Here is a 57671-nt window from a genome sequence, read left to right as displayed (position 1 = left end):
CGCGAGCAGCCTCCCGCCCCGGGACGCCTCAGGTCCGGGTGCGAGCCTCCCGGAACGCAGGACCCGCAGGGCCGCCTCCTCCTCCGCACGCCCCAGGAATGGGCGGGAATGCGGCACCCGGACCGGCGAGTCCGACCGCAAGGCCGCGACCACCCTCCCGCTCATGCGCCCCGCCGCCGGCGCGCCGGGGCCGGAGCCGCCGGGGCTCCCGTGACGTTGATGAACAGCCGCAGGGGCGCGAAACCCTCCGCCCATCGCACTCGCCCCTGCACCCCGCGGAAGTGCGCCGAGGCCTGGGCGATCTCGCAGATGGCCGTGCCCTCGATGCGGGTCTTCATCACCTGGCTGTGGTGGTGCCGCAGGGCCCCGATCTTGCGTTCGATCTCCTCGGCGATGTCGATGAACACCGTGGGCGTGAAGTTCACCGTGGTCGGCCCCTCGTAGAACAGGACGTTGCGTGCGTAACGCGTAGCCGAGACCGCCGCGCGCGCCACCTCGCGATGGTCCTGATGCGTGTCGTCCGGGTTGTTGACGAAGATGAAGTCCGGCCGGACACGACGCAGCACGCGCTCGATGCAGTCGATCAGGTGGCGCACGGAGGGCAGTAGCGTGTCGTGGTAGCCGCCCCAGTGCACGCGCCGCACCCCCAGGACCTTCGCGGCGCGGAGCTGCTCGTCGTGCCGCGTGCGCGCCCGGCCGCCGCGGGCCCCGTCGGTGACCACGAGCAGATCGATAGAGGCCCCCTTGCCGGCGTACTTGATGAGCGTTCCCCCGCAGCCGAACTCGATGTCGTCCGGGTGGGCCCCTATGGCGAGGATGTTCATGCCGCGACCTCGCGCGTTTCCCGGATCCGCTCGAGGCTCCCCGGTCCGCAATTCACGATCATGTCGATCGCCGACAGGTTGGCCTCGAACCCCGTGTAGGCCTGGGCATAGACGGGGTGCCGGAACGACTGGAACGACACTCTCACGCCGGCCGCGGCATAGGCGGCCATGTCCATGTAGGCGGCGCCCCCCTGACCGGCGAGATAGTCGGAGGCGCCGAAATGCCGGCACAAGGCAATCAGCCGCTCGTCGGCGCCTTCGGGCAGTCCCGGAACCTCCGACGCGAGCAGGAGGGGCGTGCGCACCCCGAGAAGGCGCGCGAGCAGCCGGATGACCTTGAGGTTGAGCGCCGCCAGGCTCGGATACGGCTCGTCGAAGATGGCGTCCATCTCCGGCAGGACCGTGTCCCTGAACGAACAGCGCGCGTGGTGGATTCGGAGCGCCTCGCGGTGCTTGCGGCGCCATGAGCCAATCTCGTCGATCTCCACCTCCCGGATCGTCATCGGGAAGCGGTAATGCACGGGGACGGTCAGCCACTGCCAGCCTGTGGCGGTGCGGATGCGGTTGCGGTTCTGCCATTCGTTCTTCTTGTACTGGACCAAGTCGAGAAGGACGAAGCGATCGACGCGGTCCATCTTGTCGAAGAAACCGAGCCACGGCAGGTACTGCGGCTGGTGGGCGGCGAGCCTCATGCCCCCTCCCTCGGCTCGGCGCCCGCCACCACGAAGATCGGGTTCCCGATCAGCCTGTAGGGATAGGCCCCCTCGACGTCGAGACGGTAGTAGGTCGGGTCCCGTGGCTCGTCCGGCACGATCCTCTCGAATGGGGGCGTGATACGGTCACTCCAGATCACCTCGCCCCGCCGCAGCAGGCGCGCGGTCACCTCATGACCGTCCCCGCCGGCAATGGCCAGACGCACCGTCAGGGGACCGATCCGGCGCAGAACGCCCCCCGCGCCCGCCGTCCTCCCGGCCCCCGCGGCCGCCTCCCATGCGACGAGGCGCAACGGAGGGCGATCGTACGGAGTCCAGCGCGCGTAGCAGCGTCCCGCGCGCAGCGCTTCGACCACACCGGCGTGCGTGCGCTCGCGTACGGAGCACACGTTCTGCAGGATGCGCAGATCGATGTCCTGCGTGGCCCGATGCTCGTCGATCTCGGCAATGGCGAACGGGGCGCTCAGGCGCTTCCCCTCCAGGTGATCGAGGAGAGCCCGGTCCCAGAGGCCCCCCGGCGGCAGCAGCATCTTGACCCCTTCCGGCAGGGCCCCGAAGGCGTCGGCGTCGGTCCGCACGACCATCTCGGGGTAGGGAGAGGTGGCGATGCGCAGGCCCAGCTCCTCCTTGTCGGCCGCAGCCTCCGGGTGCGCCCACGAGGTCAGCCCACCCAGCGAGCGCACGCGCTCCTCGAGACAGCGGAACGGAGCGTCGCCGGGGTCCACGCCGACCGGGCTCCATCTTTCGACCCGGAAGGGGAAGCCGGCGACCAAGATGGCGAGCGAGGCCGCACCGAGGAGTCCCTGGAGGATCGGCGCCCGCCTCCGCCGCAGCACGAACTTTCCGATGCGCGTCTCGCGGTAGCCTGGCTTCGCGAGGCGTCCCGTCGACCAGACGAGCGCCGCGGCCGGCAGGACGAAGAGCAGCGACCAGGGGCCGTACCGCCCCCCTCTGCGGTTCGCGGCGACCGGAAGATCCCGGAGGGCGTTCGAATCCTCGATGCCGATCACCAGGACGTGCCGGTGCCAGCCTTCGAGAGCCAGGGTGCGCTTGAGGAGGGAGCCGGTCCAGCGCGCGTACGGGCTCACCTCGAGACCAGGCAGCAGCAGCACCTCCGGAACCTGCTTCTCAGCGGCGGACAATGTCTCGAAGTACCGGTCGATGCCTCCCGAGAGGACCGACGCGCGCGACAGGGAGAGCCCGAGCACGTTGCCGATGGGCCAGGGGGCGTAGGTCACCTTCTCGAGGTAGTGATCGGTGATCACGAGAGCGTCCACTCCCGCCGTCCGCGCCGCCCGGGCCAGGTCCACGGGAACCGCCGCGCCGTCGGAGAGTGTCGTGTGCAGGTGGATCACTGTGACCATCTCCGTCACGGCGGGCGGAGCGGCGGCGGTCGACAGGTTCGCGGCCACGGACGCCGAAGGAGGCGGCCCGGCAAGGCAGGCGATCCCCAGGACGAGGAACGAGCGACGGGCCGTGGCGTCGATGCGGCCTCTCACCTCAGCACCTCGCGGTAGACGCGCAGCAGCGCATGCCCCATCCGCCCCGCGCCGAAGACGACGGCGCGGGAACGCGCGCGGCGCGCCAGGCTCGCGCGCAGCTCCGCGTCGTCCATCAGCCGCGCGATGGCGCGCGCGATCGCCTCGTCATCGCCGGGCGGGATGAGGAGACCCGCGCGACCCTCCTCCAGGACCTCCGGCATGCCGCCGACGTTGGTCGCCAGGACAGGAAGCCCGGCCGCCATCGCCTCGACCAGGGCGCGCCCCATCCCCTCGTTGCGCGACACCAGCGCGAACAGGTCCAGCGCCGGCAGGTAATCGGGCCCCGCCACCCAGGACGTGCTGACAGCGACCCGAGCCGAGGCTCCGGCGCGCCGCGCCGCATCGAGCAGGTCGTTCCTCAGCGGACCGTCCCCCGCGAGGAACAGACGAAGACGCGGCCGCGAGGACGCCGCGAGCAGGAAGCCCTGCAGGAGGTCGTCCACCCCTTTGATCGGCTCGAGACGGCAGAGCGTGCCGACCGCGAACTCGTCGTCACGCAGCCCGAGGCGCTCCCGGCACGCCGAGCGCCTTTTCGCCGACGTCCGGAACGGCCGCAGGTCGATCCCCGAGCGCACCACCGTGAACTGGCCGGGGCGCCCGACGCCCCTCGCGAGGTGCTCCTCGGCACCGCGCCAGGACAGGACGATGTGCCTCCGCGCCAGGGGTGCGAGGAGTCGCTCGGCGAGAATCACCAGGCGGGTGCCGATCGGGCCGTGGTACCCGTAGAACAGGTGACCGTGGGGCTGGTGGACGACCGGGACACGCGAGGACAGGGCCGCGGCGAGGCGGCCGAGCGCGCCCGCCTTCGATGTGTGAGTGTGGACGATATCGAAATGTCGGTTCCGCAGGAGTCTGAGGAGGAACAGGAGCGCCCCGACGTCGTGCCTGGGAGACAGGTCGCGGCGCAGGTGCGGGACATCGACGATCTCGAGTCCGGCCAGCCGTCGTGCTTCGACGAGGAGCGGGCTCGATTGGCGCGTCGGTCCGCAGGCGATCGTCACGCGATGGCCCCGCCGCGCGGCGGCGATCGCCTGGAGCAGGGTGCAGTCGGACGAGCCGCCGCGATCAAGACGGGTGATCACGTGCAGGATGGAGAGGCCCGGGAGGACGGCGCGGAGGGGCCGCCGGAGCCGATCGCCGATCACGCGCCGGGCGCCTCCGGCTGGAATCGGAACGGCCATGCTGCGGCGTGCAGATGGGTTCACAGCACCTCCTCCCGCGGCAGGCGGATCCGCAGGGCCGCCTCCGCCTGCCGGCAGACCTCCTCCGGCTCGATCGCGCGCAGGCAGGTATGGTGCCAGCAGCGGGCCCGGTTGCAGGGGGAGCAGGGGAGCTCTTTGCGCACCACGCGGTCGGCGGGGCCCCGCGGAGCGAAGCGGAGCGGATCGCTCGGCCCCATGACCGACACCGTCGGCACACCCAGAGCGGCCGCGACGTGCAGCGGGCCCGAGTTGTTCCCGACGAACAGGTCGCATGCCGAGACGAGGGCCATCATCTGGCGGATGGGGATGCCGCACGTCAGGAGGGCGTCGGGCGTCGCCGCGGTGATTCGATCCGCCAGGTGCTCCTCACCCGGGCCGCACAGCACGATACAGGCGGCGCCGGTCCTCTCGGTCAGTGCGGTGATGACCGCGGCGAAGCTCTCGGGCGACCAGCGCTGGCTGGGATAGAAGGCCCCGGGGTGCACGGCCACCCGGGGCGAGGCAGCTCCCAGGGAGGCCAGGCGGGCCTGCGCCGCCCCGCGCTCCTCCGCCGAGACGTAAAGGTCCGGCCGGAGCGCCTTCGCGGGAACACCGAGCGAGTCGAGGAGGGCGCGATTGAGATCGACGATATGCCGCCGTCGTTCGGCGCGCGGACCGCGCAGGCTGAAGCAGGCCTGTCGTCCCGCCGCCCGGAATCCCGCGCGCAGATGCGCGTGGGTCGCGCGGGCCAGGAGAGCGCCGCGCAGCTGCTCGTCCGGCGTGAAATCGATCACCAGGTCGAACCGTCCCGCCAGCCCCTCCGGAAGCCGCGAACCGGTCAGCGGAACCAGATGGTCCACGGCCGGATGCTGGCGCAGGAGCTCGATGGGCGCCGTGGGCGCGAGGACCGTGATCTCGGCCTTGCGGAAATACGCTCTCAGGTCTGTGAGGGCGGGGGTGGTCAGCGCCATGTCGCCGATCCGGTCGGTTCGCAGCACCAAGAGGCGCGTGACGCGCGACGGGGCCGGTGGACGACGTTCCCGGTGACGGAAGAGACCGGAGAGATGCAGGACGGGTGCGCGGAGCGCGAGGAGGATCGAGCGCGCCGCACGACGCAGCCGGTCGGCGATCATGCGGTCGGGGGGACGGATCGTCTGCAGGCGCACGTGCCCGCGGGGATCGATCATCGCGGCCTCCGCGCGAATGCGACGATGGCGTCAGTCAGGAGCCGCCCGCAGAGCGGCGAGAGGCAGAAGGCGACTGCGTCGATCGCCCGCTTCGCAGGGGTGAGCGCGCACAGGTCGGCGCGAATCTCGATCGACTCGAACCCTCGCCGTCGCAGGACCTCGCGCAGCGTGAACGGGCTGAAGTGACTGAGGTGAGGCTCCCGCGCGCCCTCCTCGTAGAGGGGCAGGGGCCGCCCGCGCGCGACGCGGTAGGCGGCGCGCATCGGCAGGTTGTCGAGGTTCGGCACCGCCGCGACCAGGAGACCTCCCGCACGCAGGCGCCCCCTCGCGGCGTCCAGCAGGTTCGTGGGGGAGACCAGGTGCTCCAGCACGTGCCACAGTGTCACGACGTCGAAGGGCCCTCTCAGCCCGGACACGGCCGCCAGATCACCCACCGCCACGGGACGGCCGAGTCGCTGCGAGGATCGGCGCGCTCCTTCGGGCGAGAACTCGATCCCCTCGACGGTCCAGCCGGCGTCGCGCGCCACTTTCAGGAACAGACCGTCGCCGCATCCCGCGTCCAGGAGAGCGCCCCTTCCCCGGCGCGCCTCGAGCAGACGCAGACGCCGGCGCCACATCCGGATCCGGGCCCGTTCCTCCCGCCGCTCCTGCCAGGGCTCGTAATACGCGGCACCGTACGAGGCATGGTCCACGGCGCAAGGCGGCACCGGGTCGACGAACACCAGCGCGCAGGCGGAGCAGCGAACGGTCGCGTGCTCCTGGTCGGCTCCCCGGGAGGACCGATCGAACATCCTGGCCTCGAGACCGCCGCAGCAGGGGCACGGGCGGTGTGCGCGGGTCCGTGATGGGGGTGCGTCGCGTCCCTCGGCTCCGGTGCGCGGAGCGCCGCCGGCGCGACCGTCCGGTTCGTTCATGGCGTCGCCTCCCGCGTGTGCCCTCCGCGTCCTTGGCGGGGCGAGCCGGGCACCCGTGCCGCCGGGGACGCAGGAAGGATCTCCTCGTAAACCGCCAGGATCTCCGCGACCATCCTCTCGATGCCGAAGACTTCGCGGGCCCGCGCGAGCCCGGCCTCGGCCAGCCGCTGTCTGGCTCCCGGATCGCGCGCCAGCGCCGCGGCCGCCCTGCCGAGGGCCTCCGGGTCCCGTGGGGGGACGAGGAGCCCGCTCCGGGTGGACTCGATGATCTCCGGCACCCCCCCGACCGCGGCCGCCACGACCGGCACCGAGGCGAACAGGGCCTCGATGAGCGCGCGTGGAAGAGCCTCGTGACGCGAAGGATGAAGGAGCAGGTCGAAGCCCCTCAGAAGGCTCGCCCCGTCGGGACGGGCGCCGGCGAGACGCACCGCGCCCGACATGCCGGTCGCCGCGGCGCGCAGCGACAACGTGTGCGTCCAGGGGTCGCCGGGATCGACCGGGCCGAGAAAAACGAGAAGCGCCCCCGGCACGACGCGGCGAACCGCCGCGAACGCCGTGAGGGCCTCATCACGCCCCTTGTCCTCCTCGACGCGTCCGACCACGCCGCAGACGAAGGCGTCCTGGGGCAGGTCGAGACGGATCCGCGCCTGCGGGCGCGTCAGGAAATCGATGGGGGGCAGACCGGTCGGCACGACGCGCGTCCTGCGCGAGTCGCGCACTGGCGAGCTGCGCGCGGCCGCGGCGCGCGACACCGCGATGATCCGGTCGCTCAGCCGGACCAGGACACGGTCGGCGAGCACGGAGGATGGGCGCGAGGCGCGCACGTGGAAGACGTGCCGCCGGCCCGACAGGCGCGCCGCGCAGCCTCCGTACAGCGCCGTACGGGGCGAATCGCTGTGCAGGAGGTCGATGCTCCGACCGAGGACGAGGCGCCGCAGCCTGACGAGCGTCGCGATCGCCCCCCACCCCGCGCCCCTGGCGAATGCGGGCAGAGCGATCGGGGTCCACTCCACACCCGAGCGTTGCAGCGCCTCGGACAGAGTGCCGGGTCCGGGGACCACCACCAGGGGTCGGACGGAGGTGCCGAGCAGAGCCTCCGCCAGCTCGCAGAGGCTCAGCTGACCGCCACCGAACAGGTCGGAGCGGTCGCTCAGGAAGGCCACTCTCGCCTCAGGCGGCGTGGCGCGCATGCATCGCCTCCTCGTACAGGTCCTCGACGCGTCGCGCCATCGCCGCGGCGCGGAAGCGCTCCTCGACGCGCCGGTGTCCCTCGGCGCCGAGGGAGCGCCGGTTCTCCGGCCCCTCGAGGAGCCGGGTCACGGCGCGCGCCAGGGCCGCGGCGTCTCCCGGAGGGACGAGGACGCCGGTCCTGCCGTCCTCCACGACCTCGGGCAAACCGCCGACGCGGCTCGCCACCACCGGGATCCCCGCGTCCATCGCCTCGATCGCCGCCAGCCCGAATCCCTCCCGCGCGATGGAAGGGACGACGAGCAGGTCGAACGCCGGCAGAAGAGAACGCGCGTCGCGGCGCTCGCCCAGGAACAGGACCCGCGGCCGGCGCCTTAGACTCGCCGCGAGCGACTCCAGCGCGGGGCGATCGGGACCGTCTCCGATGAAGACGATCGTCGGAAGCGGTCGATCGGGCGGCAGATGCTCGAGCGACCGCAACAGGACCGCCTGGCCCTTGTGCGGTGCAAGAGAACCGAGACACCCGACGATCGGCGCCGCCGGGTGCCCGATGGCCGCCCGGGCCGTGCCTTCGCTCGATGCGGGGGCCGGGTCGATGCCGTTCGGGACGATCAGGAGCAGCGACGACGGAACAGCGAGATCGTGCCGGGCATGCTCGGCCACGGCCCTTGAGCAGCACAGGACGCGCCAGGTGACGCCGGCCAGCAGGCTCTCCAGCCGACGGTGTCTTCGCCGCAGCGTGGTATCGATGGTGTGCAGGTGATGGACGGCGATCGGAATTCCGGCCCACCATGCCGCCGCGCGTCCCAGGACCCCGGCGAAATGACCGTGCGAGTGGACGATGTCGGGCCCCATCTCGCGGAGAGCGTGGGCCGCCTTCAGGATGTCCCGCGGACGGTAGCCGGTGGCGCCCAGGACCCGCACGCGCACGTCCGCCGCCTCGATCTCGGCCGCCACGTGGCCGGCGCGGACCGCGCACAGGACCCCGACCTCGAAGCCACGTTCGCGTGCGTGCCGCGCCAGCGAGGCGACGACGTGCTCCAGCCCCCCGGTGTCGAGAGCCTCGACGAGGTGGACGACCCGGAGCGGACTCATCTCGTCCCCCCCCCGGCCCCGAATCGGGGCTCGGGCCCGGACCCTCGCTCCGGAGCGGGTCTCGCCACCGCGTCACCGGCCGCGAGACCGGCGTCCTTGGCCGTGGCCTGGGGATTGAGAAGCCTGCGGGCCCGGTGCTCGTACGTGTGCCGGGCGAGGACCTCGGCGCGCCCGCGGCGAGCCACACTTTCGCGCAGGTGGTCGTCTCGCAGGGCCTTCTCCACCTGCGCCCGCAGCTCCTCCCCGGATGAGAACGCCGCCAGGTGTTGTCCTTCGGTGAACAGCCGCAGGACGTCCCCCTGGCGATCGACCACCTGGTAGGCGCCGCAGGCGAGGATTTCGAATACCCGCGTGTTGGCGAGATCGCCCGAGGCATACTCCGGCCCGAACGAGCCGTAGTGAATGTTCACGGCCACGCGGCAGCGCGCGTAGAGCAGCCGCCACGTGGACGGCCGGAGCACGCCTCCGCGGATCATCGGGGCCACATGGGGGTCGTCCGCCGCGCGCTCCCAGCCCGGTCCCCAGACACCCACCGGCAGTCCGCGCAGGAAACGGAGCAGGATCTGGCGCTCGGGGTAGTGCGATCCGACGAAGACGACCTCGGGGCTCACGGCACCGGATGATCGGCGTGACCAAAGGTCCGAGTCCGCCCGATCGCCCGGCTCTTCGGGTCGATGCGAGCGGGGATCGCAGCCGAACGGCAGCCACACCGCGTTGCGATGCCCGGCTTCACGATGACGCCTCGCGGCATAGGACGAACCGAGGAAGAAGGCGTCGTAGCACGGGGAGACCGCGAGCCCTTCATGGAACTCGGCCGGGAAGTCGGAGAACCAGTTGACGCAACGCGTCCCCTCGCTGCGGATCGCCTCGATCGTCCGGCCCTCGAGGACCATTCCCTGGTTCACGATCACGAGCTCGGGGCGCTGGCGGCGGACGAGCCCGAGCAGACGCGCGTTGAGACGATTGCGGTCCAGCCGGTCCAGGAGCGGAATCCTGGCGCGCAACCGGCCCGGCAGGAGGAAGGCGCGGTGGTCGAACAGGATGACCGTGTGCCCCAGCCCGCGGAGGGCCGACGCCAGGTACTCGGGAAGCGCCTCGAAGAGGGGGTTCAGGGCGCCCGACAGGATGACTCTCATGCGCCCCCCCTGGGTCCCGGGACTTCCGCCGGCTCCGGCTCGGCCCGCAGACGCCCCGGGAGGAGGGCGGCGGCGAGGTCCTCGAGGTCCTGACGCAGGAGCGCGCCGGCCAGGAAGGCGACGAGGATCGTCACGCTGCAGAGCAGAATCCCTTCCGGGAGAAGCCGGAACAGCGCCTCGAGCCGCGTCGCCGCGACGAGGTCCTGGTCCCCCGAGAGCGCACGCGTGATCGTCGCCGCGACCAGTCCCGCACCTGAGGCGAGAATCGGTCCAGGCAGGTTTCGCAGGGCGGTCCCTGCAAGACCGGGGCTCGCTCCGCGCGCCCCGATGGCCAGGACCACAGAGGCCAGGGCCGCGCCGCACAGGGCCGCCGATGCCACCCCCACGGCCCCCCAGGCGGGAGACAGGAGGATCGCCAGCGCGACGCTGAGCAGGGAGCCCGTGAGCGCCGCCAGCGCCTCGGGTCCCGCCCGGCCACAGCCGCGCAGGACCAGACGCAGAGGTGAAGCGACGAACCCGCACAGGAGCGTCAGGGCGAGCAGGCGGGCCGTCGACGCCGCGACCGGGGGAACGTTCTGTCCGGTCCACGCCTTCAGAATCGACCCGGCATCGAGAAGGACGAGCGAGGCGCAGGGTATCGCCAGGAGCGCGACGTAGCGCGTGGCACGCTCTACGAGCGCGCGCAATCGTGCGGCATCGCCGAGCGCCGCCAGGCGTCCGGCGATCGGCTGGATCACCGGAAGAGGCAGAGCGGCGATCTGCAGGACCCCCGCGACCCGCGCACCCAGGTCATAGAGTCCGGCCGGCGCAAGACCGGCGCCAGCCGCCAGGATCAGCCGCGGGGCATGCGCCGTGAGAATCTCGGAGGCTCGGACGATTTGAAGTTTGAGTCCGAACGAAAAGAGGTCGTGCCACTCCTCGCGGCCGGAGAGGAACGGCACCACCCGCAGGCCGGGAACCAGGCGGTGCGCCAGGCGGGCCTCGACGAGCGACGCCCCCGCACCCACCAGGAGCGAATTGACCGCCATGCCGGAGAGGCCCCAGCCCGAGGCAAGCGCAGCGGCCGCCCCCATGCCCTCCACGAGCGAGGCGGCGGCGCCGATCCGGCCCAGGGCGTCGATTCTCTGCGCTCCCGACACCACCCCGCGGTAGGCCGAAAGGGTCGTGCGCAGGAGAACGGTCCCGAGCGTGCAGCCGAAGACGGTCCGGGCATGGGGGGCGAGCGGACCGGCCGGCGCCACGATCCCGAGCGCGGCCGGGCCAAGGAACAATGCCAGGCAGGCCACGACGGTCGCGATCGCGAGATGGAAGCCGGTCCCCGCGGCCAGCGTCCGGTTGAGCCTGGCCACGTCGGACAGGGCGATCGACTGGGAGGTGAACCGCGTATAGGAGGAGCCGACACCCAGGTCGAGAAGATTCGTGGTGTGCGCCAGAGACCACGAGGCGGCCCACATCCCGAGACCCTCGAGGCCGCACGTGCTCACGATGAGAGGCGTGAGGACGAGACCGACCAGCGCCGACGTCAGAGATTCCACGCCGCTCCAGGCGACTCCGCGCGCGGCGGCGCGCCGCTCGACGGAGACCGGCGCCCGGCGCCCAGGGTCTGGCACGCGCGGCGGCGTCACGGGGTCTCCGACGCGAAGGAGAGCGAGGCGACGACCAGCCCCGTCAAGAGCCAGAACGGCTCCATGATCCGGATCAGCATGAACGTGTTGGTCCCGACCGAATGCCCGAGGAGCCCCGCGAGTCCCGCGGTCATCCCCAGTCCGAGGGCGCGGTGCAGGGGATCGGGAAGAGTCAGGTAGGCGCGGTGGAAGCTCGTGGCGGCCGAGCCGACAAGGAGGAAGAAGGCCAGCAGGCCCAGGGCGCCCAGCTCCACCAGGATGCGGAAATACTGAGCGTCGAGAAATCCGTAGCCGGTGATGCCCCACCCGGCCAGCGGGTGCTGCACGAAGCCTCGCAGCGCGTCGCCCCAGGACGACAGACGGGCCGATGAGGACGGATCGAGCTTCAACCGTCCGGCCTGAGCCGACGGGTCCTCGCCCTGGAATGTGTACAGGACACGATCTTCGATGCTCTTCGGATGCACGAAGAACAGGAGGGTCGAGGCCACGATGACGGCGCCGATGAGGGTGCGTCTCTTCGGGCTCAGGAACACCAGGATGAAAAGCGACGCCGACAGTCCGATCCAGGAGCTGCGCGACAGGGTCGCCAGGAGAGGCGGGATCACGAACAGGGAGAGCAGGGCGGAGGCGCGCCTGAGACGGCGCATCTCCCCGGGCAGAGTGAGGGCCAGCGCGCAGGCGACGCTGAAGACCAGCACCAGGTAGCCGCCCAGTGTGTTGGGTTCTCCCTCGGGTCCTTCGAAGGGGGCCGACGGGCGGACCCCCGAGGGGATCTGCCACCAGGCGTAGGCGGCGATCAGCGCCGCGGTGACGAGGACGGCCAGGAGAAGCCGGCGGAGCTGCGCCCCCGTGCGGACGTAATTCACGGTGATGAAGAAGATGATGAAGTACTCGACGTATTTCGCCACGAAGCACAGGCCCAGGAGAGGTCGCACGCGCCCGGTCTCGATACCGATGAGCGTCGAGAGCAGGCAGCAGGCCGAGAAGGCGAAGATGCAGACGTTCAGGCGCGTCCGCCGAATCGCCCCGAGGTCCTTGTGGATCGCCATGCGCGCCACCCACGCGAAGCCCACGAGGAGCAGGACCAGGTCCTCGGTCCTCAGGATGACCGAACGACTTCCCTCCAGACCGCCGCCGCCGGCTCCCCCGAGAGGGAGCTCCGGCGACAGGAGCATCGACGCGATGAGGATGACCAGCCCGGCCTCCGCGTGCAGGAGGGTCGCCAGAAACAGCACGGCGGCCACGGTCGCGACGACCGGCACCTCGAGGGGAGCGCGGGTCACCCAGAGCGACAGGACGAGAAGCGATCCCAGGAGACCTGAGAGGAGCGCGGCCTTCCGGGCCGGGAGGGCGCCGACGGCGCCGGGCGCGGCGGACACGATGCTACCGTTCGCCGCCGGCCGCCTTGGCCTCGGGGCGGCCAGCGGGAGCCTGGCGGGGCGCCGTGTCCCCTCCATCCTGCGGCTGTTTGTCGTAGCGCTGGTAGATGTACTGCATCTCCGCGGTGTAGGTGCTGACCTCCGCCTTGACATCGTTCAGCACGATCCCGCGGATGGCGGCATGCACGTTGTCGAGATGCGTCTTGGCCCTCTTCAGGACGGCCCGGCCGATCCGCCCGAGCTGGTAGACCAGGATCACGCCGTCCACACGCGTCGACAGGACCACGGCGTCGGTCACGGGGAGAATCGGCGGCGAGTCGATGAGGATGACGTCGAACCTCGAGGCCACTTCGACGATGAAATCGGAGAACAGGGGAGACGCCAGGAGCTCGGAGGGGTTCGGCGGCAGCGCCCCCGCGGTGAGGATCCGGAGATTCTCAAGACCCGCGGAGGTGAGCATCGAGCGCATGTCGACGCGCCCGAGAAACACCTCCGAGAATCGGTGCAGGACGTCGTCCAGCCGGTTCATGCCCAGCACGACGTGCGTGAACCCGGGCTCGCGCGGGACGCCGAACAGGCGGCTGAGCGAGGGGTTTCTCAAATCGCAATCCCACACCAGCGTCTTCATTCCCATCTGGGCCATCGCGACTCCCAGGTTGGCGACGGTCGTGGATTTGCCTTCGCTGGGGGAGGCGGAGGTGAACAGGAACGTGCGGCCCGCCTTGCCGATCCGGGAGAACTCGATGTTGGTGCGCAGCGAGCGGAAGGCCTCGGCCGCGGGCGACTGCGGCGCGAACTGCGTCACCAGGGCGCCGAGACCCTCCAGGTTCGGGTCGGAGGCCAGGGCCGGGTTGCGCTGCAGGATGTCGCGTCGCGTGGCGTCGGGGTCGATGTGCGGCACGACGCCGATCACCGACAGGCCGAGGTACTGCTCCACGTCCTCGATGCTGCCGATCGAGGTGTCGAGAGTCTCCGCCAGGAAGGCCGCCACCAGCCCGAGGAGCAGACCGACGATGAGACCGACCAGCGATCGCAGGAGCCTCCCCGGCGCGTGTCTCGGGACGGCGGCCGTCGCCTCCTCGACGACGCTCAGCTCCTGCACCTTGTCGGCCTCCTTGATCAGGGCCTCCTGATGCTTGCGCATCAGCATCTCGTAGGCTTCGGCGTTCACCTGGACCTGGCGCTGCAGCTCGAGCAGCGTCTGCTCGGCGCGCGGGAAGCGGGCCAGCTTCGAGGTGAGCTCCCGCTTGCGGCCGCGCATCAGGTCGAGGGCGGTGGTCGTCTCGCGCCGCAGCCGGCCGGTGAGCACGTCGATCTGGTCCTTGATGGACCGGATTTCGGGGGCATCGTCCTTCATGAACGCGAGGAGCTGTCGCTTGCTGTCCTCGAGTCTCGCGAGCTCCTGCCGCAACCCGCCCAGCCCCTCCTCCGGCAGGTCGACCAGGAGCAGTTCGGGCGAAGAGCCCGGATCTCCGGGGTGGGCGAGCAGGTCGCTCAGGTGCTCCAGTGCGACCAGCCGCGCCTCGGTGTGCGCGGCCTCGTCCTGGAAGTACTGGATCTCCTTCGCGTCGGGCATGCTCGCTCCCACGTTGGCTTCCTTGAAGCGGGTGAGCTGTTCCTCGGCGGCCCGGAGCTTCGCGCTGACTTCGGCGACCTGTCTCTCGACGAACTCGCGCGCCTCGATCGCCTGGCGGTTGCGCTCGAACGTGTGCCCGATGATGTATTCCTGCATGACCGCGTTCACGAGCTGCACCGCCTCGTCCGGTCCAGGGCAGGCGCTCCTGATCTCGATGAGGCTGGTGTTGTCGATCGGCTTGGCCGTGTAGCTGGCCAGCATGGCATCGAGAGCCGCCGATAACGTCTTGTCGGCCAGGACGTTCTCGATGGTGGTGGAGACCGGGATGCGCCCGAGACGCTGCGCCGCCTTCAGGGCCACGGGCCTGCTGGTGATGATCTGCGCCTGCGTGGCGAGGTCGTCCCCGGGGCTCCAGGTGAAGGCCTCCAGGAACAGACCCGTGACGCTGTCCGTGCGGCTCCACTTGACGCGCGCCGTCGCTTCGTAGACGGACCCGGCGCGTGGCGTCAGGAGCAGGGTCAGGAGCCCCAGCGCCAGGCAGCACCCGGCCACGATCTTCCATCGACGGCGCAGGATCCGCAGATAGTCCTGAAGGTTGAGATCGTACTGGGCGCTCATGTCAGTTCTTCCTGAAATTGTCGATGATGTAGATCGACTCGATGATGCCGAGCGCCGGCGCGATGATCGACATCACCTCCTGCAGGGTCACTATGGCGCGCCGCGGCACGAACACGATGTCGCCCGGCTGCAGCGCCACGTCCGCCTTCATGTCCGCTTCCTTGAACATCTCCTTGAAGTTGGCGAGGGTGATCGCGGCGTGGCCGTCCGGGCCCCGCTTCAGAACGACCACCCCCTTGAGGTATCCCTTCTGGGTGAAGCCCCCCGCCCGCGAGATCGCCTCGACCAGGCCCATCTTGTCGATGATGTTGACCACCCCCGGCTGGTTGACCTCACCCAGGACGAACACCTTGCGGTTGCCCATGGAGAGCGACGGGATGAAGATCAGATCGCCGTTCGACAGCCACGGGTCATCGGTCTCCTCCCCCTGGAACACGGCGCGGAACAGGTTCAGCTCCCGGCGCTCGCCGGTGGGGCGGATGAACTGGATCCGCATGACATCGGCCTCCTGGGCCGGACCGCCGTGCGCCGACAGGAACGACACCAGCCGCGTCGGTCCCTCCAGGGCCCAGTTCCCGGGGCCGCTCTCGGCCCGCGCGGTGGTCTTCACCTCCCCCATCAGGCTGACGCGATGCCCGGCGTACTTGGTGATCAAGAGCTCGATGTGGGTCTCCTTGTAGATGGTGTGGAAGCGCGCCTCGAGGTCCTTCTTGAGATCGACGATCGTCCGGCCCGCCACCTGCATGGACCCGATTCCCATGACCGGCAGGAACGCCTCGCCGTCGGTCTGCACCGTCAGCTTCAGCTCGTCGATCTTCTGGCCGTTCCAGACCCGCAGGCTGAGCACGTCTCCCGGACCGAAGCGGTAATCGGCGGCGGGCGCGATCATCTGCTCCTGCGGCGCCGGGGCGGCGGTCCCTTCCTGCGCGGCCACGACTCCCAGGGCGCACAGCAGGACCGCCACGACCAGCGACACCGCGCGCAGGACCCGGCGTCCCCGCCGGACAAGGGCGCGCCGGCTTGCGGCAGCGGGGGTATCGAATGAGGGGTCGTCGATGGGCATGCGGCGGCCGTCGCGCTCGACGGCGATCACCCTTCCGAGCAGATCCTCGCGCAGGACGCCCGTGTCGGGGGCGCTCTCCGCATCCCCCTGCAGCCTGTAGATCCGTCGGCCTGTTCCCATTTCGACGTCGATCAGGCGGTGCAGGACGAGTACGCTTCCGGCAGAGCGCGCCAGGACGAGCTGTCCCGGGCGGGGGAGACCGAGGAACGGCGCGACCACCGCGACATCCCCCTCGACGAGCGCCGGGCGCATGCTCCGGCCGCGAACCGGGACGAGCATTCCGTGGCCGTCCGAAAGGAGGGCCTCGAGAACCGGAAGAGCGTCCCGTTCCACGCTCACACCGCCACCCGCTCCGCCGTCGTCCCTGAGGCGCGCTGGCGGATGTGCAGAAACGGCGCGCGCGCCAGGTCGATCACGCGGCGGTCTCCCTGCCCCTCACCCGAAACGGAGGCGGTGATTTCTACCCGCGGCCGGAAGTGGTTGTCCTCGTTCAACGACACGACGCGGGCCAGGTCACCGCTGGACAGCTCGACCAGGCAGCCGATGGGGAAGATGGGAACCGCCTTCAGGAGGGCGCGGAACAGCGTGGGGCTGAAGCGGCGCCCGTGCTGCTCCATGACGAGGGACGTCACGTCATGCAGGTCGATCGGAAGCCCGTTCCCCACCCCGTGGCGGTGCAGCTCCACCAGGCAGGCGAGCGCCACCACCTGGGAGCGCTGGTCCGCGCCGGCGCGCTCCTCGACACTGGGGAGATCGAATCGGATCAGGTGGTGCACCGATCGAACGGCCTCCGTCATCCCCGCTGCCTCGGCACCAAGCGATCGCAGGACCGCTCCAGGCTCGAGGCGGGAACCGGTCGGATCGACCGACTCCTCGGAGGAAACCGCCGGCATCTCGGCTTCGGGATCGGTCCCGGCCTTCACCATTCCGGCGTCGTGGAGCAGGGCCAGGAGGACCAGGCGTGTGTCCTCCGCGTTGCCAAGCGACGCCCAGATGCGCGACGCGATGAACCCGGAGTTCACGGAATGGCTGGCCAGCTGGAAGCCGCCTGCCGGCGCCAGGAGAGACGAGAGCGGCGCGTCCCTGGCCGAGCGCGCAGCGATCACCTGGGCGAGCGCCAGGACGCGTTTTCCGTCGGCCGGGCGCGCGGAGCGGCTGTCCTTGAGAATCTGGGCCAGTGCCTGCGCCTCGGCGAGAGCCGGCTCGGAGGGTGTCTCCGGGGCGGCCGTGCCGCCGACACCACGCGATGAGGTGTCGCGTGAAGCCGCGGCGCGCGGGGTCTCGCCGGGCACCCGGGGTCCATCTTCGGTCGACGCGGGTCCCGCCCCGGCGTGCACTTGGATCTCTCTCAGGGTCCGCATCGGTCGCTGGGCACCGGGCAGGGTCATGACGTCCTCGACCGAGACCTGGCCCTGCGCCACCCGGCGCCAGCCTTCCTCCCGCAAACGCGGAAGCGACAGTGTTCCCGCCTCGGGATCGACGAACTCCTGCACGCCGGTGAGGCCGGCGCTGCCGGTGCGGGAGCAGTCGGCGCAGCCCTCGCCCCGTGCGATCGGCAGACCACCCTTGCGTTCGAACTCGTCCACATCACGGCGATGGAAGCCGAGTCGCCGCGCCTGCTCCGCGGGAATCGTGCTCCAGTGCAGGCAGCCGCGGCAGGGTGTGCGCACGATCGTCTGTCCCAGGACGGCGACGGGAACCGCGGGGGCCGATCCGTCCGCCAGCCCGCGTGCGACGCTCCTCGCCAGGGCCTCCGGATCGGCCGCGGGGGCGCCAGCCAGGACGAGACAGCCGGTCGATGCCAGCCGGGCGGCCAGGACCAGATCGGACGTCCCCTCGAGGTGCTCCACCAGGATGAACTCCGGGGCGGAGGCCATGAGGCTTTCGGGGAACGGCCAATCACCCGGCGTCTCGGCGAGCCAGGGAAGTTCGGGAAGGGCCGGCCGGAGGCGCGGACCGATCCGACCGCCCGTGCGTCCGCGCGACGACAGCGTGCGCGCCAGCAGATCCAGCGTCGTCGTACGCCCGGTTGCCGGTCCGCCCGAGACCAGGAGGATGCCGGCGCGCCGCTCCAGGCTCTCCAGGAGCAGCTCCAGGACGGCGGGCGAGAGGCCGATGTCGTTCAGGGTGGCGGGTGGGGCCGTCTCGACGACTCCGGAGATGCGCACGCGGTACTCGTTCGGCCTTGCCGCCGGTCGCACGCTCAGCAGGACCCGGCGCGCGCGCCCACCGGCGGTCTTGACGACGCCGCGTGGCGCATGCTGGAACACCGCCGCGAGAAACCCGAGCGCGTCTTTGGGGGCCACGGGATACGGCTGCTCCTCGTCGGCTGCGGTGAGGAGCGTCGCCCTCAGGCCGTCGCGACCCGGCCGCAGGCTCAGCTCGGTGTGATCTCCTCCCATGAGACGCGACAGGGCCGGCGCCAGCAGGTCCGACCGCGTGACGACGCGCGGCCAGGCGCCGGCGTCGGACGGCGGTTGCAGCTCGGCGCCACGCACCTCTTCGTCGCTGACGGGGATCGCCACGACGCCGACCTGCGCACCCCAGTAGCGGCGCGGAATGCGCAGGCTCTCGATTCCCCGCGGGGTCGCCACGAACGCCACGTCCTGACGGTCCGCGAGAAGGACGGGCAGGGGCAGGGACCCTTTAGCGGTTCCTCTGTCCGGTGTTCCGTCTGCGCTCACCATCGGCCTCCTTGGACGTGCGACCCTCGTCGTGCGGCTCGAGGGTCACGATCTTGGCGAGGAGAGTCCGCTCGAGATAGCGGAAGTCGAGCGGCTTCTGGATGAAGTCGAAGGCGCCCAGATCGAGGGCCATGAGGGCCTGATCCTGATCGGCGTGTCCGCTGATCATGATGACGGCCGCCCCGATCGACGCCTGGCGGAGGCGCTTGAGCGTTTCGATGCCGTTCATCCCCGGCATGGCGATGTCCAGCAGGATGACCTGGGGCTTGAGACGCTTCGCCATCTCGAGCGCCTCCTGACCGTCTTCGGCTCCTTCGGCCTCGTAGCCGTGCTCCGACAGGAACTCGATCAGCACTTCGCGGATGGCGAGCTCGTCGTCCACCACCAGGATCTGGGTCATTCGTCGCCCCTCGTGCGGGCGGGTCCCTCGATCAGAGCCCTGCCCCGTGCCGTCGCATCCCCCTCATCCAGGGATGACAGGACGCAGTCGACCGCCGTTCGATCGGGGAGGAACTGCAGGCGTCTCACCGGCACGCTTTCGGACAGCCGCGCCAGGAAGCGCACGGCGAACTCGAGACCTTTCTGGTCCCACATCGCGGGGAAGGCGCGCACCATCATCTGGGCCACGGCGGTGGAGGGCTTGATCTCCAGGATGCGGTTGCGCGGCGCCTGATCGAGGATGTACACCGCGTCCAGGCGCGCCGAAGCGGGGGTCTCCCACCCCGCGTCGCCGTGCCACGGAGTGCCGTAGATGCGGTAGCCGTCCCCTTCGGCTCGTATGACGATCCGATCATCCGAAAGGATCGTGACGCCGCCGCGCTCCTTCCACAGACGTGCCGTGGTGCTCTTGCCGGCTCCCGAGGTGCCGAGGAAGAGCAGACCGCGCCCCCCCAGGGCCAGTCCGCAGGCATGCACCAGGACGCCCCTCTCGCGCGACAGCCGCGCCAGGAACACGACTTCGTCGAACGGATAGACGAAGGGGTGCAGCTCTCCAGCGGCCAGGATCGGGCCGCCCACGAGTGTCTCGCCCTCGCCCCGGGCGTACTCCCGGTCGAACTCGACCGACAGGTAGGGGTCTTTTCCGAACAGCGGCGAGCGGAATGTCAGAAGCCGGTTGTCGCCGACCTCCTCGAGACGCCAGACCGAGCCGGTCTCGAACAGAGTCTTGCCGGAGGGCTTGCGAGCCTGGCGACGGGACGCGGGTCCGAGGGTGACGGAGGCGCAGTCTTCGACCGTGGCCTCCGCCAGGAACGGCAGGTGCGCCGGCTCGGCGACGAGGCGCAGGGCGGGATCGGCCGTGCGCACCTCGAGCCCGATGCGGGCGATCTCGAGAATGAGGGGACGGCCGCCGTCAGCTGGCACTGTGGGAACACACTGCCGGGTTGGTCGCGCACTTCTGGATCGGACCAGCCGGACCGGCGGTTGCATTGTTTTTGCAAGAAGCGAGGACTGCCTCGTCGGGTACCAGGCGCACGCGTCTGAGAGCAGGCGTCTCGTAGATCCGACGGCCTCCCGCCTCGTTCCGTGTCTTGTTGCGGCTCATCGGTCGACCTCCATGGATGTCCCGGCGTGGACCGGGGGACGTTCGATTTGGAGAAGAGACGCAGGCTGTGTCTGGACCGCAGCGGCGCGGCCGCAGCCGGAGGCGGCGCAGGCGCCCCCGGATGCACAGCCGGCGCCTCCTGCGGGGAGGCCCGTTGCCCGCGGCAGGATCGCTCCCTCGGGGACCCAGCCGGTCTTCACCCTCTCGGCGTGGGCGAGGTAGCGCGCCGCCTTCTGCGTGTCTCCGATGGCGTCCTCGAGGAGTGCCGCGCGGCGATGGGTGACTTCGCAGTAATAGGGTATCCAGCCGTCCGGGCTGCCGGTCTCGAGGAGGGCGGTGGCGGGACAGCGATCGCACAACGCCTTCAGCTCGCAGGCGGCGCAGACATTGAACGCTTCGGCCCGGCGCTCGCGGATGTCGCCCACGACGCCGTACCAGCCCTCCCGGAAGCTCCCCCGGCGCAGGTCGTAGCCGCTAAGCGGCAGGGCCTCGCAGGACAGGAGCATCCCCTGCGGGGTGACGTGGAAGCTGTTGACGCCCGCGCCGCACGACATGAGATAGGGGGAGGGGCGGGTCGGCTTGACGTATTGCTTGTAGAACTTCAGCCATTCCGCGAAGCGCTCGGGGTCGGTGGCGTCGTATTCCACGACGGTATCCGGAGACGATCGGACCTGGGTGGGCGCGAGCGAGCCATCCAGTCTCCCGTGCACCATGGCGTCGTACCGAAATCGGACGCCGAGCGAATCGCAGAAGGCCGCCATCTTCTCGATCTCGCCCCGCAGAGGCTCGATCGCCACCGCCTTGAGGGAGAGCGCCACACCGCGCTCCAGGAGGAGATCGATGGCCCGCCGCACGCGCGTGAATCGTCCCGGGAACCCGGTCGTCTTGAGATAGGTCTCGTCCGACAGTCCGTAGAGCGTGAACTCGATCCCGAACGGCGGATACTCGGCGAGCAGATCGGCGATCCGCTCGTCGATCAGGGTACCGTTGCTGAACACCGTCAACAGAAGGCCCAGGCGCTTGGCGTGCATGTAGATCTCTGGAAAATCACTGCGGCAGAGGACCTCTCCCCCCGTCAGAAGCATCCACAGACAACCCTCGTCCGCCGCCTCGCCGAGAATTCTCTTGATCTCCGCGGTGGTCATCTCGCCCCGGCCCGAGTAGTCGGGAACGTAGCAATGGACGCAGCGCAGATTGCATTTGAAGGTGATCTCGATCGAGCCGGAGAGCGGGATGCGGGCGGCGCCTCCCGCGCGCGACAGCCGGGCCCCGAAATCGCCGTAGCTGATCTCCGGAAGACTCATGGTGCGCCCGCGGGCCGCGCGGGGCGAACCAGCCCCGCCTCGCACAGGTCGCGCAGGAACTCGACCACGTCCATCCGCGCGCGTTCCTCGTCCACCGCGAAGTCCCGGCTCAGGAGCCGCGCGATGTCCCGCCCGTCGCGCGAGCCATCCAGCAGGAGGAAGATCGCGCTTCCTACTTCGTTCGCGGTGAAGATGTAATCCATCTGCGCAGCGCCGTTGCGCACCGGCACCAGCAGATACTCGCCCGCCACCCGCCGCGCCACGACGTCCGGGGAGGGGAGGCACGGCTGCAGCAGGAGATCGGTCTCGTCCCTCACGTTCTCCTCCTCTCGGCGGTCTGGAGCGCACGCTCTTTCGCCAGGTCCAGAACACGGCGGGGCAGGGCCCCCGCCGTCCGCCAGGCGCCCTGCGGCCGTTCGGTCGCAGGCCAGAACGCGTCGTACAAGAACAGGAGCCGAAGTCGAAGACTGGGGGCGGCCAGGGTCATCAGCGCCTCGCCGGTGTAGGGAAACGGCCGCGAATCGAGGACACGCCGCATCAGGAAACGCTCCACGGGGCCGTCGTCCTCGATGGCGGGGACGTCCACGGCTCGGACGGCGACGCCGAGAAGTGCCAGGGACCGGAGTGTCCAGCCGAGGATGCGGGCGGCGCGGCACGATCGGGCGCGGTGGAACAGGAGATTCCAGTCGAGATCTCCGCGCCTCTGGTGGACGAAATGGGCGACGTCCGCCAGGCGCACCAGCCTGTCGAAGGAATGCTTGACGAGATGGATGGCCAGAAGAAGCAGCTCGTCCTCGGGCTCGAAGACCAGCGACGGCGCCCCCGCCACGAGTCCCGTCGTCGCCCGGGAGAACAGCGAGCGTAAGTGGACGGGGAACACGGAATGCCTGGATGGACGACGATGCGCGCCCAGGGGATCGACGTGCAGATCGACGATCACCCCGCCGCGGCGGAAGAAACTCCAGGCCTGCTCCTCGAATCCCATGCGCAGGAGGACGGCCCGGGCTGAATCGCGATCCTCCGGGAGGACGAGCAGATCGTGGTCCTCGAACGGACGGAGGGATCGATCGCGGTAGATCGCTTCGACCGTGCGCAGCCCGCGCATGACCGCGACCGGGATCGAGGCCCGTGCGAGACCCTCCAGGACGTCGGCGAGCGCCAGGGCCTGGGACAGCGTCGCCGCCGCGAGGCGCTGCGAGCGCCGTTTCAGGCTCGATCGCAGCCACGGGTCGATCGAGTCCTGGGGCAGACGCGAGACGGCACGATGCGCCAGTCCGTCGAGGCGGTGATAGGCGATCACATCCAGCAATCGCGGAACGTCGCCGGCAGGGAGGCAGGCGAGGGCCTGCTGCAGGGCCTCGTCATGCGGAACGGGGGCGGCCAGAATTCCCGGGAGGCCGGCGCGCGGGGGGATCATGTCCTCCGCAATGCGCACCCTGTCCCGCGAGGTGAGACTGTTCATTGAGACCGCTCCTGCCGCCCGCCACACCCGGGCGCAGCGAATATAGGTTCCCCGCGCCCGGCCGCAAGTTGTCGGCACACCGGGGTTTGCGGGTTACGAAGTTGAAATCACCGGGACCCGCGCGGAGACCGCGTTCCTGTTAGAATGACGGCCCTCCGGACGGATCGAGGGCGAGGTGAGGGATGATGCTGGGAGAGTACCGGGATCATTTCGATTCCATCGAGCGCAAGTGGCAGGAGCGCTGGAGCAGGGAGCGGGTCTTCGAGGCGCCGCGGGTCCCCTCAGGCCGGGAGTTCTACTGCCTGGAGATGCTTCCGTATCCGTCCGGACGTCTCCACATGGGACATGTCCGCAACTATGCGATCGGCGACGCGGTGGCCCGGTTTCAGGGGATGCGTGGCCGGGAGGTTCTTCACCCGATGGGGTGGGACTCGTTCGGTCTGCCCGCCGAGAACGCCGCCATCAAGCACGGCATCCACCCGGCGAAATGGACCAACGAAAACATCGCCAACATGCGCGCCCAGCTCCTGCGCCTGGGATTGTCCTACGACTGGACCCGCGAGATCGCGGCTCACCGGCCCGACTACTATCGATGGAACCAGTGGCTCTTCCTGAAGATGTTCGAGCGCGGCCTGGCCTATCGGAGCCGGCGCTTCGTGAACTGGTGTGGATCGTGCCGGACGGTGCTGGCGAACGAACAGGTGGAGAACGGCCGCTGCTGGCGCTGTGATTCGGTCGTCGGCCGCACCGAGCTCGATCAGTGGTTCCTGAAGACCACGGCCTACGCCTCCGAACTCGACGCCGAGCTGGACACGATGACCGGTTGGCCGGAGCGCGTGCGTGCGATGCAGCGCAACTGGATCGGCAGGAGCGAGGGGACGGCGGTCCAGTTCCCGATCCTCGACGCGGGCGGCGCGCCCACGGCCGCCAGTCTCGAGATCTTCACGACCCGCCTGGACACCATCTACGGATCGACGTTCTGCGTCGTGGCGCCGCGGCACCCCGTCCTCGGCAGGATTGCCGGGGGGGGCGAGGCGCGGCGGCGTCTGGACGACTTCCTGCGCCGGATCGACGCCCGCGACGTGACGCGCTCCCGCATGGAGCCGGAGGAGAAGGAAGGGATCGATACCGGTCTGCGCGTGCGGAACCCATATAACGGCGAGACGCTGCCAGTCTGGTGCGCCAACTTCGTCCTGATGGAGTACGGGACCGGGGCGATCATGGCCGTGCCGGCCCACGACGACCGCGACTACGACTTCGCGACCCGGCACGGCCTGCCGGTCCGCACCGTCATTGTCCCCGACGAGGGCGGCGCTCCGGCGCCCGCGCCGCGATCGGCGATGGTCGAGGACGGCATCCTGGTCGACTCGGGCCCCTACACCGGTCTGGCCTCGAGGGCTGCGAGGAGCGCCATGCTGCGCGACGGGGAAGCCCAAGGCTCCGCGAAAGGGATCGTGCAGTACCGCCTCCTGGACTGGGGCATCTCGCGGCAGAGGTACTGGGGAACGCCGATCCCCATCATCTACTGCGAGCGCTGCGGGACCGTGCCCGTGCCCGTCGAGGATCTCCCCGTCGTCCTGCCGGAAGACGTCCCACTGACAGGCGAGGGTGGATCGCCCCTGGCGCGCGTCAGGTCGTTCGTCGAAACGTCCTGTCCGCGCTGCGACGGCGCAGGACGGCGCGAGACCGACACCATGGACACGTTCGTCGATTCGTCCTGGTACTTCTTCCGGTACTGCGACCCCCGCAACGATCACGCGCCGTTCGACCCCGCGATCGTCAACGCGTGGTTCCCGATCGATCTCTACGTCGGCGGGATCACGCACGCCACGCTGCACCTCATCTATTGCCGGTTCTTCGCCAAGGTGCTGCGCGATCTGGGGCTCCTGAAGTTCGGCGAACCGGTCCAGAATCTCCTCTGCCAGGGGATGGTCCTCAAGGGCGGGACGGCGATGTCCAAATCCAAGGGGAACATCGTCGACCCCGACGACATGGTGCGCCGCTACGGCGCCGACACGACCCGGCTGTTCACGCTGTTCGCCGCCCCTCCCGAGAAGGACCTCGAGTGGAACGAGATGGGGGTAGAGGGCTGCTTCCGTTTCCTCGAAAGAGTCTGGCGCCTCCTGGCCCCCCGCGCCGAGGACCTGGCCCTCGCCCCCCTGCCCGCAGAGGGCGACGGCGCCGGCGATCCACGGCGCGCCCGGCTGCGCCGACGCGTTCACCGCACGATCGAGCGCGTCACCGTCGACATCGAGCGGCGTCTCCATCTGAACACACCGGTGGCCGCACTGATGGAGCTTCTGAACGAGATCCAGGACTTCTCCAGGGAGATCACCGACGACGATCTGCCCTGCCTCAAGGAGGCCGGTCTGACGATGGCCCTCCTCCTGCAGCCGTTCGCGCCCCACATCTCCGAGGAATTCTGGGAGAGCCTGGGCGGGGGGGGCACTGCCGTGCGCCAGGCGTGGCCTTCCGCCTCGGAACGCTGGCTCAAGGAGGACGAGGTCGAGATTCCGGTCCAGGTCAACGGCCGGCTGCGCGGGCGCCTGCTGATCCCCTCCTCTCTCCCGGAAACCGAAGTCGTGGCGCGCGCGCGGCAGGACGTCAATGTGGCGTTCCATCTCGAGGGGCGCACCATCCGCAAGACCATCTATCTGCAGGGCCGATTGCTGAATATCGTCGTAGGATAGACGCGTGCGCCGGTTGGGGCCGGCGCCGCATCATCTATAATGCGCGGGATGACGTCGGTGCCCCCCATCGGACCCACCGCGGCGCTTCCCGGTGACCCGGAACGCCGCCCGGCCGCTGTCGTCACCGCGTTCCTGCTTGTCCTCCTCGCCGGCTGCGGCTATCACCTCGTGGGACACTCGAGCACGCTGCCGACGGGGATTCAATCGGTGGGCATCCCCACGTTCGTGAACCGGACCAATCGCCCCGAGCTGGAGCAGCGGGTCACCGAGCACGTCATCGACGAGTTCACAACACGGGGGAGAGTGCGCATCCTTCCCGGTGAAGAAGGGGCGCAGGCGGTGCTCCGGGGCGAGATCCTGAGCTACATCGTCACGCCGGTCGTCATCAGCGAGCAGGGGCGCGCCACGCGTTATGAGATCCTGATCACGGCGCACGTCACCTTGAGCGAGACGACCACGGATCGCGTGCTGTGGGAAGACGACCACTTTCTGTTCAAGCGGCAGTACGACGTGGCGACGAGCCCTCAGGTGTTCATCGATCAGGAGATCGTGGCCATCGACGACGTGGCGACCGACTTCGCGAAGAGCGTCGTCACGTCGATCCTCGAGGGGTTCTGAGGAGATCATGCCAACCTCTCTGAGCTTCGCCCGCTTCCGCGAGGCCCTCAAGGCCGGCCAGGTGGCCCCGGTCTATCTTTTCGAAGGGGAGGAGGCGTACTTCCACGACGAGGGAATCCGCCTTCTGGAGCAAGCCACCGTTTCGGGCGACGCCCTGTCCATGGACCGCGACGCCGTGCGCGGCGGAGACATCTCGCTCGGCGCGCTTCTCGACCTGGCGCGGACGTATCCGATGGGAAGCGCCCGTCGCCTCATCGTCGTGCGCGATGCCGACGCCCTCCGCGCCGAGAGTCTCGACCCGCTGAAGGCGTACCTGAAGGCACCGAATCCACGGACGTGCCTCGCCTTCAGCGATGTCGGCTTCGATCGACGCAGGGGGCTGTACCGGGTTCTCGCGGAGGACGTCACGCGGGTCGACTGCGGTCCGCTCGACGAACCGCGCACGGCCGTCTTCGTGCGGGATCGACTGCGCGCCCGCGGGTTCGGCATCAGTCCCGACCTCGCCTCGGCGATCGCCGCCGGACTGTCGGGCGCGGGTCTCGGACGCGTCGACGCCGAGATCGAAAAGCTGATGAGCTCCCTGGGCGGACCACGCCCGGTGGAGGCGGCGGATCTGGCGCTTCTCGCCGACGTGCCGCGCGTGGAAGACTCCTTCCGCCTCGCCGCCCACGCCGCGCGCGGCGAGCGGGGTGAAGCCCTCGGAATCCTGCGGGCGCTGCTCCGGCAAGGAGAGGACCCCATCAAGATTCTGGGTGGCCTGTCGTGGTACTTCCGGAACGCTCTGCGCGCCAAGGTGGCCGAGGCCCGCAGACTGCCTCCGCGCGAGTCCACGACCCTCTACGGCATCGATCGCGGGCGCATCGAACGCTTCACCCGTGAGGTCGGCGGCGCCCGCGCCGACGATTTGCGCGACGCACTGGCGTTCTGCCTCAAGGTCGATCGGGAGCTGAAGGGGATGGGGGCGAAGGACCCGGCGAACGCGCTGGAGCGGCTGGTGCACCACGCGGCGCGCCGGACCTCGATGCCGGTCCGACAACCGGGGGTGAGGAAGGTGGCGGACAGATGAGCTCGCGCGAGACGGTGCTCGTCCTGGATTTCGGGGCTCAATATTCGCAGCTCATCGCGCGCCGGGTGCGCGAGCTCAATGTGTACAGCGAGCTCGTGCCCTTCGACGCGGCGATCGAGCGAATGCGGGGTGCCCGCGGTCTGATCCTTTCGGGCGGCCCCGAGTCCGTCGATGTTCCGGGGGCTCCGCGCCTGGACGAGGCGGTGTACAGGCTGGGGCTGCCGATCCTGGGAATCTGCTACGGCATGCAGCTCATGGCCCACCAGCTCGGTGGCAGGGTCATCCGCTCGCCGCAGCGCGAGTTCGGGCCGTCGGAGCTGCGCGTGCTGCGCGCGGCCGGCCTGTTCGCCGGCCAGCCCGGTGTCCAGAGGGTCTGGATGAGTCACGGGGACGAAGTGGTCGAAGTCCCGCGCGGTTTCGAACGGACGGCCACGAGCACGAACTCCGCCTGCGCCGCCATGGCCGACGCGGGGAGGCGGCTCCACGCCATCCAGTTCCACCCGGAAGTCATGCACACGGAGCGCGGCAGGGACATCCTGCGCAACTTCCTGTACGACGTCTGCGGGTGCACCGGCAGCTGGAAGATGAGTTCGTTCATCGAGGAATCGATCGCGGCCATCCGGGCCCGGGTGGGCAACGGTCGCGTCGTGGCGGGGCTGAGCGGCGGGGTGGACTCGGCGGTGGCGGCCCTCCTGATCCACCGGGCGATCGGCGACCGGCTCCACGGTCTGTTCGTAGACAACGGGCTCTTGCGGCAGGACGAGGCGGAGTCGGTGCTGGACACGTTCGATCGTGCCTTTCACGTCAAGGTCGAGCGCATCGACGCCGCGCGGCGCTTCCTCACTGAGCTTCGAGGCCTCGTCGACCCCGAGGAAAAACGGCGGACGATCGGCCGGGTGTTCATCGAGGTGTTCGAGGCGGCCGCGAGGGATCTCGGCCCTGTGGAGTTCCTGGCCCAGGGAACGCTCTATCCCGACCTGATCGAGTCGACCTCCCACAAGGGACCCTCGGCGGTCATCAAGACGCACCACAATGTCGGAGGACTGCCGAGCACGATGAGGCTGAAACTGGTGGAACCACTGCGGGAGCTGTTCAAGGACGAGGTGCGCCGTCTCGGCCGGGAGCTGGGCCTGGACGACGCCATCTTGCTGCGTCATCCCTTCCCGGGGCCGGGTCTTGCCGTCCGCGTCCTGGGGGAGGTCACCGAAGAGCGCCTCGCCATCCTCAGACGGGTCGACGCCATCTTCCTCCATGAATTGCGCTCTGCGGGCCTGTACTACGAAACGTCCCAGGCGTTCGCCGTCCTCCTGCCGGTCCGCTCGGTGGGCGTGATGGGCGACGGCAGGACCTACGAAAACGTCGTGGCGCTCCGCGCGGTCACCACGGATGACTTCATGACGGCCGACTGGGCCCGTCTGCCGCTCGATTTTCTCGCGGCGGTCAGCGCGCGGATCGTGAACGAAGTGCGCGGTGTCAATCGAGTCGTCTACGACATCAGCAGCAAGCCGCCCGCCACCATCGAGTGGGAGTGACCGCGCGATGGCCGACACGAGCTTCGTACACCTGCACAATCATTCCCAGTACTCCCTCCTGGACGGCGCCTCCAAGCTCGAGGAGCTCGTCGAGCAGGCGGCGCGCTTCGGGATGCCGGCCGTGGCCGTTACGGACCACGGCAATCTCTTCGGCGCCGTCCCGTTCTTCGAGGCCGCGGCCGAGAAAGGGATCAAGCCGATCCTGGGGTGCGAGACCTACATTGCGCCCGGCTCGCGTACGGATCGCACGCCTGCGGGTGCGGGAAAGAAGCCCTACTATCACCTGCTCCTCCTCGCCCGGGACCAGACCGGCTATCAGAACCTCATGCGGCTCTCCACCGCGGGGTTTCTGGAGGGGTACTACTACCGGCCGCGCATCGATCGTGAGCTCCTGGAGAGACACGGACGCGGTCTGATCGCGACCTCCACCTGTCTCGGAGGAGAGATCCCCCAGCTCATTCTTTCGGGTCGGCAGGCCGAGGCCGAACGTGTCGCCTGCGAGTACCGGGAGATCTTCGGCGCCGAAAATTTCTTTTTCGAGATTCAGGACCAGGGCCTGCCGGAGGAGAAGCTGCTGAACGAAGTCCTGGTGCCCCTGGGGAGGCGCCTCAAGATCCCGCTGCTGGCCACGAACGACTGTCACTTCCTGAGGCGCGACGACCACTTCGCGCACGACATCCTGATCTGCATCCAGACCGGCAAGACGGTCAAGGACGCCGACCGCATGCGCTTCACCCAGGAGCACTATTTCAAGTCGCCCGAAGAGATGTGGACGGCGTTCAAGCACCTCCCGGAGGCGGTCGAGAACACGCTGCTCGTCGCGGAACGCTGCAACCTGGTCATGCCCAAGGGAGACAACCTGCTGCCGCATTTCCAGGTTCCCGAGGGGAGGACCGTCGAAGAGTACTTCCGCGACATGTCGGAGCGCGGTTTCGAGGAAAGGCTGCCCGCCTGGAAGGCCCTCGCCGCGAAAGGCCTGCTCCGCGTCCCGATCGAAGAGTACGGACGGCGCCTGGCGAGTGAGATCGACATGGTCATCCGCATGGGGTTCGCCGGATACTTTCTCATCGTCTGGGACTTCATCAAGTACGCCCGGGACAAGGGCGTTCCCGTCGGTCCGGGCCGTGGTTCGGCGGCCGGCTCCCTGGTCGCCTTCTGTCTGCGCATCACGGATGTCGACCCGCTCCAGTACGACCTCCTGTTCGAGCGCTTCCTGAACCCGGAGCGGATCACGATGCCGGACATCGACATCGACTTCTGCATGCGGGGGCGCGGCGCCGTCATCGACTACGTGCGCGACAAGTACGGACGGGAGAACGTCGCCCAGATCATCACGTTCGCGACCATGGGCGCCAAGGCCGTGATCCGCGACGCGGGCCGCGGGCTCGACATCGCGTTCGGCGACTGCGACCGGATCGCGAAACTGATACCGGCCGAGCCGGACATGACGATCGACAAGGCGATCAACACCGTGCCGGCGCTCCGCCAGATGCACGAACAGGATGATCGGATCCGGCAACTCCTGGACGTCTCGAGACGGCTCGAAGGATTGACGCGTCACGCCTCGGTGCATGCCGCAGGGGTGGTGATCTCGCCCCGGCCGATCGTCGAGTTCTCACCCCTGGCACGCACGCGGGACGACGAGATCGTCACGCAATATGCCATGGAGGAGATCGGCAGCATCGGACTCCTGAAGATGGATTTCCTCGGCCTCAAGACGCTGACGATCATCCAGGACTGTCGGGAACGAATCCGCGCCGACGAGGGGGTCCACGTGGACGTCGAGACGCTGCTGCTCGACGATCCGGAAACCTACGCCTGCTTCCAGGGAGCGCGCACGGACGGCGTGTTCCAGTTTGAGTCCTCGGGCATGAAGGACATCCTCCGCAAGCTGAAGCCGGACCGATTCGAGGACCTCATCGCCTTGAACGCCCTGTTCCGCCCGGGACCCATCGGCTCGGGAATGATCGACGATTACGTCGAGCGGCGGCATGGCCGCAAGGCCATCGAATACATCGTCCCGCAGCTCGAGGAGATCCTCGGGGTCACCTACGGCGTCATCGTGTACCAGGAGCAGGTGATGCAGATCGCGTCGCGTCTCGCCGGCTTCACCCTGGGAGAAGCCGACATCCTGCGTCGGGCCATGGGCAAGAAGAAGAAGGACGTCATGGCCGCGCAACGCGAGAAGTTCACGAAGGGATGCCGGTCTCGCGAGGTCGGAGAGAAGGACGCGAAACGGCTATTCGATCTGATGGAGCACTTTGCCGGCTACGGCTTCAACAAGGCGCATTCCACCGCGTACGCCCTGATCGCGTACCGGACGGCCTGGTTGAAGGCGCACTACCCCCGGCATTTCATGGCCTCCCTCCTGACGATGGAGAAGGACAACACCGACAACATCGTCAAGTACATCGGCGAATCGAAGGAGATGGGCATCGCCGTGCTCCCGCCGCACGTCAACCACTCGGGTGTCGATTTCACGGTCCAGCCGGAGGGGATCCGCTTCGGACTGGGAGCGGTCAAGAACGTCGGCGAGGGGGCCGCGCGGACGATGGTCGAGGCCCGCGCGTCGCATGGTCCTTTCGGATCCCTCGCGGCTCTCTGCTCCGCGATCGACCTGCGCACCATCAACAAGCGCGTCCTCGAGTCTCTCGTGAAGGCCGGCGCGCTCGACCACCTTGGCCCCTCCAGGTCGGCTCTTTTCACCGGTGTCGACGCAGCCATCGAAGCGGGCCAGAACGCTCTGCGGGACAGGGAGAGCGGCCAGGCCGGTCTGTTCGCCGGCCCCGCGGCCCTCGGTGCCGCGGCGGTGCCCACAGAGAGTGTCCGGGAGTGGTCCGACCGGGAGCTGCTGGCAGGGGAGAAGGAAGTCCTCGGCTTCTACATGGCCGGGCACCCCTTCAAGGAATATGCCGCGCGTCTGAAGGGCCTGGTCACCCATACGACCTCCACGGTGAAAGAAATCCAGAAGCCGCGCAAGGTTGCCGTCGCCGGGATTGTGTCCGCCCTGAAACGACGCAAGACGAGGCGCGGGGACATGATGGCGGTGTTCCGTCTGGACGACCTCGACGGGTCGCTCGAGGTCATCGCGTTCCCGGATACCTACGCGAAGCACCGGAGTCTCCTGGACGAGGACGCGGCGCTCCTGGTGAGCGGCAACGTCGAGGTGGCCGACGACCAGAAGCGCCTCATCGCGGAAAGCCTCCTTCACCTGGACCAGGCCGAGGAGAAGGCCAGGGAGATTGTCCTTGCCATCCCCCAGGCGGGGTTCGGTGACGCCGCCGTGGAGAGGGTGCGGGATCTCCTGCGCGAACGACCGGGGCCCTGTCCCGTCTTCATCGAAGTGACGCAGCCACAGGGCTTCCGAGCCACGCTCCGCGCGGGGGATGCCCTCAAGGTCTCGCCCAGCCGCGATCTGACGCTGGCCCTGGAGGGTCTTCTGGGGAAGGGAGCCGTGAGATTCCGTTGACTTTCCACCCGCAACTCCCGTATTCTCGGGCCTTTCCACCGAAGGCGTCGACCGGTACTAAGGTCCAGTTGAAGGAGAGGGGCATGGTCAAGGGCAGGTCCCTGTTCACATCGGAATCGGTGACGGAAGGGCATCCCGACAAGATCGCCGATCAAATTTCCGACGGCGTCCTGGACGCGGTCCTCTCCCAGGACGCGCTGTCGCGCGTGGCGATCGAGACTCTCGTGACCACGGGTGTGGTCCTGGTCGCGGGCGAGATGACCACGAAGGCCACCGTCGACATCCCATCGCTGGCTCGCGAGACCGTGCGTGAGATCGGTTACACGCGCGCCAAGTACGGCTTCGACTGCGACACCTGCGCGATCTTCACCTCCATCGACAAGCAGTCGTCCGACATCGCCATGGGAGTGGACACGGGAGGAGCGGGGGACCAGGGAATGATGTTCGGGTACGCCTGCCGGGAAACACCCGAGTTGATGCCGATGCCGATCGAGATGGCACATCGGCTCGTGCGCCGGCTCTCCGAGGTGCGGCGGTCGGGAGGTCTCCCGTACTTGCGTCCCGACGGCAAGACCCAGGTGACGGTCGAGTACCAGGACGGACGACCCGTCCGCATCGACACCGTGGTCGTGTCGACGCAGCACGATTCCTCAGTGGCGACCGAGGTCTTGCGGCGCGATGTCGAGGAGCAGATCATCCGCCCCGTGATCCCCGAGGAGTTGCGCGACCGGAAAACCCGTCTGCACATCAACCCGACGGGACGCTTCGTCATCGGTGGCCCGCAGGGGGACACCGGGCTCACCGGCCGCAAGATCATCGTCGATACCTACGGGGGATATGCCCACCACGGCGGAGGAGCGTTCTCGGGGAAGGACCCCACCAAGGTCGATCGTTCTGCGGCGTACATGGCGCGCTACATCGCCAAGAACCTGGTTGCGGCCGGCATCGCCGAGCGTCTGGAGGTCCAGCTGGCCTATGCGATCGGCGTCGCCGATCCGGTGTCGGTGATGGTCGATACGTCCGGAACGGCGAATCTCGAGAACGATGCCATCGTGAAGTTGATTCGCGAGCACTTCGGCCTGAAGCCGCGGGAAATCATCGAGACGCTGGATCTGCGCAAGCCCATTTACAGGCGGACCGCCGCCTTTGGGCATTTCGGGAGGGGCGATGCCGGGTTCACCTGGGAAAGGACGGACAAGGCCGAAGCGCTCCGCAAGGCGGTCCGGGGCTGAGCGTTTCGCGATCGAAACAGGGGTGACACGGAACATGACCAACTCTGACGTGAAGGATCGTGCCATGGCGGACAGGGGTCGCACGCGCATCCTCTGGGCTGACGATCAGATGCCGGTGGTCCGCAGCATTCGCGAGCGTTTCGCACGGGAGAAGCCGCTCGAGGGATTGCGTCTCGCCGCCTGCCTGCACGTGACCTCCGAAACGGCGAACCTGGCCCGGACGCTGGCCGCCGGAGGGGCCCGGGTCCGCCTGTGCGCCAGCAACCCGCTCTCCACGCAGGACGAAGTCGCCGCGTCTCTGGCGGTGCACGATGGCATCGAGGTGTTCGCCATCAAGGGTGAGGACAACGACACCTACTACCGGCACATCCTCCAGGCGCTGGAAGCGGCGCCTCAGTTGACCATGGACGATGGGGCCGACCTCGTGTCGGTCCTGCACTCGCGCAAACGTGATCTTCTGCCCGGGATCATCGGTGGGACGGAAGAGACGACCACGGGCGTGATCCGCCTCACCAGCATGGCGCGCGAGGGGGTGCTCGCTTACCCGATCGTGGCCGTCAACGACGCCATGACGAAGCACTTCTTCGATAACCGATACGGCACGGGCCAGAGCACTCTCGACGGGATCATCCGCTCCACCAACCTGCTCATCGCGGGGCTCAAGCTGGTCGTGGCGGGGTACGGCTGGTGCGGGAGGGGTGTGGCCCTCCGTGCCCGGGGCATGGGGGCCCACGTCATCGTCACCGAGATCGACCCCGTCAAAGCCCTGGAGGCGGTCCTGGACGGTTACCAGGTTCTGCCGATGGATGACGCGGCGCAAATCGGCGATATCTTCGTGACCCTGAGCGGCAACAAGCACGTTCTCGATCGGCGGCATTTCGAGGTGATGAAGGACGGCGCCGTCCTGTCGAATTCGGGGCATTTTAACGTCGAGATCAACATTCCGGCCCTCGAGGGTCTCGCTTCCGGACGCAAACAACGCCTGCGCGACTACGTCGATCAGTACACGCTCCCCTCCGGTCGCCGCCTCAACCTTCTCGGGGAGGGACGCCTCATCAACCTCGCGGCCGCCGAGGGGCACCCGGCGGCCGTCATGGACATGTCGTTCGCAAACCAGGCGCTCTCCGCCGAATACCTCGTGAAGGAAGGGAAGGACCTGAAGCGTCAGGTCTACCCCGTCCCGATAGAAATCGACCGCGAGATCGCCCGTCTGAAACTGCAGACGATGGGTGTCCGCATCGACACTCTCTCCGACGACCAGCAGACCTATCTTTCGAGCTGGTCCGAGGGGACCTAGAAGCCAGGCCCTCAGGCTCCAGGACACGCGAGGCGGCCCGCGCGCGCACGACCATGAACCTCGAATCGATCAGGAAGCGCAAGGTCCTTCTGGGGGTGTGTCTCCTGATCGTGGCGGTCTGGATCCTCTGCGGCCTGAATCGAATCGACCCCGCCCGTGGCATCGCCGTGCTGGATTCGCCCCTGGGGATCTTGCGTCCGCGCGTTTCCGATCCAGGCTGGCGACTCGCCCCTCCCGGCCTTCTCCGTCTCACGCGCTACCCCGCCGATCCGGTGACTCTCTCCTTCCGAGGAGGAGAGACCGATCGGAGTCTGCTGGTCACCCGAGAGGGGACCGCCGTCACGACCACGGGGACCATCCGATATAGGGTGGATCCTGACCGAATCCTCGAGGTGCATCGAGCGCTTGGGGCACGTTATTCGAGGGTCCTCGACCGATGGGTGGGGGAGGGGCTGCGTGCGGTCATTGGTTCCTCGGACTATGGAGGCATCTCGGGGGCGCGGACCGAGGATCTGCGATCCGCCCTGGGACAGTCTCTGGCGGAGCGGTTCCGGGGGGCCGGACTAGAGTTGCTTTCGTGTGACGTGAGCTCCGTGCGCATCCGCGCCGCCTCGATCGCCGAAGCACAGTCGTCCCGACAGAAGACCGGAACGAAGGTTCTTCTGATCGGTCTCGACGGCGCCGACTGGAATATCGTCGACCCGCTCATCGAAGCCGGCCGCCTGCCTAACCTGGGCAGACTGGCGCGTGCCGGCGTACGCGGCCGGTTGCACACGATCACACCGATGCTGTCTCCGGTCATCTGGACGAGCATCGCCACCGGCGTCTCTCCGAGCCGCCATGGCATCATCGACTTCATGGCGACAACCGGCCGTGACGGGGAGAAGGTTCCCGTCACCTCGAGTCTCAGGAGAACAAAGGCCCTCTGGAACATCCTCAGCGAGCAGGGTCTGAGCGTAGGGGTGGCGGGGTGGTGGGCCAGCTTTCCAGCGGAGAAGGTGAACGGCTTCGTGGTCTCGGACCGGGTGGCCTACCAGCTGTTCGGAGCCCGCGCCGCCCACGATCCGGTGAAAGAAGGCAAGGTCTTTCCTGCCGAGCTGGGGGATCTCGTGGCCTCGCTCACCGTGGCCCCCGAGTCGATCGGGGTGGGGGAAGTTTCACGTTACGTGCACCTGCCCGAGGATCCAGCCGCCGTTTCGGACGATCAGAACAGTTTGATCGACGACCTGAAGACCCTCCTGGCTGCGGGCGACACCTACACTGCGGTCAGCCTCGCTCTCCGGGAGCGCTATCACCCCGAATTCCAGGCGGTCTACCTGGAAGGAACAGATACGGTGGCGCATCTGTTCATGCGCTACGTCCCTCCGCTCCTGCCTGGGGTCACGAAGGAGGAGTCGCAGCGGTTCGGACGCGCCGTCGACGAGTACTATCGTCACGCCGACGAGCTGGTGGGACGTCTGGTCCAGGCGGCCGGTCCGGAAACGGCCATCATCATCTGCTCCGACCACGGCTTTCGAACCGGTGACAATCGTCCCCTGACCGACTCACGGATCGGATACGGACAGGCCGCCGACTGGCACCGCAAGTACGGCATCATCATCCTCGCGGGACCTCCGTTCCGGAAACGCTCCGAGTTGAGCGAGGGCTCCGTCCTCGACATCGCTCCCACCGTTCTGGCGGTGCTCGGCCTGCCCGTCGCCGAGGATATGGACGGACGCCCCTTGATCGATGTTTTCGATCCCGCGTTTCTCGCAGGCCATCCGATCCGCTACCTGCCGACCTACGAGACGACATCGGCCGCCCCTGTCGCCGCCGTGGCCTCGTCCGGGTCCCCCGCGGCGCTCGACCCGCAAGGGGATCAGGAGCTCAAGGACAAGCTCGAATCGCTGGGGTACCTTCGCCAGGACACCGCGAACTCGCACAACAATCGCGGCATGCTCCTTCTCAATCAGGGCAAATACGACGAGGCGATAGGGGAGTTCGAGCAGGCCATCAAGTCGTCGGAGGACCTCGGGATGGCCCGCATCAACATCGGGCGGGCCCTCTACAAGAAGAGAGATTACGACGCCGCGACCAAGGTCCTCAATGAGTACTTGAGCCGGCAGCCCCGCTCGAAGGAAGCGGAAAACCTGCTCGGAAACATCGCCATGGAGAAAAAGCAGTACCCCGAGGCCGAAAAACGGTTCAAGACCGCTTTGGAGTACGAGCCTAATTTCACGGACGCCCGCAACAGTCTCGGAATCCTCTACAACAAGCTGGGCCGCCAGGACGACGCCTTGAAACAATTCTTGAAGGTCGTGGCCGTCGATCCGGAATACTCCGAAGCCCTCAACAACATCGGAGTCATCTACAAGGAGCAGGGGAAAGTGGACGATGCGGTCGCCTCATTCCGAAAGGCGATCTCCGCCGATCCGGAATTTGCCGGCTCGTTCAGCAACCTGGCCCTGATCCTCGAGCAGCAGGGAGATTTGAAGGGGGCCGAAGAGAATTTCCGGAATGCGCTGCAGAGGGATCCCGAAAACGTCCAGGTGCGCACGAACTACGGCGCCTTGCTCTACTCGATGGGACATTTCGAGCGGGCGAGAATCGAACTCGAGAAGGCGGTGGCCGTGGATCCAGCGGATGCCTCGGCACACAACAACCTGGGCGCGGTCTATGGGAGACTCGGCCGGCTGACCGATGAAATCGCCTCCTATCGCAAGGCGGTAAAGCTCGATCCTGACTATGCCGACGTCCACCACAACCTCGGCCTCGCGCTCCTGAAGCAGGGAAGGGTTGAGGAAGGGGAGTCCGAGATGAGGCGAGCCCTGGCGATCGACACGCGGTACAGCCCCGCCTACCTCAATCTGGCGCGCTCCCTCATGGGTCGGGACCGTGCGGCGGAGGCCGTGGACCTGCTGATCGAGGGGATGCGCCTCCTTCCGGAGGATGCGGACATGCAGACCTTTCTCGGGGAAGCTTACCTTCGTCTCGGCCAGAAGGATAAGGCGGTGGCGGCGTTCCAGACGTCCCTGAGGCTCAGACCCAACCAGGCCGAGATCCGCCAGAAATTGAAATCCCTCGCGGGGGGATCGAGCGAGAGAATGAAGCCCGAATCGGCGCCCTCGGACAAACCTTGAACAGGCGCTTCGGGACACTCCTTACCTCCCGGGTCAACGGAAGGTCATTTGCCATCATCGTCTCGTTGTTGTCCTTGAGCTGCTCTTCGGCGCTCGCGCAGCTCGGACCCAAACCGGAGATCCTGAACCTGTTCCAACTGGTCGCGCGCGCCGATCTCGTCACGCTCGTCGCCGTGCACAACGGGAGTCTGAAATACGCGGAAGTCGATGTCGTCGAGGCGTTGAAAGGCACTCCCCCGGGTCCCCATCTCAGGATCGCCTTCCGGGACTTCAACTTCACGCGCGGGCCCTCGGACGATGTGATCGTTTTTCCAGACGGACAGAAGGAAATCCTCTTTCTGGTCCCCTACAAGACAAACGTCCGCAAGAAGGACATCGAAAAATTCAAAGACCTCTTCACCCTCTTCAAAGGAAGACAGGGGAGGATGACACTTCCGGCGGAAGGCCCCGAGATCGTCCTGGAGGCGATCCGTCGGCTGGCTCGGATCGGCTGCCTCGATGCGGCGAGTCAGGTCGCCGAGTTGAGGGCTCGTCTCGATAGCCCCAATCCGTTTCTTCTGGAGGCGTCGCTGTCCGAGCTCGAGCGACTGCGGGTCGCCGATTCATCCCTCCTCCCGAAGATGATCGTCCTCCTCGGCTCGCCATCCCCAACGCTGAGGAGCCAGGCCTTGAGGCTGCTGGGACAGATCTTCGGGTCGGAGCGCGGAACGGGTGATGAAGTCCTCGACGACGCACGCGCCGCTCTTCTGGCCGTACTCGGGCGGGCGCACAACGATCGGGACGAATCGGTGCGTGTCCAGGCGGTCGCGGCTGCCGCCGCGTGGCCGAACCGGCACGAAGTGGAGGGGGATCTCCGGGCGATTGCTCACGCCGATGGCGCCCAAGCAGTCCGCTACGAGGCGGAAAAGGCGCTCTTCAAGCCTTGAAGCTGCCCATCCCTGTCCTGCGAGCCAGGAGCGCGCTCAGGTTCCGGTCCGGAGGAGCAGATACACCCCCGATCCCGCAAACAGCACGTTGGGTGCCCAGGCGGCGAGAAAAGGGGGCATCAGACCGATCCCGCCAAGGGCGTTCGTGGTGGAAAAGACGATGAGGAAGACCGCCACCAGGCACACCGCTATCCCGATGCCGTACAGCGACCCACGCTTGCCCATCTTGAAGCAGAACGGGATTCCAAGTATGACCATCGTCAAGGAGACGATTGGGAGCGCCGTCTTGTCGTAAAGATCGACCGTCAACTCCTGTACGTCGTAACCCCGTCGCTTGAGGTCGGTCACGAAACGCTGCAGCTCGGTGAAGTTCATCTGCGCCGGGGTCTTCCATTCCTTGACGAAATAGCTGGGACCCTCCGGAAAATCGAATGACTTCTCCGCGAAGGTCTCGAACGACTCCTGCCCTCCGGGGAACGCCCGGATCCAGCCATCCTTCAGAACCCATCGGCCATCAACGAACGTGGCGGAGCGCGCATAGATCCGTTCGTCGATGTCGAATGATTCGGGATCGAGATGGTAGGCCGAGAATCCCTGGAATTCGCCGCTCCCTGGCGTGGTCAGGACAGGGACGGGGGATGGGACATAGTTCCGGAAGTTGAACAGGCGGCCGCTCGCGCCGAAAACCCACCGGCGCTCTCCCGGTTCGTAGCTGCGCGGGCTGCGACCACGGATTTGGTCTTTCAGCTGGGCCGCTCGCTGGTTGGCGTACGGCTCGAGATAATCCTGATTCATGTATGCGATGGCGCTGATCGCGACGGTGACCACGACGACCGGGGCCGCAATCCGGTAGATGCTCGTTCCGCTCGCCTTGAGTGCGATCACCTCGTTGAAGCGGGACATGATACCGATGGTCAAGAAGGTCGCCACGAGACAGGATATGGGCAGGACCTGCGTCACGATCCATGGGGATCGATATTTCAGGTAGGTGAACGCCATGAAAAACGGGAGATTGTGCTCCACGAGATCATCCAGGAGACTGACCAGCTCGTACACGCCGAAGAGGGTGTACAGGGTTGCTGCCGAACCGACGAAGATGGCTCCGAAGCGGGCCAGGATGTACCGATCCACGGTCGTTCGAAATACGAGAAAGAGTGCCAGAAGGATCAGGCCGACCAGCAAGAAGGGAAGCGAGGGGATGTGAGACGCCGACACGAGGAGGCCCAGCGCGGCGCTGCCACCGCCCAGAACCAGGAGAGTCCGTCGCGACAGCCAGCGGCTCGAAGCGTCCTCTTCCTCGACCATTTCGTCGATCCCCACCGGAGAGGTGGACTCGAGTCCCTCCTGGCGCTCACCCGATACGACGGCTCGCAATGGCGTTCGCGCATCCTCCGGCCCTGACTGTCCCGAACGCCCCGCACGAATCCGCTCGTGCCCGCCGCGGGAAAGACGTGTGGACTTGCGCGCGCGCCGGGCGCCAGGCTGTTGAACCGTTGCGCCGATTTCGTCATGCCTCGACTCCATTTCCCGATCACGCCGGCGCCGCAAAGCCGTCAGGGTTTTCTGTAACCTCGCGGGAACCAGGAGAGACAACTGCAACCCCTCGGAGCGCTCCCGCAGAATGAGCAGGATGATGCCCAGCACACCGAGGGACGCGTTCCCGACCCAGAGACCCAGATAAGGAGACAGGCGTCCCTCACTGACCAGGTTCTGCCCGGCGATATAGAGAATCCAATAGACGATGGAGATGCCGATGCTGAGGCTGAAGCCGGAGGCCTTTCCTCCTCGCCTGTTCATGATTCCCAGCGGCACTCCCAGGATGGCGAACACCAGGCAGGCGACCGGCAGGGCGAATCGTTCGTGCATGATGGCCAGGATATTGCCGACTACCCGATTCCTGGTGTCGGCGTGCTCGATAGCACCAGCCCTGATGATCGAGTGCCCCAGGTCGGCCAGAGTCTGTTCGTGGTAGTTCTTGGGAAGAGGACGATTGAGCAGACTGCTCCGGAGCTTGAACGACTCGTCGGGCTCCTTCACGATCATCTGCTTTTCGAACCTGCTGAGCTGATAGCTCTCGGGTTCGTTGGGTGTCGTGCTATGAGTGACCCCTGACTCCAGATAGAATTCCGCCACCCCACTGTGGCGGTCGTATTCGATCTGAGCCCTGCGGGCGACCGTGACAAGCTCCTTGCCCCCCTCCTCGCTCTGGTAGATGAAGACCTTCTCGAGAAAATCCCCGCCCTGGTGAACCTCGTCGGCGTAAAGGAGCATCCCGGGGACATCCTCGAAGAACACCCGAGGCTTGATCTCCCGGCGCATGTCGGCGGAGTACATCAGGCGGTTGTAGACTTGGCGCCTCTTGTAATTGGCACCGGGCTCGACTCCCAGGATGAGAACACTGGATACGACCCATCCCACAATCCCCAGTGTGAGGACGGGGTAGAGGATTTTCCAGTAGCTTACCCCGCTTGCCCTCAACGCCACTACTTCGCTGTCGGTGGACAGGCGGCCGATCCCGACCAGCACACCCAGGAGAATCGCCATCGGAATAGTCATCTCGAGAACCCTGGGCAGGTAATAAAAAAGGATGGTCACAACCGACCGCGCGGACAGGTCCTTCTTGATGGCCAACTCGGCCAACTCGAAGAGGGCGTTCATCACAAAGACCAGGACGTAGACGCAAAGCCCGAGGAGGGTGGGCGAGATCACCTCGAGAAACACGTAGCGCCAGATAGTGTCGAACTTCAAGGTTCGCATGCAGTGCCGATGTTAGGCGGGGCCTTGTGGCGCGTCAAGCGAGGCAAAGAGCGGCCATCCGCACAACGTCCGATAAGATATCTTATGTAAACCTATCAATCCAGCGAGAGGCCCTCGGCGTGTACTTGCGGGAAATGTCGGCGCGCCGACATTGAAGCACAGACCGCATGTCCTGGAAACCAACACTCAGGACTTGGAGAGGCTTTCGATCAGATCTCGAAGGGTTGCGATGATGTCGTTCTTGGAGACTTCGGAGCGCTTGAACTTGAGATTGAGGGTGAACTTATTGTCCGGAGGACGAAAATGGAAGACGAACCCCTTCGGCCGCCCCGGTCCCTTCTTTTCGTCCTTCATCTTCCTAAGGTCGTCGCGCGTGAGGCCCGCGTGCTTGATCTCCTCGATCATCCGTGACATCGCGTCCCGATTCGGCTGCCGTGCAATCTGCAGCAACGTCGACCTGGAAAATATCCCGAGACTGCGGCATCGCTCGCGAAGATCAGCAGGGATGTGATTCAAGGTCAGAGTTTCAGTGACCGAGGTGCGTGCCTTTCCCAGCTTCTTCGCAACGTCTTCATGTGTGTACAGAAACTTGTCACAAAGCTTCTGAAGGCCTTCGGCCTCCTCGAAGGGATTGAGATCCCGTCGTTGGAGGTTCTCGATGAGGCTGATCTCCAGCACTCCCCTATCGTCCACGTCGATTTCGATGCAGGGGATTTGTGACAGCCCGGCCTCGACCGAAGCCCTGTACCTTCGTTCGCCGGCGATGATCTGATACTTCTCGCCCGTCGGCCGAACCAGAACAGGCTCGAGCACTCCCTTTTCCTTGATCGAGGAAACCAGGTCAGCCATGTCACCGAACGACCTGCGAGGCTGATCCGGGTTGGGGACCAGGAGCTCGAGAGGAATCATTCGCCCCACACCTGGAGCGGGTGCTCCCGTGAGGTTGTCCACAAAATGGAAGTCGTGTCGCATTCGTCGCTGTTCCGGGAGTCCACGTTGCTTAGACACGTCCGATGACCTCTTCCGATAGTTTGTAATATTCGAGCGCCCCGGTAGAGTGGGGCGCGAAACTGAAAATCGATTCCTTGTAGGCCGGGCTCTCTTCGAGACGGACACTGCGTGAAATGATTGTCCGGAAGACCTTGTTTCCGAATACCTCCTTGATGTGGTTCCGAATGTCCCGCCCCAGAACGGTCCGCTTGTCGTGAATGGTGATGACTACACCGAGAAACTCCAGACTCGGGTTCGGCCTCGTCTTGATCTTTTCGACTGTCTCGAGAAGGTCATCCGTTCCCTCGAGGGCGAAGTAGGACGACTGAATCGGAACGAGCAGGTGCGTGGCCGCGACGAGCGCATTGACTGTGAGAAGGCCGAGGGTAGGTGGGGTGTCCATGACGACGTACTGGTAATCCTTGGTCAGGGGCTTGAGACGATCCTTGAGTCGAAAATGGCTATCGATGTCCCCGAGCAGCTTGCTCTCGAATTTTGCGAGGCTGATGCGTGCTGGCACCAGGTCGAGGAGCTTGATGTTTGTCTTGTGGACCGCGTCTTTCAGCGTGCGGTTGTCCTCGACCAGAGCCTCATAGACAGAGAGGTTCAATTGCTCGGGATCCAGGTAGGACAGAGTGGCGTTTCCCTGCGGATCCAGATCGAGGAGAAGCGTGGAGAAGCCCTTCTGCGCGAGTGCTGCCGCAAGGTTGATGGCGGTGGTGGTTTTTCCAACACCCCCCTTTTGATTCGCTATGGCCAGGATCACGTGCCGGGGTTCTCCGTCTCACGTCGTGACCTATCGGTCACGTCGCGCGATGCCGAAGCGTGCTTTGAAATGCCGGCCGCCGATGACGCTTTATACCGAAGCGGCCTCTGGAGTGTCAAGACTGAGGCAGATAATATGTCACGGAGCCAGCGCGTGCTCTAAGATTTGTGTAATGAACGACTTGGACATGTCTACGAGGGCGCACAACCTACATTTCGTACTTTCCCATCTCGTCAGGGTCGAGATTCTCGAGCCACTTGCGGATTCGCTCCGATTCCCCTGCGTCCTTCGTCAGGTCGGTGTTCTTCGCTTTTTCAATCACGTCGCTCTTCACGAAGATCGGGGACCCGGTGCGCAGCGCCAACGCGATCGCGTCGCTCGGGCGAGAGTCGATAGGGACGACTTTGCCGTCGTGGTTGAGAAAGATGAGAGCATAGAAGGTATTGTCCTTCAGATCCGTGATGACGACCTTTTCAACGGCGGCGTGAATGCTGTCGAGGATGCTCTTGAGAAGGTCGTGCGTCATCGGACGAGGGGTGACGATTTTCTCGATCTGGAGAGCGATGGCATTGGCTTCGAAGATGCCGACCCAGATCGGCAGGACAGCCGAGCTGGAAGGATCGCGCAGGATGATGATCGGCATGTTCGTGATCGGATCGATCATCAGCCCCTTGATTTTCATTTCGAGCTCCATCGCTCCCATCCTCTCCCCCGTTCGTTCTTATAACCCGGCCATCCGGGCAAGTCAAGCAGCGCCACGCGTCGGACCGGTCTCGCCGATCAACGAGTGTGCGTGGGCGCGCGTGATTCTCACATCGACGAGATCGCCGCGGCACGCCGGCCCCGGGAAATGAACAATCCGGTTGCAGCGCGTTCGCCCTTTCAGCAACCCGTTGTCGAGACGCCCGGTCCCGTCGACGAGCACCTCGAACGTCCGTCCGATCAGCCCTGCGTTGCGCCGCACCTGGATCGACTCCTGCAGAGCCAGGAGCTCCCGGAGGCGGGACTGTTTGATGTCCTCCGGAAGAGCCGAGTCGAGCCGCGGCGCTTCCGTGCCGGGTCGCGGCGAGTAGGTGAAGGCATACACCTGGTCGTATTCAACTTCGCGCAGGAGGGTCAGGCTGTCCTGAAAGTCGGACTCCAACTCTCCCGGGAAGCCCACGATGATGTCGGTGCTGAACGCCATGTCCGGAACGGTCTTCTTGAGGCAGTCAATCTTGGAAAGGTAGCGGGCACGGGTGTAGCCGCGATTCATGGACCGCAGAACCCGATCGGATCCGCATTGGGCGGGAAGATGCAGATGGTTGCAGACGCTGGTCACGCTTCGCATGGCGTCCATGATCCCGCGCGTCAGGTGGCCGGGGTGCGAGGTGGTGAATCGAACGCGTCGAACACCCTGGACACGGTCCGCCATGTGCAGAAGCGACGCAAAGTCACACCCGCCATCGTGATAGGCATTGACGTTCTGGCCGAGAAACTCGATCTCCAGATAGCCGTTCGCCGTCAATTCGCGGACTTCGCGCAGGATCTCCTCGTGAGGGCGATACACCTCTCGACCCCGGGTGAAAGGGACGATGCAATAGGTGCACGACTTGTTGCACCCTTCCATGACCGTGACGAACGCCTTCGGCCCGGAGGCACGTGCCGTCGTGCCGGTGGGAAAGATGATAGGGTCGTCATCCCGGGCCAGACCGATGGAGTGGCCCTCACGGCGGGCCTCCTCGATCAGCTGGCCGAGGCGTGAAAGATTGCGGGGCCCCATGACGAGATCCACATACGGGGCCCGGCGGAAGATCCCCTCCCCTGCCTGCTGCGCCACGCACCCGACGACACCCAGAAGCAATTCCGGATTGGATCTCTTCAGTCGGCGGAGCCGCCCGAGGCGTCCGTATACTTTGTTCTCCGCCTTTTCCCTGACGCTGCAGGTGTTCAAGAGGATGAGATCGGCCTCGCTCTCGTCCGTCGCCGGCGAGTACCCGAGATCGACCAGGATCCCCGCCATTTTCTCGGAGTCATGCTGGTTCATCTGACAGCCCCAGGTTTCGATGAGATAGCGCCGGGGGCGGCTCTCGGACATCACCTCACCTCCCACGACGTGTCGGCCGGCGATCTGCCCCTGAGGGCCTCGGGGCCACGGAGCGCGGCGCTCCGTCTCTCGAGACGAGGAGTGGACGGAGTCTGCGATAGGTCGCCTGCAGCGACTCCGGAATCACGCGCGTGCCGTGGACGACAGACATGAAGTTCGTGTCCCCCTCCCAGCGAGGGACGATGTGCAGGTGAAAGTGCTCTTCGATGCCCGCCCCGGCGCTCCGCCCGAGGTTCATGCCCAGATTGATCCCCGTGGGACGATAGGCCGCTCGGAGCGCCGCTTCACATCGGACCGCGAGCGCCATCATCTCCTGGAGCGTCTCGACCGGGGCATCCTGGAGAGACGGCACGTGGGCAAACGGTACGATCATCATGTGCCCGTTGTTGTAGGGGTACTTGTTGAGGATGACGTAGTTGCAACGGCCTCGCAGGACAACGAGGTTCGTCCGGTCGCTCCCGCTGCGCACGGCCCGGCAGAATACGCAGCCCCGGCCCCGCGCGCGCCCCGCCCCCCGGATATAGCGGAGGCGCCAGGGGCTGAAGAGCTTGTCCATGCGAGGGAGGGCGGACTCTCAGGGCTCCACGCCGGTCGAGGTGACGGAGGAAGCCGCCGGCTCGGAGGACTGCGCCGAATTGTTGATCAATTCCTTCAGTTCCTTGCCCGGCTTGAAGTACGGGATCCGCTTGGCCGGGACGTCGACCTTGTCGCCTGTCTTGGGGTTTCGGCCTTGTCGTGATCGACGCTGTCGGATACGGAAGCTGCCGAAGCCCCTCAGCTCGATCTTCTCGTCCTTCCGCAGGGCGTCGATGATCGAGTCGAAAACAGTGTTGACGATGACCTCGGAGTGCTTCTTGGTCAGCTCCGAGACCCGGGCCACCTCTTCCACAAGCTCGGCCTTCGTCATGGTTGCGTCCCATCCCACCGTCGCGGCACGCGCCGGAAGCACCCGCCGCACGGTCCGCGGTGTCTAATCCTCGTCGTCGGTCTCTTCAAAGGTGTCGCGCCCTCGGCGGCGTTTCTCCTCGCGGCGGCGGCCGGAATGACCAGCGACCTCACCCAGGTTGATCGTTCCGCCTGGCTGCGCCTTCATGTAGTTCTTCAGTTCCTCGCGGCTTTGGTCCTGTGCCGCGGCCTTGATCGACAAACCGATCTTCTGCTCGGCGATGTCCATCTTGATGATCTTCGTGGTGACGGCGTCGTCGACGCGCAATTTGTCGGCCGGCTTCTCGACGCGTTCCTCGGCGATCTCGGACACGTGCACCAGGCCCTCGATCCCTTCGGAAATCTCGACGAACGCCCCGAAATCAGTCAGGCGGACGACACGACCGGTGACCAAATCGCCGACTGAGTAGGTCTTGAAGAACTCCTCCCAGATGTTGGGCTGCAGCTGCTTGATGCCGAGGGAGAGACGCTGGTTCTCCGAGTCGATCTTGAGAATCACGGCCTCGACATCGTCCCCCTTCTTCAGCATTTCGGAGGGGTGCTTGAGCCGCTTGGTCCAGGACATGTCGGAGATGTGGACCAGGCCGTCGATGCCCTCCTCGACTTCGATGAACGCTCCGAAGTCGGTGAGGTTGCGCACCTTGCCGGTGATCCGATCGCCTTCATGGTACTTTTCACTGATCGTCTGCCACGGGTTCGGCTCGGTCTGGCGCAGACCAAGAGACAGTCGGCGCGCCGCCTTGTCCACGTCCAGGACGACCGCTTCAACCATGTCGCCGACCGTCATCACCTTGGACGGGTGTTTCACTCTCTTGGTCCAGGACATCTCCGAAACGTGGATCAGCCCCTCGACCCCCGGCTCGAGCTCGATGAAGGCCCCGTAGTCCGTCAGGCTGACGACCTTGCCCTTGACGCGCGACTCGCGAGGGTACTTCTCATCGACGGTCTCCCAGGGATCCAGACTCCGCTGCTTGTACCCGAGCGACACGCGCTCCTTCTCGGGATCGAACTTGAGGACCACGACTTCAACTTCGTCCCCGACGTTGAACATTTCGGTCGGATGGTTGACGCGTCCCCAGGACATGTCCGTCTTGTGGAGGAGGCCGTCGATCCCGCCCAGATCGATGAAGGCGCCGTACTCGGTGATGTTCTTCACCACGCCGCGGACGACCTTGCCCTCGGTCAGCCCTCCAAGAGTGCGGCGCTTCTTCTCGGCGTTCTCCTCCTCGAGGACCGCCTTCCTCGACAGCACAATGTTGCCGCGCTTGCGGTTCACCTTGATGACCCGCATCTGTAGCTCTTTCCCCTTCATCGCGTCCAGGTTGCGCACCGGTCGCAGGTCGACCAGGGAGCCGGGCAGGAAAGCGCGGACACCGATGTCCACGGCCAGGCCTCCTTTGATGCGCTCCTTCACGATACCGGTCACGGGCCGGCCGTCGGTGTAGGCGCGTTCAATCTCCTCCCACACCTTCATTTTTTCGGCCTTCTCCTTGGAGAGGACCACGTAGCCGTCCTTGTTCTCGGTCTTCTCCAGGAGAACGTCGATTTCGTCGCCGACGCTTACATGAATCTGCCCGTCCGGGCCGAGGAATTCGTCCTTGTCGATGATTCCCTCGGACTTGTAGCCGACGTCCACGACCACTTCGTTTCCGCTGATGCGCAGGACGCGTCCCCGGACGACTTCCCCCTCCGCCAGCGTGCGCAGGGACTGGTCGTACATCTCAAGGAGCTGCTCGTATTCGCCGTCCTTGAGCTCGGAATCCACGCCATCCATCGGTCTGAGGCGTTCGGTCCGTTTCGGCTTGGGAGAGGGATTCAGGTTCTGGGGGGCCGCATCAAGCGGTCCGAGTGCGGGGTCGTCTTTCATTTTCTGCAAATCCATGCAGGCAGGTACCTCCTTGTTTATTTCGGTCGCCGGTTGCCTAGAGGCCGGCGGTACCGATTCTTGGACGGACTGTCTCGTCCCGGCTCACGACATGTGACGCGGAGATTCACTGGGCCGAACCGGTTGGGTCTCCGTCCCGCCTTGGTCGATGGCACAGGCAATAGTCGCCTGGACAGCCATCAGCCCTTGGGGCAGGATTGGGAAAGCATACTGACCACCCCCCCGTCTGTCAATAAGAAAAACTTTATTTTCATCGGATTACGAGACGCTGTAGGTCTTCCGCGCCTGGTCCGTGGCACCTGCGGCGACCTGGTCCAGCGCCTCCAGAAAGCGCTCGTTTTCCTGGCGGGTACCGACCGAGACTCGCACCGCGTGCGCGAATCCGTATGCGTCCATCGGTCGAACAATCACCCCCAGCTGCAGGAGCGCCTGGTACGCTTCTTCTCCCTTCCGGGAGGTGAATACCAGAAAGAAGTTGGCCACGGTCGGCACGAACTTGACCCCTCTTCGCGACAGCTCCGCCGCCAGGAATGCCGCCTCCCGGCTGTTCTCCGTCTTCGAGCGGGCGACGTGATCGACGTCTTCGAGAGCAGCACAGGCCGCGGCCTGGGCGAGTACGGAGGTGTTGAACGGGGAGCGCACCCCTTCCAAGGCCTGCGCCACTTCTTTGACGGTGAGGGCGTAGCCGATCCGCATCCCCGCCAGTCCGTAAATCTTGGAAAAGGTCCGCAGGACCACGACGTTCCTGCCTTGACGCAGGTCATCGAGACAGTCCGGGTAGTCGGCGACCTCGACATAGTCACGGTAGGCCTCGTCGACGACGGTCAGCACATGGGGCGGCACCCGGCTGAAGTAGGCGTCGAAAGCGGCGCGGCCGACGTGCGTCCCCGTCGGATTATTCGGATTGCCGATGTAGACCAGCGCCGTGGTGTCGTCGCAGGTCATGGCCATCGCCTCGAGGTCGTGCCGGTTGTCCACCAGGGGCACCAGACGCAGGGGTGCTGCCATCGCCCGCACGGCGATCGAATACATGATGAACGACTGGTCGGCTATGACCGCCCCGCGGTCGCGCGACAGGAATGTCTTCGCCAGGATTTCCACCAGCTCGGTGGAGCCGTTCCCAAGGACGATCTGGTCGGCGGGCAGACGCAGACGTTCAGCCAGGGCCTGTCGCAGATCATGTCCGCGGCTGTCGGGATAACGGTGGACGCGACCGACGGTGTCGCGGATCGCTTTGAGCGCCCGCGGCGATGGGCCCAGCGGATTTTCGTTGCTCGCCAGCTTGACGACCTGACGGATCCCCAGCTGCCTCTCCGCTTCCTCGATCGGCTTCCCGGGGACGTACGGTGCGATCTTCAAGATGTGCTCCGGCACGCGGACCTTCACGTTCCCTCCAGGAGGCGTCGGATTTCCTCGGCGGTAAGCCGGCGCCACTCGCCCGGTTTCAACGCACGATCGCGGATCGGTCCGATGGAGATCCGCTTGAGTTTCTGCACCCTGTGCCCGAGGCGGTCGAACATCCTCCGGATCTGGTTGTTGCGTCCCTCGTACAGCGTGATCTCGAGCCAGGAGTTCGCTTGTCCGGATATCCTTTCGATTTTGGCCGGCAGGGTCTTGCGGCCGTCGAGGGGAAGACCGCGCCGGAGCGCCTGGAGGTCCGGATCACCCACCGTGCCCTTGACCTTGACCCGGTAGACCTTCGCGACGTGATTCGACGGATGCGTCAGACGATAGGCCAGGTCCCCGTCGTTGGTCAGGATCAGGAGACCTTCGCTGTTCCAGTCGAGTCGCCCTACCGGAAAGACGCGGTCGCGCACACCCTGCAGGAGCTCGACGACGGTCGGACGCCCCTGCGGATCGGCGGAGGAGGTGATGACGCCCTTCGGCTTGTTCAGGAGGTAGTAGACTCGTACCCCTGCCACCCGCACCCGGCGCCCGTCGACCCGCACCTGATCGCGCTCGGGATCGACACGCACGCCGAGCAGGGTGGACGTCCGTCCGTTCACCTCGACCCGGCCCGCCTGGATCAGACGCTCGCCCTCGCGTCGAGAAGCAATGCCCGCGTCGGCGAGGAATTTCTGCAGGCGGATCCCGCGGGAGAGGTCAGGAGTCGTCTCCGTCGTCCCCACGCTCGTTTTCGTCGTCCTCATCGTCCGAGGTGTCTTCACCGTTGCCGCCGTTTTCGTTGTCCTCCTCGAAGGGTCCGTGCTCCGCGACCGCGCCCAGCGCGGCGAGCTCGTGTGCGGCAGCCGCGGTCGGCGCCCCCGCCGAACCCGCCAGGGCCTCGAAATCCGAGACGTCCGGCAGGTCCTGCAGGGAGTTCAGTCCGAAGTGCGCCAGGAACTCGGAGGTCGTACCGTACAGGAAGGGTTTGCCGACCACCTTCTTGCGTCCCACGATCCGCACAAGTTTCTTTTCGAGCAGGGCTTCCAGGACCGAGGATGGGTCGATGCCGCGAATTGTCTGGATCTCCGGGGTCGTGATCGGTTGACGGTAGGCGATGATCGCGAGCGTCTCCAGTGCCTGGGACGACAGGCGGCGTCGGTTGCGGGAGCGGAACAGGGCGCGCACCCACTCCCCCAGATCCGGCTTCGTGGTCATGCGATAGCCTCCCGCCACGCGCTGCACCATCACGCCCCGTTCCTCCGGCTCGCACGATCCGGCCACGGTCTCCAGCGCGGCCACGAGAGTCTCCCGGTCGGACCCGGGGAACAAATCCACCAGGTCGTCGATCATCAAGGGCTCTTCCGCCGCGAACACCAGGGCCTCGACGATGGCCCGCAGCCTGCCGCCCTGCGGGGGCGCCGGTGTCTCAGGCATGGACGGGCCCGGGGAGCGTAGAAGGCGGCTCGTCCGCCAGGACGATGAGGATGTCTTCGAACTGGTGGCTCACGGACGCGCGCACGAGGTGCAGACGGATGACCTCGAGGAGCGCGAGGAACGTCAGGATGCAGGCGACTCGATCCTCGAGTCCGCTGAACAGCGACCGGAACTGAACCCGGCGTTCCCGCTGCACCGTCTCCATGAGCCAGGCGATCCTCTCGACGAGAGTGATGCGCTCCCGGCTGATGTGCGCCGTCTCGTCGCTCCCGACGCGGCGGAGGATCTCGCGGAACGCCCGCAGAAGCGTGAACAGGTCGGCGTCGATGCCCTGCTCGCCGGCGTATTCGGCAATCGCCGTCGCCGGCCGCAGGTAGACCAGCTCCATGATCGCCTCCCGTTCCTGAAGATGCTCCGCCGCATCACGAAGCAGCTCGGCGCGCGCCGCCCGGTCGACCTGCGCCCGCTCCTCGGGCGACGCAGGGTCCGCGGCCGCCGCGGCCGGATCGGGGGGAAGGAGCCGGCGCGACTTCAGATGGATGAGCGTGGCCACTCCGACCACGTGCTCCCCCGCCTCCTCCGGCTCCACCTTCCGGCTCAGCTCGAGGTATTCGTTGTATTGACGGGCCACCTCGGCCAGCCGCAGCTCGGTGATGTCGAGCTCCTCGATCCGGACGAGATGGAGAAGGAGATCGAGCGGCCCCTGGAAGGCGTCCAGGCGAACGTCGTCCGATCCTGAAGCCGCGGGTATCGACCGCGGCTCCTCAGTCTTCGGCGGGACTGGAGTGGCTTCGTTCACCGTGCCCCCCGGCTGTCAATTTTCATGGCTGCTCGGACCAGCTCCATCGTCTTGCGGGCCTCGGCCTGCGCCCGCCGCGCCCCGTCTGCCAGGATGTCGCGCACCCGACCGCGGTCCTGCGTCAGACGCGTGCGGCGCTCCTGGATCGGCAGCAGCACCGGCGCGAGGTGCTCCAGCAGGTACGTCTTGCAATCGATGCAGCCGATCCCGGCCCTCCGGCATTCCACGTTGACGCGCTCCTGGGTCTCGCGGCTCGAGAACGCCTTGTGCAGATCATAAACCGGACAGACATCCGGATTGCCGGGATCTTTTCGGGTCTTCCGCGCCGGGTCGGTGACCATCCTGAGAATCCGCTGCCGCGTCTCCTCGATCGGGTCGGAGAGGCCGATCGCGTTGCCGTACGACTTGCTCATCTTACGCCCGTCGGTCCCGGGCACGCGCGGGAACCGCGTCGTCTTCGCCTGGGGCTCCGGGAAGACCGGGCCATACAGCGAATTGAACCGCCTGGCGATCTCCCTGCAGAGTTCGAGGTGGGCCAGCTGATCCTCGCCCACGGGGACGGTGTCGGCTCGGTAGATCAGGATGTCGGCGGCCTGCAGGACCGGGTATCCCAGGAACCCGTAGGTCGTCAGATCACGGTTGGAAATCTGCTGCTGCTGCTCCTTGTACGTCGGCACGCGCTCGAGCCAGGGCAGTGGCACGATCATCGACAGAAGGAGGTGCAGCTCGGCGTGCTCGGGGACGTGCGATTGCACGAAGATCGTGCACTTCCCGGGGTCGAGACCGGCGGCGAGCCAGTCCAGCGCCATGTCCTCGACATAGTCCTTGAGTCGGGACGTGTCGGCGTACTCGCTCGTCAGAGCGTGCCAGTCGCAGATGGCGAAGAAGCAGTCGTTCGTGTCCTGCATCTTGATCCAGTTCTCGAGCGCCCCCACAAGGTGGCCGATGTGCATCGGGCCGGTGGGGCGGAACCCCGACAGGACCCGGTGACGCTTCGCCGTGAGAGGGGCTTCGGCGGGCTGCATCATCTCTTGATCATCGACTGGTTGATAATCTGCAGAGCGGTGGTGATACGGCCAAGCTTGCGTCCGCGCTTCTGGATCGCCTGGGTGTCGTCACCTGCCGGCTGCTCGGAGCGGGCCTCCTTCTGGACCCTGTCCAGCTCGAAGGCAAGCTGCTTCAGTTCGACCGTCGAGAATTTCTTGAAGGTGTTGGTGTTGACCAGGATCAGTCCCTCCGCGATGTCGCGCGACATGGCGTAGGCGGAGCCGCCGATGAAGTTTCCCATCACTCCCCCCGCGCAAGGCCGTATTTCTGCCACTTCCTGGCGATCATCTCCAGAGTGGCCGGATCGTGCCGAATCTCGTCCGGCCATTCGCGGTGGAATCCCTCCGAGGGCCCCTTGCGCGTCGCGTCGACGCCCATGTGGGAGCCGTACTGCGGCAGACGCGACGAGTGGTCGAGGACGTCGACCGGTCCGAGCACGAATTCGATGTCTCTCTCGGGGTCGATGTGGTTGAGTACCTTCCAGGTCGTTTCGCGCGGGTCCTGGACGTTCACATTCTCGTCCACCACGACGATGACCTTGCTGAACATCGCCTGTCCCATCCCCCAGATGGCGTGCATGACCTTGCGCGCGTGGCCCGGATAGCGCTTGCGCATGGAGACGAGAATCAGGTTGTGGAAGATCCCCTCCGCCGGCATGTTGATGTCCACGATTTCGGGGAGCTGACGCTTCATGATCGGCAGAAACACTCGCTCGATCGCCTTGCCAATATAGTAATCCTCCATCGGCGGAGGGCCCACGATCGTCGTCTGATAGATGGGCTTCTGCCTGCGGGTCACGCAGGTCAGGTGGAACACGGGGTAATCATCCGCCAGCGAGTAGTACCCTGTGTGGTCGCCGAAGGGTCCCTCGCGCCTCTTTTCGAGCGGATCGACGTAACCCTCCAGCACGATCTCGGCGGCCGCCGGGACCTCGACGTCCACGGTGACTGCCTTCACCAGCGGCACCGGCTCGCGTCTCACGAAACCCGCCAGGAACATCTCGTCCACGTCGTCGGGCAGCGGCGCCGCGGCGGCGAAAACCAGCGCGGGGTCCGCACCGATGGCGCAGGCGACCTCCAGGCGCCGGCCGTGTTCGCCGGCCCGTCGGTGGTGGTGCGCTCCATGCTTGTGAATCTGCCAGTGCATCGCGGCCGTGGTCGCGTCGAACACCTGCATGCGGTAGATGCCGCAGTTGCGCTTGCCGGTCTCCGGATCGTGCGTGAACACCAGCGGCAGGGTGATGTAGGGGCCGGCGTCCTTCGGCCAGCACTTGATCACCGGCAGGGTGAGCAGCGACGGCCGGTCCTTCTCGACGACTTCCTGGCAGGCTCCCTTCCTGACCGACACGGGAAAGAGGTCGGCCAGGTCCTTGAGCCGCGGCAGCATCTTGATTTTGTCCAGGAGAGAGACAGGCGCGCTCGTTCCGAGAAGCGCGTCGATGCGCTCTGCGAAGGAGTCCAGCGAATCGACCTCCAGGGCCAGCTTCATGCGGTTGAGGGAGCCGAGGGCGTTGATGAGCACCGGAATGTCGAACCCCAGGGGTCTCTCGAACAGGAGCGCGGGTCCGCCGTCCCTGGATTTCGAAACGCGGTCGGTCACCGCGCTGATCTCCAGGTCTACGCTCACCGGCTCGTGCACCCGCACCAGCTCGCGCCGCGCCTCCAGGACCTCGAGAAAGGCGCGCAGGTCGGCGTGCGCCAAGGATCTCCTTTCAGGAACGGCCGGCGGCCGCCGGCTTGCGTCCGGCGGCCTTGGCCGCCGTCTTGAAGACAAGCGTGACCATCCCCAGGCCGACCTTGTCCCCGCTCACGATGGGAGAGGGCGCCCCGGACGAGAGGCGCTGGCCATTGACGAACGTCCCGTTCAAAGCGCCGACCTCCTCCGAAAGGAGGAAGGCCCCCTCCGCCAGGACGATCCGGGCGTGGCGGCGGGACACGGAGCGGTTGATATCGACCTGTGTGAGGTCGACCTCCGGCCGCGTGCCGGTGACGGGGTCGTACCGTCCTATGAGCGAAGTGTCGGTGGTGATCGGGAAGTGACGTGAGCCGCCCTCCAGGACGAGCAGGGCGAATGCCCCCTCCGGCACCTCCACCTCCCCGATCGGCTTCGGGGCGGCGGAGACACCCGAAGACGGCGCCGCCGTCGCGGCCGGTGGCGGCGCCTCGGCCGGCTGGTCGATGTCCACGGCGGCGATGCGTGCCCCCGCAGTGGGCTTCCCCGGAGCGGGGGCGCGGGACAGGATCTCGATCTTCCGGTTGGCCTCCTGCAGCCGGTTGCTCAGCTTGCGGAGCATGCGCACCGCGATCTCGATGTTCGCGCGGATCATCTTGTCGAAGGTGGTGCTGTTGATCTCGATGATCTCGCACTCGTCGAGCGCCTCGGCTGACGCGGTCCTGGGCAGACCCTCCAGGACGGCGATCTCTCCGAAGAAGTCTCCCTTCTCCATGATCGCCAGCTCCTGCTTCACCCCGCCCGTACTCCTGAAGATGCGCACTGCGCCCGACTGGACGACGTACATCTCGCTGCCGAGGTCCCCCTCGACATAGATCGTCTCGCCTTTCCTGCGCTTGACCGTAAACTCTTTGAAGGGATCGCCTGCCATCGGGCTTATTTTTTGTCCGCCATGGACTTACGGGCGGGACGGTGGCGATGATAATGGATGGCAAAAGATGATGTCAAACATTTGCGTGAGAGGCGGCCGGACCTTTTCTCGCTACAATGCGGTTTCCATGCGGCGATCTTCGCGACCTCCCCGCCGGACTGCCAGGCCGATCCTGCGCCTCTCTATTGCGTTCACGACCCTTCTATGCGGGGTCGCCTTCACCGCCGCCGGCGACGACGCCCCGAAGGGGCCGGCGGCGACCCGGACCGGCCGGCCGGGGAAACGCTCCGGCCGCTCCGCCATCCCGGTCCTGCGCTGGCCGATGGAGCGCCCCGGCGCCGTCCTGTCGTCCTTTGGCGAGTACAGGTACGACCATCTGCACGCGGGGATCGACATCTCGACGGGGGGCGGCACCGGCCTCAAGGTCCTGGCCGCGGCGGCCGGAGAAGTGTTCCGGCTCAAGGTGGAATGGAGGGGATACGGGCGGGCCCTGTATCTGCGCCATCCTGGCGGGCGCGTCACCGTCTATGGTCATCTCGAACGGTACGAGGACAAGGTGCTCGGGCTCGAAAGACTCGTTTCACAACGGCAGGCGCAAGCGGGGACCCGCTACCCGGGAGATATCTACCTCGAGCGCCCGCTCCGCGTAACGCGCGGCCAGGTGATCGCCTACTCCGGGGAATCGGGTGTGGGTCTCCCCCACCTGCATTTCGAGGTGCGCGACGGCGGAGACGCTCCTCTCGATCCGTTCCTGGCCGGGCTACCCCGCCCCTCCGACAGCCGTCCACCGGTGCTCGAGGCGCTGACCGTGACCGCTGCGTCCGCCTCGACGTTCGTCGAGGGAGATGCTCGCGAGGTGGTCTATCCGCTGAGGCCCGGTCTCCCCGGCACCCTGACGTCGTCCAACCCGATCAGGGTGAGCGGACCCTTCCTTGCCGTCTTGAGCGCCTTCGACCCGGCCGGCGCCACCGGGCGCGCCGGCGTAGGCGGCGTCGAGGTGACGATCGACGGCGGCGTCCGTTACCGCCTGGCGCTCCATTCTTTTCGGTTCGATCAGTATGCCCAGGCGGGCCTGATCTTCGATCACCGCTCCAGCAGGCTGGGGCCCGCCGCCTTCGGATATCGCCTGAATCACCTGCCGGGCAACGATCTCGGCACAGGTCCTCTCGACGCCCCGGCACCAGCCGAAGGTGTCTACCCGGGCGCCATCGATCTGCCACCTGGGTTCCACCGGATGGAGATCACCGTCGAGGACGCCGCCTCGAACCGATCGCGCGCAGGCGTGTGCATCCAGGTTGGACGGCCGAAGGCTGTGGAGGCTATCGATTGGGACGGCCGCGACGGGGGCTCCGTGGGGGTGCGCTTCCGTCTTTCCCCCGCCGAGGCGTCCGGCGACCCCGCCGGTCACGGCGCCGACCCGTCGGCCTGCTCCGCTCCGTCCCGGGACGTGCAGGCTGAATTCTGGGACGACAGGAAGCGTGCCTTCAGTGCGCTGACGTGCCGGATGGACGACGGGGTTTGCACGCTTCCCCCCGTCCTCGATCGAGGCGCCGTTTCCGCGGTCCGCCTGAGAGAGACGCGAAACGGCGTCCCCGGCCCATGGCGCCTTCTGTCGCGGGACACTGCGACAGTGCCACCCGCGGAGAGTCTCCCCGTCGACGTCGACGCCTGGCCCGCGTTCCTCGATGTGCTGGCGTCGCTCGAAGGCCCCGCGGTTCCGCCGCTGCGGCTCGCGTCCGGACTGGACCATAGTCCCCTGGAAACGCTCACGTATCGTGACGGCCTCTTCTGCGGCACCGGGCTGGCTTATACCCGTGCCGCCGGTCTCGCCCCCTTCTTCATCGTCGCCGATTCCTCCCCGACACCGGTGGCCAGCCTGGCGCTCGACGTGCGCTGGGTGGAGCCTGGCCGGCCGGTCGACTATCGAGGGCCTGGCTTCTCCCTGCACCTTCCGGAGAAGGCGCGCTTCTTTCCCGGACCGCTCGCTCTGCG

General features: G+C 66.8%; 46 protein-coding genes (2 of these 46 cut by a window edge). 10 read left to right on the top strand and 36 right to left on the bottom strand.

Annotated elements, in window-relative coordinates:
• The 20 genes from VEW47_14460 to VEW47_14365 form a co-directional block, all read right to left on the bottom strand.
• Positions 1-165 carry the beginning of a DegT/DnrJ/EryC1/StrS family aminotransferase gene (locus VEW47_14460; protein ID HYS06384.1) on the bottom strand. Its footprint begins 924 nt before the window's first position, so only the first 165 of its 1089 coding nucleotides appear in the window; it begins with the start codon at positions 163-165; its stop codon lies off the left edge, out of view.
• Positions 162-824 carry a PIG-L deacetylase family protein gene (locus tag VEW47_14455; protein ID HYS06383.1) on the bottom strand — a complete coding sequence of 221 codons (663 nt, stop codon included), beginning with the start codon at positions 822-824 and terminating at the stop codon, positions 162-164. Before VEW47_14455 ends, VEW47_14460 begins: the two co-directional genes overlap by 4 nt.
• The gene (locus VEW47_14450) at positions 821-1516 is read right to left on the bottom strand and encodes a WbqC family protein (GenBank protein HYS06382.1); all 696 of its coding nucleotides are present in this window, start codon (positions 1514-1516) and stop codon (positions 821-823) included. The genes VEW47_14455 and VEW47_14450 overlap by 4 nt, the downstream gene beginning before the upstream one ends.
• Positions 1513-3036 (bottom strand): hypothetical protein, encoded by a 1524-nt coding sequence (locus VEW47_14445; GenBank protein ID HYS06381.1) that lies wholly within the window; start codon positions 3034-3036, stop codon positions 1513-1515. Before VEW47_14445 ends, VEW47_14450 begins: the two co-directional genes overlap by 4 nt.
• Positions 3033-4223, bottom strand: coding sequence for a glycosyltransferase family 4 protein (locus VEW47_14440; GenBank protein HYS06380.1), 1191 nt, complete (start codon positions 4221-4223; stop codon positions 3033-3035). The genes VEW47_14445 and VEW47_14440 overlap by 4 nt, the downstream gene beginning before the upstream one ends.
• A gap of 56 nt (positions 4224-4279) precedes the next feature.
• The gene (locus VEW47_14435) at positions 4280-5446 is read right to left on the bottom strand and encodes a glycosyltransferase family 9 protein (protein ID HYS06379.1); all 1167 of its coding nucleotides are present in this window, start codon (positions 5444-5446) and stop codon (positions 4280-4282) included.
• Positions 5443-6237 carry a class I SAM-dependent methyltransferase gene (locus VEW47_14430; GenBank protein ID HYS06378.1) on the bottom strand — a complete coding sequence of 265 codons (795 nt, stop codon included), beginning with the start codon at positions 6235-6237 and terminating at the stop codon, positions 5443-5445. The genes VEW47_14435 and VEW47_14430 overlap by 4 nt, the downstream gene beginning before the upstream one ends.
• Before the next feature lie 119 nt (positions 6238-6356).
• A complete protein-coding gene (locus VEW47_14425) occupies positions 6357-7550 on the bottom strand; it encodes a glycosyltransferase family 4 protein (protein ID HYS06377.1) in 1194 nt (397 codons plus the stop codon).
• Complete coding sequence (locus VEW47_14420) at positions 7531-8643, bottom strand: glycosyltransferase (GenBank protein HYS06376.1); 1113 nt, start codon at positions 8641-8643, stop codon at positions 7531-7533. The genes VEW47_14425 and VEW47_14420 overlap by 20 nt, the downstream gene beginning before the upstream one ends.
• The gene (locus VEW47_14415) at positions 8640-9779 is read right to left on the bottom strand and encodes a glycosyltransferase (protein ID HYS06375.1); all 1140 of its coding nucleotides are present in this window, start codon (positions 9777-9779) and stop codon (positions 8640-8642) included. The genes VEW47_14420 and VEW47_14415 overlap by 4 nt, the downstream gene beginning before the upstream one ends.
• Positions 9776-11314 carry a lipopolysaccharide biosynthesis protein gene (locus VEW47_14410; GenBank protein HYS06374.1) on the bottom strand — a complete coding sequence of 513 codons (1539 nt, stop codon included), beginning with the start codon at positions 11312-11314 and terminating at the stop codon, positions 9776-9778. Before VEW47_14410 ends, VEW47_14415 begins: the two co-directional genes overlap by 4 nt.
• A gap of 86 nt (positions 11315-11400) precedes the next feature.
• Positions 11401-12783 (bottom strand): O-antigen ligase family protein, encoded by a 1383-nt coding sequence (locus VEW47_14405; protein ID HYS06373.1) that lies wholly within the window; start codon positions 12781-12783, stop codon positions 11401-11403.
• A 4-nt stretch (positions 12784-12787) separates the two neighbouring features.
• Positions 12788-14977 (bottom strand): GNVR domain-containing protein, encoded by a 2190-nt coding sequence (locus VEW47_14400; GenBank protein HYS06372.1) that lies wholly within the window; start codon positions 14975-14977, stop codon positions 12788-12790.
• Between the two features lies 1 nt (position 14978).
• Complete coding sequence (locus VEW47_14395; protein ID HYS06371.1) at positions 14979-16379, bottom strand: SLBB domain-containing protein; 1401 nt, start codon at positions 16377-16379, stop codon at positions 14979-14981.
• A complete protein-coding gene (locus VEW47_14390; protein ID HYS06370.1) occupies positions 16376-18634 on the bottom strand; it encodes a hypothetical protein in 2259 nt (752 codons plus the stop codon). Before VEW47_14390 ends, VEW47_14395 begins: the two co-directional genes overlap by 4 nt.
• Before the next feature lie 52 nt (positions 18635-18686).
• Entirely contained in the window at positions 18687-19124 is a 438-nt protein-coding gene (locus VEW47_14385; GenBank protein HYS06369.1) for a response regulator, read from the bottom strand.
• Positions 19121-20086, bottom strand: a complete 966-nt coding sequence (locus tag VEW47_14380; GenBank protein HYS06368.1) for a hypothetical protein — start codon at positions 20084-20086, stop codon at positions 19121-19123. The genes VEW47_14385 and VEW47_14380 overlap by 4 nt, the downstream gene beginning before the upstream one ends.
• Before the next feature lie 177 nt (positions 20087-20263).
• Positions 20264-21571 (bottom strand): radical SAM protein, encoded by a 1308-nt coding sequence (locus VEW47_14375; GenBank protein ID HYS06367.1) that lies wholly within the window; start codon positions 21569-21571, stop codon positions 20264-20266.
• Positions 21568-21888: a PqqD family protein gene (locus VEW47_14370; GenBank protein ID HYS06366.1), complete on the bottom strand. Its 321-nt coding sequence runs from the start codon at positions 21886-21888 to the stop codon at positions 21568-21570. Before VEW47_14370 ends, VEW47_14375 begins: the two co-directional genes overlap by 4 nt.
• Positions 21885-23033 carry a nucleotidyltransferase family protein gene (locus VEW47_14365; protein HYS06365.1) on the bottom strand — a complete coding sequence of 383 codons (1149 nt, stop codon included), beginning with the start codon at positions 23031-23033 and terminating at the stop codon, positions 21885-21887. Before VEW47_14365 ends, VEW47_14370 begins: the two co-directional genes overlap by 4 nt.
• Before the next feature lie 182 nt (positions 23034-23215).
• Between VEW47_14365 and leuS the strand changes: the two genes are divergently transcribed.
• The 9 genes from leuS to VEW47_14320 all read left to right on the top strand — a co-directional run bounded on the left by leuS (position 23216) and on the right by VEW47_14320 (position 38982).
• A complete protein-coding gene (gene leuS, locus VEW47_14360; protein HYS06364.1) occupies positions 23216-25723 on the top strand; it encodes a leucine--tRNA ligase in 2508 nt (835 codons plus the stop codon).
• A 57-nt stretch (positions 25724-25780) separates the two neighbouring features.
• On the top strand, positions 25781-26341 hold the full coding sequence (locus tag VEW47_14355) for an LptE family protein (protein HYS06363.1): 561 nt from the start codon (positions 25781-25783) through the stop codon (positions 26339-26341).
• A 7-nt stretch (positions 26342-26348) separates the two neighbouring features.
• On the top strand, positions 26349-27407 hold the full coding sequence (gene holA, locus VEW47_14350; GenBank protein ID HYS06362.1) for a DNA polymerase III subunit delta: 1059 nt from the start codon (positions 26349-26351) through the stop codon (positions 27405-27407).
• Complete coding sequence (gene guaA / locus VEW47_14345) at positions 27404-28939, top strand: glutamine-hydrolyzing GMP synthase (GenBank protein ID HYS06361.1); 1536 nt, start codon at positions 27404-27406, stop codon at positions 28937-28939. Before holA ends, guaA begins: the two co-directional genes overlap by 4 nt.
• A 7-nt stretch (positions 28940-28946) precedes the next feature.
• On the top strand, positions 28947-32408 hold the full coding sequence (dnaE, locus tag VEW47_14340; protein ID HYS06360.1) for a DNA polymerase III subunit alpha: 3462 nt from the start codon (positions 28947-28949) through the stop codon (positions 32406-32408).
• An 83-nt stretch (positions 32409-32491) separates the two neighbouring features.
• Positions 32492-33640 (top strand): methionine adenosyltransferase, encoded by a 1149-nt coding sequence (metK, locus tag VEW47_14335; protein ID HYS06359.1) that lies wholly within the window; start codon positions 32492-32494, stop codon positions 33638-33640.
• A 34-nt stretch (positions 33641-33674) separates the two neighbouring features.
• On the top strand, positions 33675-34937 hold the full coding sequence (locus VEW47_14330) for an adenosylhomocysteinase (protein ID HYS06358.1): 1263 nt from the start codon (positions 33675-33677) through the stop codon (positions 34935-34937).
• 53 nt (positions 34938-34990) lie between these two features.
• Positions 34991-38056, top strand: coding sequence for a tetratricopeptide repeat protein (locus tag VEW47_14325; protein HYS06357.1), 3066 nt, complete (start codon positions 34991-34993; stop codon positions 38054-38056).
• A 74-nt stretch (positions 38057-38130) separates the two neighbouring features.
• Complete coding sequence (locus tag VEW47_14320; protein ID HYS06356.1) at positions 38131-38982, top strand: hypothetical protein; 852 nt, start codon at positions 38131-38133, stop codon at positions 38980-38982.
• Positions 38983-39018: 36 nt separating this feature from the next.
• Here VEW47_14320 and VEW47_14315 read toward each other — a convergent pair whose 3' ends face one another.
• From VEW47_14315 to VEW47_14240, 16 genes are all read right to left on the bottom strand, one after another.
• Complete coding sequence (locus VEW47_14315) at positions 39019-41730, bottom strand: LptF/LptG family permease (protein ID HYS06355.1); 2712 nt, start codon at positions 41728-41730, stop codon at positions 39019-39021.
• 195 nt (positions 41731-41925) lie between these two features.
• Positions 41926-42648, bottom strand: coding sequence for a ParB/RepB/Spo0J family partition protein (locus tag VEW47_14310; GenBank protein ID HYS06354.1), 723 nt, complete (start codon positions 42646-42648; stop codon positions 41926-41928).
• A 91-nt stretch (positions 42649-42739) separates the two neighbouring features.
• Entirely contained in the window at positions 42740-43495 is a 756-nt protein-coding gene (locus VEW47_14305) for a ParA family protein (protein HYS06353.1), read from the bottom strand.
• A 208-nt stretch (positions 43496-43703) separates the two neighbouring features.
• Positions 43704-44189 (bottom strand): bifunctional nuclease family protein, encoded by a 486-nt coding sequence (locus VEW47_14300; protein ID HYS06352.1) that lies wholly within the window; start codon positions 44187-44189, stop codon positions 43704-43706.
• Between the two features lie 51 nt (positions 44190-44240).
• Positions 44241-45572 (bottom strand): tRNA (N6-isopentenyl adenosine(37)-C2)-methylthiotransferase MiaB, encoded by a 1332-nt coding sequence (gene miaB, locus VEW47_14295; GenBank protein ID HYS06351.1) that lies wholly within the window; start codon positions 45570-45572, stop codon positions 44241-44243.
• A gap of 4 nt (positions 45573-45576) precedes the next feature.
• Positions 45577-46137, bottom strand: a complete 561-nt coding sequence (locus VEW47_14290) for an HIT domain-containing protein (protein HYS06350.1) — start codon at positions 46135-46137, stop codon at positions 45577-45579.
• Between the two features lie 18 nt (positions 46138-46155).
• Positions 46156-46488: an integration host factor subunit beta gene (locus tag VEW47_14285; protein HYS06349.1), complete on the bottom strand. Its 333-nt coding sequence runs from the start codon at positions 46486-46488 to the stop codon at positions 46156-46158.
• A 63-nt stretch (positions 46489-46551) separates the two neighbouring features.
• A complete protein-coding gene (locus VEW47_14280) occupies positions 46552-48408 on the bottom strand; it encodes a 30S ribosomal protein S1 (protein HYS06348.1) in 1857 nt (618 codons plus the stop codon).
• 261 nt (positions 48409-48669) lie between these two features.
• Positions 48670-49797 carry a histidinol-phosphate transaminase gene (hisC, locus tag VEW47_14275; GenBank protein ID HYS06347.1) on the bottom strand — a complete coding sequence of 376 codons (1128 nt, stop codon included), beginning with the start codon at positions 49795-49797 and terminating at the stop codon, positions 48670-48672.
• Positions 49794-50561: a pseudouridine synthase gene (locus tag VEW47_14270; GenBank protein HYS06346.1), complete on the bottom strand. Its 768-nt coding sequence runs from the start codon at positions 50559-50561 to the stop codon at positions 49794-49796. The genes hisC and VEW47_14270 overlap by 4 nt, the downstream gene beginning before the upstream one ends.
• Entirely contained in the window at positions 50515-51231 is a 717-nt protein-coding gene (gene scpB, locus VEW47_14265) for an SMC-Scp complex subunit ScpB (protein ID HYS06345.1), read from the bottom strand. The genes VEW47_14270 and scpB overlap by 47 nt, the downstream gene beginning before the upstream one ends.
• A complete protein-coding gene (locus tag VEW47_14260; GenBank protein ID HYS06344.1) occupies positions 51224-52030 on the bottom strand; it encodes a segregation/condensation protein A in 807 nt (268 codons plus the stop codon). Before VEW47_14260 ends, scpB begins: the two co-directional genes overlap by 8 nt.
• Positions 52027-53058: a tryptophan--tRNA ligase gene (trpS, locus tag VEW47_14255; GenBank protein HYS06343.1), complete on the bottom strand. Its 1032-nt coding sequence runs from the start codon at positions 53056-53058 to the stop codon at positions 52027-52029. The genes VEW47_14260 and trpS overlap by 4 nt, the downstream gene beginning before the upstream one ends.
• Complete coding sequence (locus VEW47_14250) at positions 53055-53318, bottom strand: hypothetical protein (protein HYS06342.1); 264 nt, start codon at positions 53316-53318, stop codon at positions 53055-53057. Before VEW47_14250 ends, trpS begins: the two co-directional genes overlap by 4 nt.
• Positions 53318-54778 carry a menaquinone biosynthesis decarboxylase gene (locus VEW47_14245; protein HYS06341.1) on the bottom strand — a complete coding sequence of 487 codons (1461 nt, stop codon included), beginning with the start codon at positions 54776-54778 and terminating at the stop codon, positions 53318-53320. The genes VEW47_14250 and VEW47_14245 overlap by 1 nt, the downstream gene beginning before the upstream one ends.
• Positions 54779-54788: 10 nt before the next feature.
• On the bottom strand, positions 54789-55679 hold the full coding sequence (locus VEW47_14240; protein HYS06340.1) for a cyclic nucleotide-binding domain-containing protein: 891 nt from the start codon (positions 55677-55679) through the stop codon (positions 54789-54791).
• 127 nt (positions 55680-55806) lie between these two features.
• Here VEW47_14240 and VEW47_14235 point away from each other — a divergent pair, with 127 nt between their 5' ends.
• Positions 55807-57671, top strand: the 5' portion of a protein-coding gene (locus VEW47_14235) for a peptidoglycan DD-metalloendopeptidase family protein (protein ID HYS06339.1). 562 nt of this gene lie beyond the right edge of the window; the window shows 1865 of its 2427 coding nt (coding positions 1-1865); its start codon is at positions 55807-55809; its stop codon lies beyond the right edge, outside the window.

Source organism: Candidatus Dormiibacterota bacterium (genome assembly GCA_035635555.1).
GTDB lineage: Bacteria > Acidobacteriota > Polarisedimenticolia > Gp22-AA2 > Gp22-AA2 > Gp22-AA3.
This window is presented reverse-complemented; position numbering and strand designations above follow the sequence as displayed.

Excerpts from the sequence above, each read along its gene's own strand:
- VEW47_14455 (HYS06383.1), bottom strand. The coding sequence starts at position 824 with ATGAACATCCTCGCCATAGGGGCCCACCCGGACGACATCGAGTTCGGC.
- VEW47_14450 (HYS06382.1), bottom strand. The coding sequence starts at position 1,516 with ATGAGGCTCGCCGCCCACCAGCCGCAGTACCTGCCGTGGCTCGGTTTC.
- VEW47_14435 (HYS06379.1), bottom strand. The coding sequence starts at position 5,446 with ATGATCGATCCCCGCGGGCACGTGCGCCTGCAGACGATCCGTCCCCCC.
- VEW47_14430 (HYS06378.1), bottom strand. The coding sequence starts at position 6,237 with ATGTTCGATCGGTCCTCCCGGGGAGCCGACCAGGAGCACGCGACCGTT.
- VEW47_14425 (HYS06377.1), bottom strand. The coding sequence starts at position 7,550 with ATGCGCGCCACGCCGCCTGAGGCGAGAGTGGCCTTCCTGAGCGACCGC.
- VEW47_14420 (HYS06376.1), bottom strand. The coding sequence starts at position 8,643 with ATGAGTCCGCTCCGGGTCGTCCACCTCGTCGAGGCTCTCGACACCGGG.
- VEW47_14415 (HYS06375.1), bottom strand. The coding sequence starts at position 9,779 with ATGAGAGTCATCCTGTCGGGCGCCCTGAACCCCCTCTTCGAGGCGCTT.
- VEW47_14400 (HYS06372.1), bottom strand. The coding sequence starts at position 14,977 with ATGAGCGCCCAGTACGATCTCAACCTTCAGGACTATCTGCGGATCCTG.
- VEW47_14385 (HYS06369.1), bottom strand. The coding sequence starts at position 19,124 with ATGACCCAGATCCTGGTGGTGGACGACGAGCTCGCCATCCGCGAAGTG.
- VEW47_14375 (HYS06367.1), bottom strand. The coding sequence starts at position 21,571 with ATGAGTCTTCCGGAGATCAGCTACGGCGATTTCGGGGCCCGGCTGTCG.
- VEW47_14365 (HYS06365.1), bottom strand. The coding sequence starts at position 23,033 with ATGAACAGTCTCACCTCGCGGGACAGGGTGCGCATTGCGGAGGACATG.
- leuS (HYS06364.1), top strand. The coding sequence starts at position 23,216 with ATGATGCTGGGAGAGTACCGGGATCATTTCGATTCCATCGAGCGCAAG.
- holA (HYS06362.1), top strand. The coding sequence starts at position 26,349 with ATGCCAACCTCTCTGAGCTTCGCCCGCTTCCGCGAGGCCCTCAAGGCC.
- guaA (HYS06361.1), top strand. The coding sequence starts at position 27,404 with ATGAGCTCGCGCGAGACGGTGCTCGTCCTGGATTTCGGGGCTCAATAT.
- dnaE (HYS06360.1), top strand. The coding sequence starts at position 28,947 with ATGGCCGACACGAGCTTCGTACACCTGCACAATCATTCCCAGTACTCC.
- metK (HYS06359.1), top strand. The coding sequence starts at position 32,492 with ATGGTCAAGGGCAGGTCCCTGTTCACATCGGAATCGGTGACGGAAGGG.
- VEW47_14330 (HYS06358.1), top strand. The coding sequence starts at position 33,675 with ATGACCAACTCTGACGTGAAGGATCGTGCCATGGCGGACAGGGGTCGC.
- VEW47_14325 (HYS06357.1), top strand. The coding sequence starts at position 34,991 with ATGAACCTCGAATCGATCAGGAAGCGCAAGGTCCTTCTGGGGGTGTGT.
- VEW47_14310 (HYS06354.1), bottom strand. The coding sequence starts at position 42,648 with ATGATTCCTCTCGAGCTCCTGGTCCCCAACCCGGATCAGCCTCGCAGG.
- VEW47_14300 (HYS06352.1), bottom strand. The coding sequence starts at position 44,189 with ATGGAGCTCGAAATGAAAATCAAGGGGCTGATGATCGATCCGATCACG.
- miaB (HYS06351.1), bottom strand. The coding sequence starts at position 45,572 with ATGTCCGAGAGCCGCCCCCGGCGCTATCTCATCGAAACCTGGGGCTGT.
- VEW47_14290 (HYS06350.1), bottom strand. The coding sequence starts at position 46,137 with ATGGACAAGCTCTTCAGCCCCTGGCGCCTCCGCTATATCCGGGGGGCG.
- VEW47_14285 (HYS06349.1), bottom strand. The coding sequence starts at position 46,488 with ATGACGAAGGCCGAGCTTGTGGAAGAGGTGGCCCGGGTCTCGGAGCTG.
- VEW47_14280 (HYS06348.1), bottom strand. The coding sequence starts at position 48,408 with ATGGATTTGCAGAAAATGAAAGACGACCCCGCACTCGGACCGCTTGAT.
- VEW47_14270 (HYS06346.1), bottom strand. The coding sequence starts at position 50,561 with ATGAGGACGACGAAAACGAGCGTGGGGACGACGGAGACGACTCCTGAC.
- scpB (HYS06345.1), bottom strand. The coding sequence starts at position 51,231 with ATGCCTGAGACACCGGCGCCCCCGCAGGGCGGCAGGCTGCGGGCCATC.
- trpS (HYS06343.1), bottom strand. The coding sequence starts at position 53,058 with ATGATGCAGCCCGCCGAAGCCCCTCTCACGGCGAAGCGTCACCGGGTC.
- VEW47_14250 (HYS06342.1), bottom strand. The coding sequence starts at position 53,318 with ATGGGAAACTTCATCGGCGGCTCCGCCTACGCCATGTCGCGCGACATC.
- VEW47_14240 (HYS06340.1), bottom strand. The coding sequence starts at position 55,679 with ATGGCAGGCGATCCCTTCAAAGAGTTTACGGTCAAGCGCAGGAAAGGC.